Genomic DNA, 57671 nt, shown 5'->3' with positions numbered 1-57671 from the left:
CGCGAATATGCCCGCCGCTGACGGCATCGGCGACCGGCTGCGCGCGCAGGAGGACTGGGGCGGGCTGCTCGACCCCGCCCTGGGGCCCCCGCCCGTCGAGGGCGGGGGATACCCCGGACACGCGCACCGAGCTGCGCACATGCAGTACGTTCGGGTCATGCCCCAGCCCGCCAGGTCCTCACGTACACCAGCCACGCCCGACGCGCCGGAGAGTGCCGCGGGCAGCCGCGCGGCAGCCCAGCGGCTCAAGATGCGCCGAGAACTGGCGGCCGCGGCGATGGAGCTGTTCGCGACCAAGGGGTACGAGGCGACCACCGTCGACGAGATCGCGGCAGCGGCCGGAGTCGCCCGCCGCACCTTCTTCCGTCACTTCCGCTCCAAGGAAGAGGCGATCTTCCCCGACCACGACGACACCCTGATCCGGGCGGAGGCCGTGCTCAACGCGGCCCCGGCGCACGAGCATCCGCTCGACACGGTGTGCCGCGGCATCAAGGAGGTCATGAAGATGTACGCGGCGCGGCCGGAGATCTCGGTCGCCCGCTACAAGCTGACGCGCGAGGTGCCCACCCTGCGCGAGGCGGAGATCGCGTCGGTGGCCCGCTACGAGCGCCTCTTCACCCGTTATCTCCTCGGCCACTTCGACGAGCACGCCCACGACGACGACGCCAACGACGATCCGCTGCTCGCCGAGGTCGCCGCGTCTGCCGTGGTCACCGCCCACAACCACGTCCTGCGGCGCTGGCTCAGGGCCGGCGGGCAGGGCGACGTCGAGACCCAGCTCGACCATGCCTTCGCGATCGTGCGGAAGACGTTCGGAACGGGCATCGGAGCGGGCCGCAGCAGCGCCGGCGCCCCCCAGCCCAGCCCGGCGGCGGTCTCCGCGCACGGCGAGGTCCTGGTGACGGTCGCCCGCACCGACGCCTCGCTGGACGAGGTCATGCGCACTATCGAGCAGGCTCTCAAGGAGCGCTGAGCACCCCTCCGCACCCTTTCTCCGCTGTGACGACGGCCACCCCACCGGGTGGCCGTTTTGGCATGTCAGAGCCCGTTTTCGCGCACATTTCAGGGCTCGTTCGATCGATCATCGCTCATGTGTTACGTAAAGATTTCAGCTGAGACCAAGTTCTGGCACTCAGTGCCTTGCGAGGTGACACGCGGTGTCATACGTTGAAGGTGTCCGGGCGGCCGGCGTGCAGAGACCTTTCGTACGTCGGCTGTCCCCGCAAACCACTGGCTTGCGCGCCCGGACGCCTGCGTCACAGGCAACCTCCCGCGCCACAAAGCGCTGCCGGACAGCACATCCGCCGAACCGACGGCACGTATCTCCTCAACCCTCAGCAGCACCGACGAACCCTCAGCGCCCCGCCCTCAGGGCGCTCACCGCCGGAGGCAACACCGTGACCATGCAGAAGATCCTGGACGCGATCCAGTCGCCGGACTCGACACCGGGCGACTTCGCCGCTCTGCCGCTCCCCGAGTCGTACCGCGCGATCACCGTGCACAAGGACGAGACGGAGCTGTTCGCCGGGCTCGAGACCCGCGACAAGGACCCCCGCAAGTCCCTCCACCTCGACGAGGTGCCCGTGCCCGAGCTGGGCCCGGGCGAGGCCCTGGTGGCCGTCATGGCCTCCTCGGTCAACTACAACTCCGTGTGGACGTCGATCTTCGAGCCGCTGTCGACGTTCGGTTTCCTGGAGCGTTACGGCAGGCTCAGCGAGCTCACCAAGCGGCACGACCTGCCCTACCACGTCATCGGCTCCGACCTGGCGGGCGTGGTCCTGCGCACCGGCCCCGGCGTCAACGCCTGGAAGCCGGGCGACGAGGTCGTCGCGCACTGTCTGTCCGTCGAGCTGGAATCGTCGGACGGCCACAACGACACGATGCTCGACCCCGAGCAGCGCATCTGGGGCTTCGAGACGAACTTCGGCGGCCTCGCGGAGATCGCCCTGGTCAAGTCCAACCAGCTGATGCCCAAGCCGGGCCACCTGTCGTGGGAGGAGGCGGCGGCCCCCGGCCTCGTCAACTCCACCGCCTACCGGCAACTGGTCTCCCGCAACGGCGCCGGCATGAAGCAGGGCGACAACGTCCTGATCTGGGGCGCCAGCGGCGGGCTCGGCAGCTACGCCACCCAGTTCGCGCTGGCGGGCGGCGCCAACCCGATCTGTGTCGTCTCCTCCCCCGAGAAGGCCGACATCTGCCGGGCCATGGGCGCCGAGGCGGTCATCGACCGCAACGCCGACGGCTACAGGTTCTGGAAGGACGAGCAGACCCAGGACCCGAAGGAGTGGAAGCGCTTCGGCAAGCGCATCCGCGAGTTCACCGGCGGCGAGGACATCGACATCGTCTTCGAGCACCCGGGCCGCGAGACCTTCGGCGCCTCGGTCTACGTCACCCGCAAGGGCGGCACCATCACCACCTGCGCCTCGACCTCCGGCTACATGCACGAGTACGACAACCGCTACCTGTGGATGTCACTGAAGCGGATCATCGGCTCGCACTTCGCCAACTACCGCGAGGCCTGGGAGGCCAACCGGCTGATCGCGAAGGGCAAGATCCATCCGACGCTGTCGAAGGTCTACTCCCTGGAGGAGACCGGCCAGGCCGCCTACGACGTGCACCGCAACCTCCACCAGGGCAAGGTCGGCGTCCTCGCGCTGGCCCCCGAGGAGGGTCTGGGTGTGCGCGACGAGGAGAAGCGCGCCCAGCACATCGACGCCATCAACCGCTTCCGCAACATCTGAGACACCCGGGGTCATAGATGACTGAGCGTCAGAAGGACCGGCCGTGGCTCATGCGCACGTATGCCGGTCACTCCACGGCCGAGGCGTCCAACGAGCTGTACCGGCGCAACCTCGCCAAGGGCCAGACGGGTCTGTCGGTCGCGTTCGACCTGCCCACCCAGACCGGCTACGACTCCGACCACGTCCTCGCCCGCGGCGAGGTCGGCCGGGTCGGCGTACCGGTGGCCCATCTCGGTGACATGCGCAGGCTGTTCCAGGACATCCCCCTGGAGCAGATGAACACCTCGATGACGATCAACGCCACCGCCATGTGGCTGCTGGCGCTCTATCAGGTCGTCGCCGAGGAGCAGGGCGCGGACGTCACCCTGCTCCAGGGCACGACCCAGAACGACATCGTCAAGGAGTACCTGTCCCGGGGCACGCACGTGTTCCCGCCGGGGCCGAGCCTGCGACTCACGACGGACATGATCGCGTACACGGTCTCCCACATGCCGAAGTGGAACCCGATCAACATCTGCAGTTACCACCTGCAGGAGGCCGGGGCCACGCCGGTCCAGGAGATCGCGTACGCGATGTCCACGGCGATCGCCGTGCTGGACGCGGTCCGGGACTCCGGGCAGGTGCCGGCCGAGAAGTTCGGCGATGTCGTCGCCCGTATCTCCTTCTTCGTCAACGCGGGCGTCCGCTTCGTCGAGGAGATGTGCAAGATGCGCGCCTTCGGCCGCATCTGGGACCGGATCACCCGCGAGCGCTACGGCATCGAGAACGCCAAGCAGCGCCGCTTCCGCTACGGCGTCCAGGTCAACTCCCTGGGCCTGACGGAGGCGCAGCCGGAGAACAACGTCCAGCGGATCGTCCTCGAGATGCTCGCCGTGACGCTGTCGAAGGACGCACGCGCGCGTGCCGTGCAGCTGCCCGCCTGGAACGAGGCACTCGGCCTGCCCCGCCCCTGGGACCAGCAGTGGTCGCTGCGTATCCAGCAGGTGCTCGCCCACGAGAGCGACCTGCTCGAGTACGAGGACATCTTCGAGGGCTCGCACGTCATCGAGGCGAAGGTCGCCGAACTGGTCGAGGCGTCGCTCACGGAGATCGAGCGGATCCAGGAGATGGGCGGCGCGATGGCCGCCGTCGAGTCCGGCTACCTGAAGTCGCAGCTCGTCTCCTCGCACGCCGAGCGCCGGGGCCGGATCGAGTCCGGGCAGGAGAAGATCATCGGCGTCAACATCTTCGAGACGACCGAGCCCAACCCGCTCACCGCGGATCTCGACACGGCCATCCAGACCGTCGATCCGGCGGTCGAAGCCCGGGTCATCGCCTCCCTCCAGAACTGGCGCGACACGCGCTACCAGCCGCCCTTCAACCATCCGCGCCCGTGCAAGGCGCTGGAGAAGCTGAAGGAGGCCGCGAAGGGCACCGCCAACCTCATGGAAGCCACCCTGGAGTGCGCCCGCGCCGGGGTCACGACCGGCGAGTGGGCCGGGGCGCTGCGCGAGGTGTTCGGCGAGTTCCGCGCCCCGACCGGCGTGTCGTCGGCGCCGGTGGCGGTCCCGGCGGAGGAGGGCTCGGCCATGGCCGACGTCCGCCGCAGGGTCGACGTGACCGCGAAGGACATGGGCGTCGGAAAGCTGCGCTTCCTGGTCGGCAAGCCGGGCCTGGACGGGCACTCCAACGGCGCCGAGCAGATAGCCGTACGCGCGCGGGACGCCGGCTTCGAGGTGGTGTACCAGGGCATCCGGCTGACGCCCGAGCAGATCGTGGACGCCGCGCTGGAGGAGGACGTGCACGCCGTGGGCCTGTCCATCCTCTCCGGCTCGCACGCCCAACTGGTGCCCGACGTCCTCGAACGGCTGCGTGTGGCCGGTGCCACAGACATCCCGGTGATCGCCGGTGGCATCATCCCGAATGGAGACGCCGAACGGCTCAGGGCTGCCGGCGTGGCCGCGGTCTTCACCCCGAAGGACTTCGACATCACCGGAATCATCGGCCGCATCGTCGACGAGATCCGGAAAGCGAACAAGCTCGACCCCCTGGAGGTCCCCGCATGACCGTCAACCGTCTGCGTCCCCGCCGCTCGTGTCTCGCGGTCCCGGGCAGCAACCCCCGCTTCCTGGAGAAGGCGCAGGGCCTCCCGGCGGACCAGGTCTTCCTCGACCTGGAGGACGCGTGCGCCCCGCTCGCCAAGCCGGAGGCGCGGCACACCATCGTCAAGTTCCTCAACGAGGGCGACTGGACGGGCAAGACGAGAGTCGTCCGGGTCAACGACTGGACGACCGAGTGGACGTACCGCGACGTCGTGACGGTGGTCGAGGGCGCCGGCCCCAACCTCGACTGCATCATGCTGCCGAAGGTGCAGAACGCCCAGCAGATCGTCGCGCTGGACCTGCTCCTGACGCAGATCGAGAAGACGATGGGCTTCGAGGTCGGCCGCATCGGCATCGAGGCGCAGATCGAGAACGCACAGGGCCTGAACAACGTCAACGAGATCGCGCAGGCCTCCCCGCGCATCGAGACGATCATCTTCGGCCCGGCCGACTTCATGGCGTCGATCAACATGAAGTCGCTGGTCGTCGGCGAGCAGCCGCCCGGCTACCCGGCGGACGCCTACCACTACATCCTGATGAAGATCCTCATGGCCGCCCGCGCCAACGACCTCCAGGCGATCGACGGCCCGTACCTCCAGATCCGCAACGTCGACGGCTACCGCGAGGTCGCCGGACGCGCGGCCGCCCTCGGCTTCGACGGCAAGTGGGTGCTGCACCCGGGCCAGGTCGAGGCGTCCAACGAGATCTTCTCGCCGTCGCAGGAGGACTACGACCACGCCGAGCTGATCCTGGACGCGTACGACTACTACACGTCCGAGGCGGGCGGCAAGAAGGGCTCGGCGATGCTCGGCGACGAGATGATCGATGAGGCCAGCCGCAAGATGGCGCTGGTCATCTCCGGCAAGGGACGCGCCGCCGGTATGCAGCGCACCGGCAAGTTCGAGATCCCGGAGGCCTGACGATGCAGTTCGGACGCACCTACGAGGAGTTCGAGGTCGGGGCGACGTACAAGCACTGGCCGGGCAAGACGGTCACGGAGTACGACGACCACCTGTTCTGTCTCCTCACCATGAACCACCACCCGCTCCACCTGGACAGCAACTACGCCGAACGGACGACCGACTTCGGCAAGAACGTCGTCGTGGGCAACTACATCTACTCCCTGCTGCTCGGCATGTCCGTGCCGGACGTCTCCGGCAAGGCCATCGCCAACCTGGAGATCGAGTCGCTCAAGCACGTGGCGCCGACCTTCCACGGTGACACCGTCTACGGGCAGACGACCGTGCTCGACAAGTGGCCGTCGAAGTCGAAGAACGACCGCGGGATCGTCTACGTCGAGACCAAGGGCTACAAGCAGGACGGCACCCTGGTCTGCGTGTTCCGCCGCAAGGTGATGGTGCCGACCGAGACGTACATCAAGGAGCGCGGCGGCGAGCAGCCGGGCCGCCCCGAGCTCAAGGAGCAGGAGAAGTAGCCATGGCGCGACTTGCCCAGACCGCCGGTCTGACCGACATCCAGCAGGAGATCCTCTCCACCGTCCGCGACTTCGTGGACAAGGAGATCATCCCGGTCGCGACCGGGCTGGAGCACCGCGACGAGTACCCGCAGCAGATCGTCGACGGCCTCAAGGAGCTGGGCCTGTTCGGTCTGATGATCCCCGAGGAGTACGGCGGTCTGGGCGAGTCGCTCCTGACGTACGCCCTGTGCGTCGAGGAGATCGCCCGCGGCTGGATGTCGGTCTCCGGCATCATCAACACGCACTTCATCGTGGCGTACATGCTCAAGCAGCACGGCACGCAGGAGCAGAAGGACCACTATCTGCCGAGGATGGCGGCCGGCGACATCCGCGGCGCCTTCTCCATGTCGGAGCCGGCGCTCGGCTCGGACGTCTCCGCGATCACGTCGAAGGCGGTGAAGGACGGCGACGAGTACGTCCTCAACGGTCAGAAGATGTGGCTGACGAACGGCGGCACCTCCTCGCTGGTGGCCGTTCTGGTCCGAAGTGACGAAGGACACCCCGAGGGGACCGCCCCCCACAAGTCGATGACGACCTTCCTGATCGAGAAGGAGCCCGGCTTCGGTGAGGTCCGCCCCGGCCTGACCATCCCGGGCAAGATCGACAAGATGGGTTACAAGGGTGTCGACACCACCGAGATGATCATGGATGGCCTGCGCCTTCCCGCCGATCGCGTGCTCGGCGGGGTCACCGGCCGAGGTTTTTACCAAATGATGGACGGCGTCGAGGTGGGCCGCGTGAATGTCGCGGCGCGTGGCTGCGGCGTCGCCCAGCGCGCCTTCGAGCTGGGCGTCTCGTACGCCCAGCAGCGGCACACCTTCGGCAAGCAGATCGCCCAGCACCAGGCGATCCAGTTCAAGCTCGCCGAGATGGCTACCAAGGTCGAGGCCGCTCATGCCATGATGGTGAACGCCGCACGCAAAAAGGACTCCGGGGAACGAAACGACCTTGAGGCAGGGATGGCGAAGTATCTCGCCTCCGAGTACTGCAAGGAGGTCGTGGAGGACGCCTTCCGCATCCACGGAGGCTACGGCTTCTCCAAGGAGTACGAGATCGAGCGCCTCTACCGCGAGGCCCCGATGCTGCTGATCGGTGAAGGCACCGCAGAAATCCAGAAAATGATCATCGGGCGCAGGTTGCTCGAGGAGTACCGGTTCCAAGGCTGATTGTCCGGGTTGGGGGTGTTTTCTTCGAGAAGAAGATCACACCCCGTCAACTTCCCCCTGCCGTCGACTCGGCTTCCTTGCTTACCCAGTTGTGGCCCCGAACCGCTACGATCGCGGAAAGCCGCCGTCCCCCCGTCGAAGCGCGGCATCATCCGCTACGAAGGTCATCCATGCCCCACAGCCAAACCTCTGCACACCGCGACAGCCTGGTAGGCGCACGCCTCGCGCGCGGAGCATCGCCGTGGCTTCTGCCGACCGTCGCCACCGCAGCCGTCAGCCTGCTGCGCGCCCGCCGCTCGGGTGCCGCCAAGGCCGTCGCCGTGCCCGCCACCGCTCTCGCGGCGGGCATGCTGTGGTTCTTCCGCGACCCCGAGCGCGAGATCGCCCCGGGCCGGGTCATCTCCCCCGCCGACGGTGTGGTGCAGAGCATCATGCCGTGGAAGGACGGGCGCACCCGGGTCGCGATCTTCATGAGCCCGCTCAACGTCCACGTCAACCGCGCGCCGCTGGCCGGCACCGTGACGTCGGTCGAGCACATCCCGGGCGGGTTCGTACCGGCGTTCAACAAGGAGAGCGAGAACAACGAGCGCGTCGTCTGGCACTTCGACACCGAACTCGGTGACATCGAGATGATCCAGATCGCAGGGGCCGTCGCCCGCCGCATCGTCCCCTACATCCCCGAGGGCACGAAGGTCGAGCAGGGTGAGCGGATCGGCCTGATCCGCTTCGGCTCGCGCGTCGACGTCTACCTCCCCGAGGGCGTGGACGTCGCGGTCGAGGTGGGGCAGAAGACGGTGGCAGGGGTGACTCGCATTGACCGTGATTGACCCGGAGACCCAGGCGGGCTGGGTGCCCGAGGCCGACGAGGTGGACGACGAGGAGGAGATGCCCCTCTCTCTCCGGCTGTCGATAGCGGACACCCTCACCCTCGGTAACGCGACGTGCGGATTCATGGCGGTGTACTTCACCACCACGGGCATCCTGATCCCGCACCTCACCGGCAGCCAGGAATCCGGCATGGCCCGCCACAGCGCGGCCACGGCGGTCATCCTGATGCTCTGCGCGGCGGTCTTCGACCTGTTCGACGGCCTGGTCGCACGCAAGCTGCGCTCCTCCCCCATGGGCGCGGAACTGGACAACCTCTCGGACCTGATCAGCTTCGGTCTGGCCCCGGCGTACTTCGTCCTGGTCTACGGCATGGTCGCCGACGACGCCCACCAGCGGGTGGCGGCGGTCGGCGCGATCGTGGTGCTGCTGGCGGTGGTGCTGAGGCTCGCGAGATTCTCGTGCGTCACCGTCAAGGACGGCACCTTCCAGGGCATGCCGTCGCCGTTCGGGGCGCTGACGGTCGTCTCGATCGTGCTCCTCGAGCTGCCGTTCGTCGCCACGCTCATGGCGATCATCGGCACCGCCTGGCTGATGGTGAGCCGGGTCGAGTACCCGAAGCCGCGGGGCCGCCTCGCCGGCGCGATGCTCACCTGGATCGTGCTGTCGATGGGCCTGCTGGCGGCCTGGGCGTTCGACGCGCCGAGCGGTCAGCTCCTGCTGCAGACCGGTTGCGCGCTTCAGCTGGTCATGGGCGCGGTCATCCCGCTGTTCGCCACGGCTCGCCGGGTGAACAACTTCCGCGACAACCGGCGTGAGGCACGGGCGGCACAGCTGCCCTGATCTTCGCTCCACCGCTTGACGGGTGCGGCCCGGACCTCGAAGGTCCGGGCCGCACCCGTTCGGCGTTCAAGGACGTCCGCCGTGTGCCCTTGCACCGTCAACTACCGGATATCAGCGCGCGGTTGCAGAGGGTGAGGAAGAGGAGGACGGTGGAAGCAGGGGGGATTGTACGAGAATCACCCCTTTTTCACCTTTCGGGAGATGGCCATGCCCTCACTCGTCCTCAAGGAACATCTGGTAGCGCACGTCTCGAAGATCCCCGCGAACTTCAACGACCCGGTGCAGCTCCCCGTCAGGGAGTACGACGGCACCCACGGCAGCAACCCGCACAAGCCGGTCCTCATGCTGCACGGCAGAAGCGTCCCGGCACTGGCCGGCTTCGACCTGGCACCGGTGCCCGACGGACACGCCACGCGGTACAGCTGGGCCCAGGAACTCGCGCAGGACGGTTACGACGTCTTCGTCATGGATCTCCAGGGGTCGGGCCGGTCTCCACGCCCGAAGGTGATGGACGAGGCGTGCAACGCCAATCCCGCGCAGCAGCAAGCGGTCCTCGTCCCCCATCCGCTCCCGGAACCCTGCTCGGTCCTCCCCCCGTACCCGCACGAGCTGGGCAATACGGAGAGTGAAGCGGCCGAGCTCGAAGCGGTGGTCAAGTACATCAGGGCCCTACCCGGCCTGGACAAGCCGATTCGTTTCGTCGGCTGGTCCGCGGCCGCGCTCGTCATGGGCCCCTACACGCTCCGGCATCCCGAGGACGTCGAGAGCCTGTTCCTGCTCGCCCCGGTGTTCCCGCCGAAGGGGCGGTGGTCGGGAAACCCGGCCGATCCCTTCGGACGCCCCTCCGGTGTGTCGACGCTGCCCGTGTCCCTGCCGGCCAACCAGTTCGGCTTCCCGATGCACGTCGCCGGCAAGACCGGGTTCAAGACGTCGCTGGCGAGCACCCCCGCCCTGTGGGAGCCCGGCATCGACGAGCGCGCATGGGACGCCTGCGTCCAGGACGACCCCGTCGGCAGCAAGTGGGGCCCCGAAGAGGCGCCGGGCGTGTACGAAGGGGTCCTGCGCTACCGGAACACCTACTCGTGGGGCTGGAACAGCCAGACCGCGCCGTACGAGAACCCGGTGGGCACGCGGGTGCTCGGCAAGCGGATCCCCCTGCTCATCGCCTACGGGGAACTGGACCGGACGGCGAACAGCCCCGCGACGTTCCCGGACGTCCTGCGCTTCTCCGTGCCGGCCCTCTACGACGCCGTCAAGGGACCGAAGACGCTGATGTTCTGCCTGGCCGGCGCGGGCCACTCCCTGGTCTGGGAGACCACCGCGAAGACCGTCCACCACTTCTCGAAGCAGTGGTTCAAGAACAGCAAGGTGGAGGGCCTCGCCAACGGCAGCTACTTCAGGGAGACCGACGGCGAACTGATCCCCCTGCCGTAGCGCCGCCGCTCAGCTCAGGAAGTCGCGGCCGATCCGTTCCGCCACCCGCTCCAGGATCGGCCCGGCTTCGGAGATGCACCTGGCGATGTCCGGCTCGGCATCCGTCAGCGGATACGCGCGGCGGATCCCTGCGCGGCCCAGCGCCGCCGGCGGCAGCGCGAGGCGGCCGCAGACGGCGACGACCTCCTTGCCGGCCGCCCGGGCGGCCGCGGCCACGCCCGCGGGGGCCTTGCCGTGCAGGGTCTGCTCGTCCAGCGAGCCCTCACCGGTGATCACCAGCTCGGCCCGCGCGAGCGCCGACGCGAAGCCCAGCACGTCGAGCATGACCTCGATGCCGGCGCGGAACCGGGCGCCGACGAGCAGCGCCCCGTAGCCGATGCCGCCCGCGGCGCCCGCGCCCGGGGCGGCGGCGTACTCCGCCGCCTTCGACCCGAGCTCCGACTCCAGCACCTTCGCGTAGTGCGCGAGCGCCGCGTCCAGCGTCTCGACGTCGTCCGGCGAGGCGCCCTTCTGCGGGCCGTACACCGCCGGTGCGCCCTTGGGGCCGGTCAGCGGATTGTCGACGTCGCTCGCCAGGACCAGTTCCACGGAGGCCAGCCGGGGGTCCAGCTCCGACAGGTCGGCGCGGGCCAGCTCGGCCAGACCGCCGCCGCCCGGCGCCACCGGCTCGCCGTCCTCGTCGAGGAACCGCGCGCCGAGCGCGGACAGCATGCCGGCGCCCCCGTCCGTGGTGGCGCTGCCGCCGACCCCGAAGACGATCGTCCGCACACCCGCGTCCAGCGCGGCCCGCAGCAGCTCGCCCGAGCCGTACGTCGATGCGGTGAGGGGCGCGAAGACGCCGGCCGGGAGCCGCTGGAGGCCGCTCGCCTCCGCCATCTCCACGACCGCGGTGTCGCCGCGTACCGCGAACGCGGCGGTCACCTCCTGCCCGAGCGGCCCGGCGACCCGTATCTCCCGCCGTTCGAAGCCGGCCGCGACCGCCGCGGCGACGGTCCCGTCACCCCCGTCGGCGACCGGCAGGGCCTCCACCTCGACGTCCGGCACGGCCCGGCGCAGCCCGGCCGTCACCCGCTCGGCGACCTCCACGGCCGTCAGCGAGCCCTTGAACTTGTCCGCGGCCACGAGCACCCGTCGGGTGCCCCGCACTGGAACGTCCGTCACCTTGCATCCCCTTGCTCTCCGGGCCCCGCGCACGTCAGGGCCAGTCGCGCCGCTGCGACCTTAACCTCAACGCGCCCCCGCCGTCATGCGGTGCCCGGACCCTGGAACAACGCTGAGCGGCGTCTGTGCGGCTGCCGCAGCCCTCGCGCGCCTCCCCGGAATCGGGTAGACCGGACGCATGACCCCTGTGGGCGGCGAACCGGAGCTCGCCGACCGTGTCCTCGGGGGCTGGCTGGGCCGGATCGCGGGCAACATGCTCGGCAAACCGGTCGAGCAGGGCGACCTGTGGACGCGCGAACGCATCGACCGCTATCTGCGGCGGGCCGCCGCCCTGCCGCTCACCGACTACCTGCCGGAGCCGGCCACCGAGGAGGACGCACTGCGGCTGCGCCCGGAGTGGCGGGCGTGTGTGCGGGGCCGGATCCACGGCAGCTGCCGCGACGACGACGTCGACTACGCGATCCTCGGACTCGACCTCCTGGAGACCCACGGGTTCGGCTTCAGCACCGAGCAGGTCGGCGACCTGTGGCTGCTGCGGCTGCCGTACCTCCAGACGTTCACCGCCGAGCGGGCCGCCTACCGCAACCTCACGGCCGGGCTGAAGCCGCCGCTGACAGCGACGTACGACAACCCGTACCAGGAGTGGATCGGCGCCCTGATCCGCGCCGACGTCTACGGCTGGACCTGCCCGGGGCTCCCCCGCCGCGCCGCCGCTCTGGCCCGCCGGGACGCGGTGCTCTCCCACACCGGCAACGGCGTCTACGGCGCGATGTTCGCGGCGGCGCTGATCGCGGCGGCGTTCACCGCGCCGACGGTGCGCCACGCGCTGGACGAGGCACTGGCCGTCGTCCCGGCGAGCAGCCGGCTCGCCCGGACCGTGCGCCGGGTCGCCTCGCTCCACGACACCGGCATGACCTGGGAGGACACGCTCACCACGGTGACCGAGGAGACGGCGGGCCTGGGCTGGATCCACACCGTCCCGAACGCCGCCGTCCTGACCGCCGGACTGCTCTACGGCGACGGCGACTTCACCCGGACTCTCACGCTCACCGTGCGCGGCGGCCTGGACACCGACTCCAACGGCGCGACGGCCGGTTCGGTGGCCGGCGTCCTGTGCGGCGCCTCGGCGATCCCGCCCCGGTGGACGGAGCCGCTGGAGGACACCGTGCGCAGCGCGGTGTTCGGCTTCGACGGCGCCCGCATCAGCGAGCTGGCCCGGCGCACACTGCGGCTGGTCGAGGTGCGGGACCGCGCGGCACCGATCTGAACCGGTACGCGGCCGGCCCCGGCGCGCCACCGCCGGGCGCCTCGTCGAGGAAGCCGTGGCCCGCCGCCCTTACCCTTCCCGGACGAGTGTTCCGGGCGCGCCCTGCTTCGCGACGTAGACCGCTTCCCCGCCCCGTGTCCCGGCCGGCGCCGCCGCCGCCGCGATCTTCCGGGACGCCGAGGGGGCCGCGCACCGCGAGAGGCTTCAGGAGTTCGGTCTCGACCGCGGACCCGGACGGCTGCTCGCGCTGGGCCGGGTGCTCGGTCCGGACCGGCCGCCCCTGGTGGCGTACGTGTACGACGGCGGGGTCCTCGGCGCGGACGGCCTCGAGGCCATCCGGCTCCGGGAGGCGGAGTTGCCGTCCTGGCCGCTGGTCGCACGCGAGGGGCTCACGGACCGCCTGCCGGGACCGCTGGGCCACCGGGTGCCGACCACCCTGGACGCGCTCGCCGACGGCTCGGCCACGGCGGAACCGGAGGACGGCCGCCCCGCCCGCCGATCCCCGGCCCGCCGACCACCCGCCCGTTCAGCCCTCGACATCACGCGGCTTGGCGTCCACCTCGCGCAGGCCCTCGTCCCGGACGGCGGTCCTGGCCTCCGTGCGATGGCCGCGCTCGATGTAGTCGCGCACCACCAGTTCGACGGCGTCCTGCGGGTTGCCCACACCGGTGAGCACCATGACCTCGACGACGAGAGCGGCGTCGAGCGAGACAGCGACCTTGGCCATGCCGGGACGGTAACACCGGCCGGGGCGCCGCGATATACGCTCGCGACCCGGCGGCCGACCGGCCTACCCTCGCACCCATGAGCAAGCCCCTCGTCGCCATCCTCAGCGGGGCCGGTGTGTCCACGGACTCCGGCATCCCGGACTATCGCGGTCCCCAGGGTGTGTGGCGCGAGGATCCCGAGGCCGAGAAGCTCGTCACGTACGACTACTACATGGGCGATCCGGAGATCCGACGGCGGTCGTGGCGGATGCGGCAAAGGATGCAGGCGCTCACGGCCGGGCCGAACGTGGCGCACCGGGCCGTGGTCGAACTGGAGCGGTCCGGTGTACCGGTGCGGGTCATCACCCAGAACGTGGACGGGCTGCACCAACTCGCCGGGATGCCCGTGCGCAAGGTGCTCGAACTGCACGGCAGCGCGCGGAGTGTGGTGTGTACGCGGTGCCACGCCAGGGGGCCGATGGAGGACGCGCTGGCCCGGGTCGAGGCCGGGGAGGCGGATCCGTCGTGCCTGACGTGCGGCGGGATCCTGAAGCCGGCCACCGTGATGTTCGGCGAGCGGCTCGACCCGGTGGTACTGGGCGAGGCCGTCGCCGTCACCAAGGCCTGCCAGGTCTTCGTCGCCGTCGGCACGAGCCTCCAGGTCCAGCCCGCCGCCGGTCTGGCCGGTGTCGCCGCCGACCACGGTGCCCGGCTCGTCATCGTCAACGCCGAGCCGACGCCGTGCGACGAGATCGCCGACGACGTCGTCCGGGAACCGATCGGGACGGCGCTGCCGAAGCTGCTGCGGGAACTGGCGGGGACGGGGATCTGACCGGGGCCGAACGAGGCCGCCACGGTGCTCACGGCCGGTGCGTCGGCGGTGAGCGGCGAGGACGGTGCGCCCCTCCCCCTGGGACCCGGGCCCTCACGCCCCGAGCGGGAAGAGGGGCAGGGGCGTGTCGCCGGAGGCGGTGCCGCCCTCGAAGCCCAGCAGGCGCCGCTTGCGGTCCAGGCCGCCGCCGTAGCCGGTGAGGCCGCCGCCGGCCCCGATCACCCGATGGCAGGGCACGATGATGCCGACGGGGTTCCTGCCGTTGGCGAGGCCCACCGCGCGGGAGGCGGTCGGATTGCCGAGCGCTTCGGCGAGTTCGCCGTAGGTACGGGTCTCGCCGTACGGGATCTTCCGCAGTTCGGCCCACACGGAGCGCTGGAACGGGGTCCCGTGCAGGCGGAGCCCGAGGCTGAACTCCGTCAGCGCGCCTGTGAAGTAGGCCTCCAGTTGCTCCTGTACGTCGCCGAGGAGGGTGTCGTCGCGCGGGCCGAAGCTCTCCTCGGACGGGCGGTGGCGCTGTTCGGTCATGTAGAGGCCGCACAGGACACCGTCGTCGGCGACGAGTGTGAGCGGGCCGTACGGGCTGTCGACGATCGTGTGCTGTTTCACCGGGGTTTCCTTACACGGGCAGGAAGTTGATCGGGTGGCTGTCGGTCGCCCAGAGGTACTGGACGGCGTACGCCCGCCAGGGGCGCCAGCCCGCCGCGCGGGCGGTGAGCGCCGCCGGGGTGGAGGGCAGGCCCAGCTCCTTCGCGGCGCGCCGGATTCCGAGGTCGGTGGGGAGGAACGCGTCGGGGTCGCCGAGGGCGCGCATCGCGATGACGTCGACCGTCCAGGGTCCGAAGCCGGGCAGCGCGAGCAGGAGGTCGCGCGCCTTCGGCCAGTCGCTCTCCACCCCCAAGTGCAGAGTCCCGTCAGTCAGTTGACCGACGAGCGTGGTGAGCGTGGTGCGGCGGGTGCGGGGCATCGCCAGCGTGTCGGGGTCGACGGCGGCGAGCGCCCCGGGGGTCGGGAAGAGGTGGGTGAGACCGCCCTCCGGGTCCTCGACCGGTTCTCCGTGCGCGGCGACCAGACGGGCAGCGTGGGTGCGGGCGGCCGCCGTGGAGACCTGCTGACCCAGCACGGCGCGTACGGCGAACTCCGCCTCGTCGACCGTACGGGGCACCCGGCGGCCGGGAGCCTTGTCCACCAGGGGCGCGAGCAGCGGATCCGTGCGCAGCTGGTCGTCGATGGCTACCGGGTCGGCGTCCAGGTCGAGCATGCGCCGGCAGCGGCTGATCGCGACCGTGAGGTCACGCAGGTCGCTGAGCGTGAGACGGCAGCCGATGTGGTCGGAGTTCGGGGTGAGGGCCACGATGCCGTGCCCGTACGGCAGCCGGAGCGTGCGCCGGAACGCGCCGTCCCGCCACTCCTCGACGCCCGGGACCGCGGTCGCGGCGAGGTGCCCGAAGAGGTTGTCGGGGTTGAGCGGGGCACGGAAGGGCAGGCGCAGGGCGAGCGTGCCGGGCGTGGCCGGGCGGGCCGGGGGGCCCTTGTGCGGGACGCCGGCCCGCAGTTCGCTCGGGGAGAGCGCGAAGACCTCGCGCACGGTGTCGTTGAAGGTGCGGATGGAGGCGAAGCCGGACGCGAACGCGGCGTCCGCCATGGGCAGTTGGGTCGTCTCGATGAGCAGCCGAGCGGTCTGGGCGCGCTGCGCGCGCGCCAACGCGAGCGGCCCCGCGCCGAGTTCGGCGAGGAGTTGGCGCTCCACCTGGCGGGTGCTGTAGCCGAGGCGGGCCGCGAGTCCGGGCACGCCTTCGCGGTCGACCACACCGTCGGCGATCAGCCGCATGGCGCGGGCGACCAGGTCGGCGCGCTGGTTCCACTCCGGTGAGCCGGGCGTGGTGTCGGGCCGGCAGCGCTTGCAGGCCCGGAAGCCGGCCTGCTGACAGGCGGCGGCACTCGGGTGGAAGACCATGTTCTGCGGCTTGGGCGGCACGACGGGGCAGCTGGGCCGGCAGTAGATGCCGGTGGTCAGGACCGCCGTGAAGAACCAGCCGTCGAACCGCGCGTCCTTGGACTGCACGGCGCGCACACAGCGCTCGCGATCGGTGTACATCCCGTTCTGCATACGTCCAGCATCGACCGGTCGCCGGTCCGGCGCTGGCGAGAATCCGACATCGACCTCGCGTGGCCTGCACCGCCCGCGGGTTCCTGCGGAGGGTGCCTTCCCCCGGGCCCTCAGCCCGTCCTGTCCTGCCAGGACGCCAGCGACCAGATCACGAACACGTCGATCGCCATGACGACGATCGACCAGAGCGGCTCGTAGGGCAGGAACAGGAACTGGGTGACCAGGCTCAGGGCGGCGAGGAAGATGCCCGCGAAGCGTGCCCGGGCCATGCCCTTGAGGAGGGCGGCGCCGGTCGCCGCCGCGACGACGCCGAGGACGAGGTGGATCCATCCCCAGCCCGTGAGGTCGAGTTCGTAGGCGTACGAGCCGACACGGGCGTAGACGTCGTCCTCGGCGACGGCCGCGATGCCCTGGAGAACGGCGAGCACACCGCTGCACAGCAGCAGGATCCCGGCGAAGAGGACGCCCCCGGCCGGGCTGTCGTGCGCCGTGGCGGGTCCGGAAGGGCCGCCGCGCGGCGTGGACCAGGCGGTGCCGATCTCACCGTGCGGTTCTCCGGTCGGGGAGTGCGGGCTCATACGGGGCTGTCCTTCCGGCGTGGCCGGGTCGCGAGGAAGTCGACGATCCCCAGCGCGAAGAGCAGGGCGAGGGCGAGGCCGACCACGACCCAGCCGGTCGGATACGGCCACAGGAGAAAGGCCAGGACGGCTCCCGCGGCCAGGATCCAGGTGAGCCAGGTGCGGTAGCGGTCGACGAACGGGCCGACGGGACCGGTGCGCAGTCCGGCGTGATCGGCGGTCCCGCGCACGGCGCCGATGCCCGAGTGCCACAGGCGCCGCACCAGGGCGGCGTGACGGCCGGGCCCGGTCAGCCAGGCGGCGACCGCGATCACCACGCCGAGGGCCACCACCGAGCGCACGGAGGTGCGCAGGAAACGGGTGAGGGTGTCGTACACGGACCCGGCGGCCGGCTGGGAGACGCCGGCCGGGAGAGCGTCCAGGTAGACGACCCGGAAAACGGTCAGCGCGACGCCCAGCAGGAGCGTGGCGAAGGCGAAACAGAGGGCGGCGACGATCAGGACCCGGCGGCGGTGCGCCGAGACCAGGACGCCCGCCGCCACCAGCAGGACCGCGATGACGGGCAGCCAGAAACCGGCCAGCTGCAGCAGCCGGAAGTACGTCTTCACCTTGCCGATGTCCTCGGACCTGACGACCGTGAAGTCGGTGTGGATCTCGGGGATCTTCCCCGCGACCGTCATCCCGGAGTCGACGAGCCGTTGCTTGACCTGGTCGACGACCGGGGCGAGGTCGACCGTCACCGTGTCGTTCTCGATCTTCACCGCGCCGCCGCCGCTGCCCGTGAGGGCCTTCTCGACGGCACCGTGGATCCTGCGGTTGGCGTCGGTCCAGATCTTCTCGAAGGCGTCCGAGGCCACGACCGCCTGCGCCTTGTCGTGCACGAAGCTGCGGACGGCGCTCTCGAGCGAGGGACCGAGCCTGCCGAGGGCCTTCTCCAGCAGGGGACGCTGGGCCGGGGCGGCGTCCTGGAGGAGTGCGGTGAGGTCGAGTCGTTCCATCACCGCGTTCGTGACCCGGGTGGCGGCCGCGTTCTGGACGTCCTTGTCGGAGGCCAGCGGGCGGACGGTGTCGACGTAACGGCCGGTGTCGCCCACGATGCTCGAGGTCCAGGCCGCCACCACGCCCAGCGGGGCCAGCACGCAGCCGAGGACGATGAGGACCACCGCGACGATCGAGCGGACGCGGTGGTGGCTGGGGCGGCGGGTGCGCTCCTCCTCCAGTGCGGCGATGCGGGCCCTGAGTGTTTCCAGCTCCGCGTCGGCGGAATCACCGCTGTCCGGCATGGCGGGCTCCCTCGCCGTCGATCACCTCCGGCCCGGTCGGGCCGGTGGATGCCAGCACATCCCGGCCGTACGGCGGCGGCGAACGGGGCGGGGCCGTTCGGATGAACGACCCCGCCCGTACGGAGGCCCGCTACATGTTGATCATGTGTCCGGCCAGTCCGTGGACGGCCTCCTTGACGGCCTCACCCAGCGTCGGGTGGGCATGGACGTTGCGGGCGACCTCGTGGACGGTGAGATCCCACTGCTGGGCGAGGGTCAGCTCGGGGAGCAGTTCGGTGACGTCGGGGCCGATCAGATGACCGCCGATGAGCTCGCCGTGCGTGGCGTCGCTGATCAGTTTCACGAAACCGGTGGTGTCGCCGAGGCCGTGCGACTTGCCGTTCGCGGTGAACGGGAACTTCGCCACCTTGACGTCGTAACCCTTTTCCCGCGCCTGGGCCTCGGTGTAGCCGAAGCTGGCGACCTGGGGCTGGCAGTAGGTGGCGCGCGGGATCATGGCGTAGTCCAGCTCCATGGTCTCCGCGTCGGCGAGGGTCTCGGCGGCGATGACGCCCATGGCCTCGGCGGCGTGCGCGAGCATCAGCTTCGCGGTGACGTCACCGATGGCGTAGATGTGCGGGACGGAGGTGCGACAGCGGCCGTCGACGTCGATCGCTCCGCGCTCGGTGACCCGCACACCCGTGTTCTCCAGGCCGTAGCCGGTGACGTTCGGGGCGAAGCCGATCGCCTGGAGCACCTTGTCGGACTCCAGGACCTGCTGGGCGCCGTCCTTGCCGGTGACCGTGACGCGGACCCGGGGACCGGACTCGTCGATGGACTCCACGCGGGTCGAGGTGAGCACGTCGATGCCCAACTTGCGGTACTGCTTGGCCAGTTCGGCGGACACCTCGGCATCCTCGAGCGGCGCGACCCGGTCCAGGAACTCGACGATCGTGACCTTCACGCCGTAGTTGTGCAGGACGTACGCGAACTCGATGCCGATGGCGCCGGCGCCCGCGATGACGATCGACTGCGGAAGGTCGTCGGCGAGGATCTGCTCCTCGTACGTCACGACGCGGGCGGTCCGGCGGGTGCCGGGGAGCAGTTTGGGGGTGGCGCCGGTGGCGATGATGCAGTGGTCGAAACCGATGGTGCGGGTCTCCCCGTCGTAACCGGTTACCGAGAGGGTGTGGTCGTCGACGAACGTGCCGCGGCCGTCGAACTCGGTGATCTTGTTCTTCTTCATCAGGTAGTGGACGCCCTTGACCCGGCCGTCGGCGACCTTGCGGCTGCGGCGGTACGCCTCTCCGTAGTCGAAGGAGACCTGCCCGTCGACCTTGATGCCGAAGGTCTTCGCCTCCCGGGTGAAGATGTGGGCGAGTTCGGCGTTGCGCAGGAGGGCCTTGGTGGGAATGCAGCCCACGTTCAGGCAGACGCCGCCCCAGTACTTCTCCTCGACGACGGCGACGCGCTTGCCCAGTTGGGCGGCGCGGACCGCGGCGACGTAGCCGCCGGGGCCGGCGCCTAGGACCACGACGTCGAAGCGTTCGTCCTGCTCGGTCATGGATTCGATTCCTTTTCCGTGGAGTGCGATACGGGTGATGCGTGCTGCCGTTCCGATTCTCGCGCGCCGCCGGGGAGAATGTGTGAGTGATCGATCACTGCTGTGCCGAGATGACCCGCCAGGCCGACCGGCGATGCGGGACGCACCCCGACGTCTTCGCCTGCCCGGACGCACTGGTGCGGTACGAGCCGAAGTTCCGGGAGTACGGCCTGATCGTCCACGACGGAGGGTCGGCCTACCGGGAGATCGCCTTCTGCCCGTGGTGCGGCACACGTCTGCCGCAGTCGCGACGGGACGGGTGGTTCGACGCCCTCGAGGCACGGGGGATCGATCCCTGGGAGGACCGGGTGCCGCCGGAGTTCGAGGACGAGCGGTGGCTGCGGGAAGGCCCGACCGACCCGGCGGCGCCGGCCGGCCAGGACCCACCGCCTTCTCGCTGAAGCGCCCGAAGGAACGCCGGCGGTACGGGTACGCGGTCCGGCGGCCATGGCCGTACCCGTGTCCGTACCGCCGGCGGTGGTGGAGCCGGTCTGACGCGGTGGAGCGGTGGAGTGGTGGACGCGGTGGAGCGGTGGAAGCGGTGGAAGCGGTGGAAGCGGTTACTCGGAGGTTGCCGTGGGCCGTCGTGACGCGGCCGTCGCCTTGCCGACGTCGGTCAACGGCCGGAGCCGGTAGGTGTACGCGTAGTCGCGGTCGGCGAAGAGCTTGAACTCGTCGTGCGTGTGCGCGCCCCAGCTGTTGTCACCGCCGACGCCCATCTGCCGGTGGTTCAGCCGCAGTACGACCTCCTTGCGAGGCGTGAGCTGGTAGTCGTGGCGGGCTCCGACGGACAGGTCCTCCGGGGTGAAGTGCGAGGCGTTGAACTCCAGCAGCGGCTCGCCGGAGACCAGCAGCCCGGTGCCGTCGCCGTCGGTGAGGGCGACCCAGCGGACGTCGGTCTTGTTGCCGTTCTCCTGGGGCCTCAGATAGGAGGTCCACTGCCCGCTGACGGTGCCGGAGTAGCGGCCCACGTCGGTGGCGTCGTTGCGGTCCCAGTGGTTCTCCTCGGGGCCGCGACCGTAGTAGTGCAGCTTCTCCAGTCGGGCGGGCAGGAACAGCAGCGTGCCGATCTCCGGGATGTACGGCAGGGAGGCGGCTCCCGGGTGCAGGGTGTTGTCCACCTTGATCTCGCCGTTTCCGAAAACGGTGTAGGTGGTGGTGTACGTCGATTCCGTCGTGGTGGGCAAAGTGCCGGCGATCTTGATCTCGACGGCCCGGTCACGCAGAGCCCGCACGCTCACCTCGGTCACCTTGCGACGCGCGCCGGCGTCGCGCCAGGTCTGGTTGCGGGTGTGCTGCCCGTTTCCCCGGTCGTTGTCGGTCGGGGCACGCCAGAAGTTGGGGGCCGGTCCCGAGGAGATCAGACGGGCGCCGTCGGCCTCGTAGGAGGTGATGACGCCGGTCTTCTTGTCGACGGTCACCGAGAAGGTCTCGCCCTCGACGGTGACCGATCCGGCGCCGTCCCGATGGCTGAGCGCCGGGACGCCGGCCAGCGGCACGGGTGTGACCGCGGGGCTCCCGGCGTCGACGGCCAGTTGCAGCCTCGCCACCTCGAAACCGGACTTCGCCCACTTCGTCGTCTCCCGGGTGGTGAACGACAACTGGAGGAAGTACTCGGCGCCCGGCGCCGGGCGGTCCGGCAGCTCGAAGGGCACGGTGACGTCCTTGCTCGACAGCGCGGCCACGTCGAGTTGGGCACGGCTCAGCTTTCCGCGCCGGACCACTTCACCGTCCCGGACGAGCTCCCACCGTCCGTCGAATTCGCGGAGGTTGGTGAAGAGGTACTCATTGGTGAGGGTGATCGCCGCGCCGGGTGCGAGCAGGTCGCCGGAGGCCGGTGCCGCGCCGACGGCCTGGTAGATCCGCTTGGCCTCGGCGGACTTGCCGGTGGCCCCGCGGTCGGCGGTGACGATGCCGTCGCCGGAGAAGGCCCCGTCGTTGGGGTTGTCGCCCCAGTCGCCGCCGTAGGCGCGGAAGAACTTCTCGCGGGGACGCTTCTCGGTGAGGCCGACGGTGGCGGCGTCGAACCAGAACCGGACGCCGTCGTCGTCGGGACCGCGGTCGCCGGAGGCCAGTTCGGCCGCGCTCAGCGCCCGGGCGTACACGTGTGCCCGCCGGACGGTGCCGCTGAACTCCCGGGTGGGGTTGTCGACGTCGGTGGCCAGGGACAGCGGCGCGGTGTTGTTTCCGGGGCGCACCGTGGTGGTGCGGGTGGCCCGGACCGTGCCGTCGACGTACAGCGTCAGCGTGCCGGCCGTCGCGTCGAAGACGCCCGCGACCTGGTGCTCGGTGCCGGTCCAGCCGTCCGGCAGCGCCCAGCTCGCGGTGATCCACTGGCCGCTGCCGTAGATGAAGAACTCGAGGGTCCGGTTCGTCTGTTTCAGGGCGTACTGGGTGTCGCCCTTCGCGAGGATCGGCTGGTGGTAACCGGTTACGCGCGGGGTGATCCAGGCCTCCAGCGTGAGGGAGCCGGTGAGGTCCAGCGCGGTGTCGCGGGCGAAAACGGTTCCGCCGGAGACGCCCTCGTCGCGGGTGAAGCTGCCGCCGGAGGCGATGAGTTCGCCCCTGAGCGCGGTGGGCCCGGTCTCGGTGAACAGCTTGCGGACGGGGGTGGGCCAGTCGAGGGCCTGGTCGACGAAGTCCCAGATCCAGCCGCCCTGGAGCACGTCGTGACGGCGGATCAGGTCCCAGTACTTCTTGAAGTTCCCGCTGGAGTTCCCCATCGCGTGGGAGTACTCGATCATCACGTACGGCCGGGTGTCGGTGGTGTCCTTCGCCCGTTGCTCGACGCGCGCGGGAGCGTCGTACATCTCGGAGCGGATGTCGCTGATGCCCGGGCGGTCGTCGCCCTCGTACTGGATGACACGGGTGGTGTCGTAGGAGCGGATCCAGTCGTGCATGGCGTTGAACGTGGTGCCCCCGCCGGCCTCGTTGCCGAGGGACCAGATGACGACCGACGCGTGGTTCTTGTCGCGGTGGACCATGTTCTGCGCGCGGGCCACGCACGCCTTCGTCCACTCGGCGTGGTTGCCCGGGTACTCGCCCCGGATGCCGTGGGTCTCCAGGTTGGTCTCGTCGACGAGGTACAGGCCGTACTCGTCCGCGAGTTCCAGCCACTGCGGGTTGTTGGGGTAGTGCGAGGTGCGGACGGAGTTGATGTTCAGCCGCTTGATGATCCCGATGTCCTCGACGAGGTCGGCGCGGGTGAGGGCCGAACCCCGGGTCGGGTGCATCTCGTGCCGGTTGGTGCCCCGGAAGGAGACCGGCTTGCCGTTGATGCGCATCAGGCCGTCCTTGAGCGCGAACTCGCGCAGACCCACCCGGTGGGAAAGGGTTTCGATCACCTTTCCCGACGGGTCGCGCAGGCGGAGCACGGCCGTGTAGAGGTACGGATGCTCGGCCGACCACAGCCGTGGCGCGGGCACGGCCTTGGCGGCCTGGACGGCCGTCTCCTCCCCGGCGCCGAGCGCGACGGTCTGCTGGAGGGGCCGGGACCACACCGGATGTCCGCTCGCGTCGTACAGCTGCGTTTCGACGGAGTACCGGCCGGCGCCCTGTCCGCCGTAGTCCCGCACGTTCGCGGTGACCGACAGCTCGGCCGCCTCGTGGTCGTCGCTCAGCGGGGTGTCCAGCCTGAAGTCACGCAGGTGCACGGCGGGTGTGGAGAACAGGTAGACCGAGCGGAAGATGCCGCTCAGCCGGATCATGTCCTGGTCCTCCAGCCAGTCGCCGTCCGAGTAGCGATAGACCTCCACCGCGATCTGGTTGGTGCCCGGCCTGAGGTGCGGGGTGATGTCGTACTCGGCGGGGTCGTAGGAATCCTCGTGGTAACCGACCAACTCGCCGTTGATCCACACGTAGTGGGCGGACTTGACCCCCTCGAAGTGAAGGAACGTCCGCCGTCCCGCCCAGCCGCGCGGGACGGTGAAGGTGCGACGGTACTGACCCACGGGGTTGTAGCGGGTGGGGGCGGCCGGCGGCTGCGCCTCCTCCCCCAGTCCGTTGGCGCCCCACCACGGGTAGGTGATGTTGATGTAGATCGGACGGTCGTAACCGTGCAACTGCCAGGCGGCGGGGACCGGGAGGGTGTCCCAGCCGCTGTCGTCGACGTCGGTGCGGTGGAAGTCGGGGTCCCGGTCGTCGGGACGGTCGGCGTGGGCGAACTTCCAGATGCCGTCGAGGCTCAGCCGGTAGGGCGAGCGGGTGCGGTCGGCGGCGAGCGCCTGGGGGAGGTCCGCGTACGGCATCAGGGTGGTGTGCGGGGCTTCGGTACCGAGCCGGAAGACGTCGATGGCGCCGTTCCACTCCGGGGTGCCGTCGGCCGCGACGGCCCGGTGAGCGGTGGACGGCGCGGCCAGGGCGAGCGCGCCGAGGACGGCGGCCGACCCTTCGAGCAGACGACGACGGCTGACGACCGCCCGCCGGGGGTGATCCGGTTCCACCCACTGGGGGCGGTCCGGCCGGTCCATGGACGACACGTGCGGGTGCGACATGACCACGACCTTCCTCGGGGCGACCCGTGCGGCTTCGCACGGACGGAGGGTGCGTCAGATCTTGTCCACTCCTGTTGAGAAAACGAACATAGACGCGCCGCGATGGCCGAATATCAACTCTCTTCGGCGCAACGCCACTTGGTGCCTGCGCCTTCCACGGGCCATTTTGGTGACTTCCGTCAGTAGACGTCCCGCACGTACCGCTTGTCGGAGGCGAGCTGCTTCACATAGGCCGCCGCCTCCGGTTCGCTCAGGCCGCCGTGCAGGACCGCGACGTCGCGCAGGGCCAGGTCGACGTCCTTGGCCATCCGGGAGGCGTCGCCGCAGACGTAGAAGTGGGCGCCGTCCTGGAGCCAGGACCACAGGTGCGAGCCGTGCTCGCGGATCCGGTCCTGGACGTAGACCTTGGCGCGCTGGTCGCGGGAGAAGGCGGTGTCCAGACGGGCGAGGGTGCCGTCGTCGCGCAGCGCGGCCAGCTCCTCCTCGTAGTAGAAGTCCGTCGCCCGGTGCTGCTCGCCGAAGAACAGCCAGTTGGGAGCCCGGTGCCCGCGCGCCCGGCGCTCATGGAGGAAGCCGACGAAGGGCGCCACCCCGGTGCCGGGGCCGATCATCACCATCGGGGTGGCCGGGTCGGCCGGCGGCCGGAAGTGCGGGGAGCGCTGCACGTGGACGGCCACCTCGGTGCCGGGCTCGGCGTCGGCCAGGAAGGGCGAGCAGACGCCCTGCCGGGGGCGGCCGGCCAGGTTCTCGTACCGCACGACGGAAACGGTGAGCGAGACGAGGTGGGGGTCGGTCAGCGGGCTGGACGAGATGGAGTACAACCGCGGCTGCAGCCGCCCCAGCAGATCGGCCCACTCCTGCGCGTCGGCGCGGACACCGAACTCGGCCACCACGTCGACGGCCTGGCGGCCCCAGGACCACTTCGCCTGCTCGTCCTTGTTGTCGGGACGCAGCAGCTTGCGCAGTTCACGCGGATCGCGCGTGCGGTCGGCGGTGAAACGCAGCAGGGCCGGGGTGATCCGGGTGATGTCGAGGTGGCGCAGGAAGGCCTCACCGAGCGCGACCTCACCGACGCCGTTCACCTGCACGCGTGCGTGCGCGTCCAGACCGGTGACGCTCAGCCACTCCGCCACCGTGTCCGGGGAGTTGAGAGGCCGTACGCCCAGGGCGTCGCCCGCCTCGTAGACGAGCGGGGTCTCGCTGTCGCGGGTGTCGAAGGTGAAGCGGCGGACCTCCTTGCCGGAGCCCGGCAGGCTCAGCAAACGGTTGCCGGTCAGGCGCGCGGTGACGGGTGCGGCGCGCTTGGAGCGGGGCGTGACGGGGGCCTTCGTCACGGTGCCGGAAACACTTTCCGTGGCGGAAACAGCTTCCGTGACGGTCGTCGGCCCGTGGGCGGCGACAGGACCCGCCGTGACAGGCCCCGTAGCGGCGGGTCCCGCTGTGACGGGGCCCGCGTGCGCCGGTGGTCCGGGCACCGGTTCCGTGACCTCCGTCAGGGCGGTGGCCACCAGGTCGAGCCAGGCCTGCGCCTCCGTCTCGTAATCCGGCTCGCAGTCGGCGCGGGGCGCCAGCCGGACCGCGCCGAGTTCGTCCAGCCGACGGTCCAGCCGCCTGCCGTGCCCGCAGAAGTCGTCGTACGAGGAGTCCCCGAAGGCGAGAACCGCGTAGCGGTGGCCCTCCAGGCGGCCGGTGTCCAGGGCGGCGAGGCCGTCCCAGAAGCCGGCGCCGTTGTCCGGGGCGTCGCCGTCGCCGAAGGTGCTGGTGATCAGCAGCAGGTCGGCGTCGGAGGGCAGCGCGGCGGGGTCGGCCTCGTCCATGGCGACGAGGGACGCCGGGTGGCCGCCCGCGGTGAGCCGCTCGGCGGTGGTGGAGGCGAAGTCCTCGGCGTTGCCGGTCTGCGAGGCCCACAGGATCACGACCCGGCGCGTCGGGGTCCGCGGGGGTGCGGATGCGGCGGGGGCCGTGCGGGAGTACATGCCGGCGAGGGTGCCGTTGACCCACAGCGCGTGCTCGGAGCTGAAGGGCGCGTCCGCCGGCAGCACCGGCACGCCGGGAGCGCCCGCCGGGATCCCGGCGAGGAAACCGACCAGGTACTGCCGTTCCCGCTCGGTCAGGACCGGCGGCGGGGCGGGACGCAGGCCGAAGACCTCGGCCGCGGCGGGCAGGACGGCGGTCGGTACGAGGGCGGCTCCGGGCCCTTCCGGCACCGGGGAACGGAAGCCCGGCACGTTCCCGGTCGGCTTCTCCGGCGCCGGGGACTCCGTGACCGGCGGCTGCACGGCAACCGGTGTCGAGACTTTCGTCAGCGACACCGCGCACACCTTCAGCTCGGGCTGGAAGGACAGCGGGTCGACGGCGTCGCTGGTGACCGCGTTGACGCTGAGGTACTCGCCGAACAGGTCGTTCCAGTGGAACGGCGCGAAACACGAGCCGGGCAGGACTCGGTCGGTGACGACGGCCGGCAACACGGCCCGGCCACGCCGCGAGGCGACCTCGACGGAGTCGCCGTCGGCCACGCCGAGCGCGGCGGCGTCCTCGGGGTGCACCTCCACGAACGGGCCGGGATTCAGCTTGTTGAGCTTGGCCACCCTCGCGGTCTTCGTCAGGGTGTGCCACTGGTGCTGGAGGCGCCCGGTGTTCAGGAAGAACGGATAGTCGTCGTCCGGCATCTCGGCGGGCGGGACATGCGGACGCGGGTGGAAGACCGCGCGGCCCGAAGCCGTGGGAAAGGTGAGCGAACCGTCCACGTTCACATAGCGGATCGGGTTGCGGTCGGGCCCGTCGGCGGTGGCCGCCGGCCACTGCACGGAAGTGGCACGCAGCCGGTCGTAGGTCACTCCGCGCAGGTCGTAACCGGTCTGCGCGTTGTGGGCGCGCTTGATCTCCTCGAAGACCTGCTCGGCGGAGTCGTAGCTGAAACCGCTTTCGTAACCCATGGCACGGGCAACCGCCGCGATGAGCCGCCAGTCGGCCATGGCCTCGCCGGGCGGGTCGGCGGCGGGCTGGGCGAGGGTGAGGTTGCGCTCGCTGTTGATGAGGACGCCCTCGGTCTCGGTCCACAGCGCGCCCGGCAGGACAACGTCGGCGTAAGCGTTTGTCTCGGTTTCGGCGAACACGTCCTGCACGACGACGAACTCCGCGGCTTCCAGCCCCTCGATGACCGTCCTGCGGTTGGCGACGGAGGCGACCGGGTTGGTGCAGATGATCCAGCAGGCCTTGATGTCGCCTTCGGCCAACTTCCGGAACATCTCGACGGTGCCCTTGCCGACGCCGTCGGCCCTGATCGTGCCCGGTGCGAGCCCCCACAGTTCCTCGACGAAGGCACGGTCGCCCTCGACCAGGACGGAGCGCTGTCCGGGCAGCCCCGGGCCCATGTAACCCATTTCCCGGCCGCCCATGGCGTTGGGCTGGCCGGTGAGGGAGAAGGGGCCGCTGCCCGGACGGCAGATCCTGCCGGTGGCGAGGTGGAGGTTGATGAGCGCGTTGGTGTTCCAGGTGCCGTGCGTGGACTGGTTGAGGCCCATGGTCCAGCAACTGGTCCACTCCCCCGCCTCGCCGATCAGCCGGGCCGCCGCGCGGAGGTCGTCCTCCGGTATGCCGGTGATCTCCGCGACCGTCGCGGGCGCGTAGTCGGCGAGGAACTCCGGCATGCCCTCCCAGCCCTCGGTGTACGCGGCGACGAAGTCGGGGTCGGTGTGGCCGTTCTCGTGCAGCAGGTGCAGCAGGCCGTTGAGAAGGGCGAGGTCGGTACCGGGCGCGACCTGGAGGAAGAGGTCGGCCTTCGCGGCGGTGGCGGTGCGGCGAGGGTCGACGACGATCAGCTTGGCGCCCGCCTTCACCCGGTCCATCATCCGGAGGAACAGGATCGGGTGGCAGTCGGCCATGTTGGAGCCGATGACGAGGAAGACGTCCGCCTTGTCGAGGTCCTCGTACGATCCGGGCGGGCCGTCGGCGCCGAGAGAGAGCTTGTAACCGGTTCCCGCGCTGGCCATGCAGAGCCGGGAGTTCGACTCGATCTGGTTGGTGCGGAGGTAGCCCTTGGCCAACTTGTTGGCGAGGTACTGCGCTTCGAGACTCATCTGGCCGGACACGTAGAGGGCGACGGCGTCGGGGCCGTGCTCGTCGACGACCGCCCGCAGCCGCCGTGCCGTCTCGGCGATCGCCGCGTCCACGGGGGCGGGCTCCGGTTCCGCGCCGCGGTCCGAACGGACGAGCGCGCCGGTCAGCCGGCCGGGCGCGGCGAGCATGTCGGCGGTGGTCGCGCCCTTGGTGCAGAGCCGGCCGAAGTTCGCCGGGTGCTGCTTGTCGCCGGACGCCTTCAGGACCGTACGCCGCCCGTCCGGTCCGCGACCGACGTCGAGGAGCATGCCGCAGCCCACACCGCAGTACGAGCAGACCGTGCGCACCTGGGTGGTGGTCGCGCTGTCGGTCCGCGGGTCCAACGCGGCCACGGGCGCCCCTTTCCTTCTGACGATCAGCCTGGTGAGAGCCTCTGCAAGCCTCTGCGACGGTACGAACCGTGCATTACACAGGTGTCTCCCGGACCGGCCGCCGGGAGTTAAGCCCGACGCACACCGGAGGGCGGCCGGATGTGAGCGGACCGCAACCGCACCGCAGGGGGCAGCCGGCCGGCTTCGTTCGGATCAGCCGGAGGTCGATCCGAGTGTGCCGTTGACTGACGCGCAGTGGGCGCGGATCGAGCTGCTGCTCCCGGACCGGACACCCAAGCGTGGCGGCCGCCGGCGGAATCACCGTCAGGTGATCGACGCGATCACGGGCATTTTCCTCTGGTCAGCCCGGTGATCCGAACACGAAGTGCCTAGTCACCGTGGTCGTCCCGCAGCGCAGTGCGACGTTCCTGTTCGCGCTTGGAGTAGGCGGCTGCCCGGATCGCCTCGTCGCTCTCCAAGCCCGATCCCAGTGCGCCGCCCACCGTGGCGATCGAAGCGACGAACCAGGACAGCGTCCAGTACTCCGTGGCGTGAAGCGGAGTTCTTGTCATGGAGGCGAACACTCGGTCGTTGAGGATGAACAGCGCCCACACCACGTTGATGACCATCAGACCCGCGTAGCAGACGAGCACCCCGATTCCCACGGTGGCGACGGTCGAGGCGTTGTAGAGAGCCGCCCTCTTCCTCGCCTCCGGCGAGACCTCTTCCGTTCGGTGCCACAGATTCGCGTCCACGATCAGCCAGCCGATCATGAGCGCGACAGACCCGACCATGGCGATCACGAGCCGTGGGGCGCTCAGGGCCGCGGCCAGGTTCCAGACGGTGGAGTTCACGGTGGCGATGGCTCCCGTGGCCAGTGCGGCCGCCAGGGCCTTGGACAGACCCGGCACCAGCCGCCACGGCCGGTTGGCGCGGACCATACCGACGAGCACCCGTAGGTAACCGCGCGGCCCGCTGGCGACGTAGCGCAGGTCGGTGATCTCCTCCTCATCGACCGGCCCGGGACGGACAGGCGAGAGACGACCGGCGAAGGGCCCCAGCGGTGGCTGACTTCGCGGAGCTTCCTCAGCGCCGGTGGCCCGCGGGCCCGCCAAGCTGAGCACGGCTTCTTCCACGACCCGCCGGGCCTTCGTCTGCAGCCGCCAGCCTCCCAGCGAAGGAAGGGACAGCAGCGCCACGCCGTGTTCGCGACTCAGATCCACCACGAGCTTGAGCCTGTGCGAGCGCAGCGGGAGGTCGGTGAGGGCCACGACGATGTCCCAATCCTCCGCACCGGCCCGGTCCATGATCCGGCGCATCAAGGTGGGCGGGTCTTCGATCCCCGCGGTGAAGGGCTCACTGACCACCTCGACGTCGAACCGTCGCCCCTGGCCTGACTTGTCGGCGAGCCGATCAGGAAGTGTCCGGGCCATGCGCTGCGCGATCTCCGTCGGCGCGTCCGGGTCCGCGAGGAGAGCCACGACCGTAACGCCCCGCGACGACACCGGCATGGCTGGGCCCTTCTCATCGGCTGCCCCCGCGGTCGCAAGTGCCCACAGATACCACCGACGCAACGTCGGCGCCGCGTGACACGCCGGATCCCGCCGGCCGGTGCAGGCGGTGTTCACCGGCACTTCGACGGTCGCCGGGACATCGCGCGCAGGGCCCGGGACATCATCACCGAGCCAGGCATCGGTCACCGGCACCGCGCTGCGGGTTTCCGTCGGTCACGAGGCGGTGACCGCGTCACCGCCCGCGCCCGCGTTTCCACGGAGCAGGAAACGGTCGCAACCGTTCCTGCTCCGTGTCCGACAGCTCACCGCGGGGCCCGCGGGACTTCCCTCCCCGCGGACCGGGCCGACGAGCTGATCGAGCGAAGGCCGCATGATCGGCCGGGCACCTCTCAGGCGTAGGTCTCGAACTCCGCCACCCTCGGGGTGGCACTCGAGCCCGTGATCTCGAAAGTGACCTTCTTCAGCGAGGTGGACGCGAAGGAGATGGCGCCCGCTCCGCTGCCCGAGGTCAGCAGCGCCCCGGTGTCGCCGTTGAGCACCCGCCAGGAACCGATGTTGCCGGTGGCACCGGAGGCCTCCCGGATGTTGATCTTGGAAATGGCGGTCGCCGAGCCCCACTTGATCGAGATGGAGCCGGTCGAGCCGCTCGGCGACCAGTAGGTGCTCGTGTCGCCGTCGCGGACGTTGCCGTAGCTCGTGCCGGAGGCCTTGCTGGAACCGTCGGAGTCGGCGCCGATGCTCAGGTTGGTCCCGGAAGGCGTCGAGGTCGCGCTGGCCGTCGGCGTCGCGGTGGCGGTGGCGGTCTGTGTCGGAGTCGACGTGGCGGTCGCGGTGGGTGTGGTCGCCGCGCAGTTGCCGTCCGACACCTTCAGGCCGTTGTTGGCGCCCGCCGTCGCGGTCACGATCGACGGCACGCAGGACGCGGCGTCGAGACTGTAGGAGTAGGGAATGCCGACGGTCGTGTTCGACGTCGGGTTCGGCCCGGCGGGGTTGTTGTCCTCGCCCGGCGCCGACCAGGTCACGTTGTCGAAGATGTTCCCGCTGACCTGCCAGTATCCCGGCAGGTCGGTGTAGAAGGTGCCGAGGACGTCCTTGGAGTCCTTGAAGTAGTTGTTGTCGACCTTGGCCTTGCCGCCGGCCCGCGGGTTGATGCCCGATTCGTTCAGGCTGACGTAGTAGTTGTTGTAGATGTGGGCGGTGGCGCCGCGCAGCAGGGGCGTCCGGGAGTCGATGTTCTCGTACCGGTTGTGGTGGAAGGTGACCGGCCCGTTGGCGAGGTCGCTGTCGCTGGAGCCGACGAGACCGCCGCGGCCGGAGTTGCGCAGGATGCTGTACGACAGGGTCACGTACTGGGTGCTGTCCTTCATGTCGAACAGGCCGTCGAAGCCCTCCGACTCGCCGCCCGAGGCGATCAGTGTGGCGTGGTCGACCCAGACGTTGTGCACGTCGGACTCCATGCCGATGGCGTCACCGCCGTTGGAGGTGGGCGAGCCCGACTTCTTCACGTTCTGGACGGTCACGTTCTGGACGATGATGTTGCTCGACTGACGGATGTGGATGCCGATCTGGTCGAACACGGCTCCGCCGCCGACGCCGACGAGGGTGACGTTGCTGATGCCCTTCAGTTCGATCACGCCGGCGGCGGTGTTGCAGCCGGTGCCCGACACCTTCGCGGTGTTGCCGACGGTGATCGTTCCCTCGACCTGGATGGTGATCGGGGTGCTGGTGGCGGCCCGGCTGCACAGGGCCTGGTGGATCTGGGTACCGGTCGTGGCCTTGACCGTGGTCCCGCCGGCGCCGCCGGTGGTGCCGCCGTTCTGAGTGGCGAACCCGGTCGCGCCGGCGGCGGCCGCCGACGCGGTGGGCATGGACAGGACCACGCCTGTCGCCGCCGCCAGGGCCAGCGTGCCGAGTGCCGCGGAGAGTCGCAGAGCGACTGGCTTTCTCATCCTTGCCTCGTCTTTCCTCATCGCGTACCGGGGGTGTCGCGACCCTCCGTGCTCCGATCCAGGGCCGTGGGCCGTGGGCCGTACAGGTCGCGCACCCCATGCCATGTTCATGCCATGCATAGGCCGAAGCGGATCCCGGTCGGCCGGTGCGGATGCCGTTCTCGCCGCGGGCCGGACGGGACCGTGATGCTGACGCGGTGCCGCCGTACCGCTGTGTGGTGTCAGCGGCGCTGCGGTACCGCTGCGGGTGTCAGCGTTGCTGCCGTACCGCTGCGGATGTAGCGGTGCTGCCGTACCGCTGCGGGTGCCAGCGGTGCCGCCGTACCGCTGCGGGTGCCAGCGGTGCCGCCGTACCGCTGCGGGTGCCAGCGGTGCTGCCGTACCGCTGCGGGTGCCAGCGGTGCCGCCGTACCGCTGCGGGTGCCAGCGGTGCCGCCGCCGCACAGGCGGCGCGGTCGGGTGCCGCATCGGGGCGCACGCATGCCGAGGCGACGCGGGTGGGGCACCACCGAAGCGGGACGACCGGGCGGACGGGGGAACGGACCGGACCGCGGAGGTCCCCCCGACCCTTCGTGCGGGGACTCGTCGCCGCGGCCACGGCGACGAGCGTGATGCGTTCGCGCCCCCGGAACGCATCCCCGGGATCCTGGCGCGTCGGCACCTCGGTGCGGTCGGCCCCGGTCAGCCTTGCGCCGGATCGGTTGCGGCGCGCGGACTGACCCACGGCCGATACCGCGGGCCGCTTTCCCCGGCACGGTCAGCAAGTGTCGGGAAAGCGCTTTCTCCACGTGAGGATAGGGCGGTCACCACAGGGTGACAAGTATGTGAACGCCGATCGTCCTGTCGGGCTCACTCCGCGCCCTGACGTAAGCGCTCAGGGCGTCGACGCCCAGGGGACAGAGCTGCGAAGACCTCCCATCACGCCCCACACCTCACCCCCTTGACCATTCACATACATGAACAACCGGACCTCTCCCCCCGAACGCGACGACCGGAAAGCCCGCCCAGGCGACGGAAGCGACCGAAGTGACGCGGTGACCAAGCGACCGAAGCGACCGAAGCGACCAAGTGACAGAAGCGCTCGGCCCCGGTACCGCACATGGCCCGCTCACGTACACATCACGACTCTCGCCGACCGCGCCTACGTGGCTTCGTTGCCGCCTCGGAGGGCTCGCGCCGCGCGGTCGCGGTCGGCCAGCCCCGGGGCTGTGAGCGGGGGCGTCGCGTCCGGTTGAGCGGCGGACCCTTTGCCAATCCCTGATGGCATGGCCGCGTCAAATCTGTCAGGCTTCCGGCAGCCGTCGCGCACCGCCCTCCGGCACACCCACGCCGTCAGGGACAGCCACCCAGCAGGCCGCAAAACCCGGCCGCCGCAAAGGAGCCACGTGTGAGACCCACCCCCCGCAAGGCACTCGCAGCCAGCGCACTCACCCTCGCCGCCCTGGCCGCCGTCTCGCTTCCCGCCACACCCGCGACCGCCACGCCATCGGTCGCCGCGCCATCGGTCACCGCGCCGGAGCGGGCCGCCTCGGTCGCTGCCGGGACCGTCGCCCCGGCAGCAGCCGTCGCACCGAACGGAGCCGCCTCCACGAGCGTCGTCGCCTCTCGGAGCGCAGCTGTCGCACCCTCGAAGGCGGCTGCGACTGCCGCGGCCGACGCCTGCACCCCGGCCCAGGTGATCAGCAACGGTGGCTTCGAGAGCGGCGTCTCGCCGTGGACGCAGTCCTCGACCAGTGTGATCACCAGCCGCACCGGCCAGAGTGCCCACGGCGGCACCGCGTTCGCCTGGCTGGACGGCGTGGGCAGCACCCACACCGACACGCTCTCGCAGAGCGTCACGATCCCGTCCGGATGCGCCGCCGCCACCCTCACGTTCTGGCTGCACATCGACACGGCCGAGACGACCTCGTCCACCGCGTACGACAAGCTGACGGCCAAGATCGGATCGACGACGCTGGCCACGTACTCGAACCTCGACAAGAACACCGGCTACGTCCAGAAGTCGTTCAACGTGTCGGCGTTCACGGGCCAGACCGTGAGCCTGGCCTTCACCGGCACCGAGGACTCCAGCCTCCGGTCGAGCTTCGTCCTCGACGACCTCGCGCTCACCACCTCCGGCGACACCCCCCGCCCCCCGCCGACTCCGCCCGCACCCCGGCGGCGCCGTCGTACACCGTCAGCCTGACCAGCAACACGGCCGGCACGGTCTGGACCGGGCACGAGAGCGCGACCTTCACCAACGCCTCGGCGACCGCGCTCGGCGAGGTGTATCTGCGGCTCTGGGACAACTACCACGGCACCTGCGCCTCGATGCCGATCGCGGTCAGCAACGTCACCGGTGGCACCGCGGGCGCCCTGTCGGTGGGCTGCACGGCCCTCCAGATCACGCTCGCCAGTCCCCTGGCCCAAGGACAGAGCGCCACGATCGGCTTCGACCTGGGCATCACCGTGCCCAGCGGCGCCGACCGGTTCGGCTACGACGGGGCGTTCAGCTTCATCGGCAACGCGCTCCCCGTCCTGGCCGTGAAGGACGGGACGGGCTGGCACCTGGACCCGTACACGAACAACGGCGAGGCCTTCTACTCGCTGGCCGCGGACTTCAAGGTGACCCTCGACCACCCGACCGCCCTCCTGGTGCCGGCCACCGGGACCTCGGTCGACGCCGCCGGCTCCAGCGGCCGCACCGTCACCACGGCCACCGCCACCAAGGTCCGTGACTTCGCCTGGGCGGCAGGTCCGTTCAGCAAGATCTCCGGCACCTCGACCGCCGGGACCCCGATCAACGTCTACTCCGTCACCGGCATCAGCTCGGCCAACGCCCAGTCGATGCTCACCACCGCCAAGACCGCCGTGGACGCGCACTCCTCCCGCTTCGGCGCCTACCCGTACGGCGAGTTGGACGCCGTCATCGACAACAACTTCTGGTTCGGCGGCATGGAGTATCCCGGCTTCGTCCTCGACCTGGTCAGCACGACGGCCCTGACCCATGAGATCGGCCACCAGTGGTGGTACGGGATCGTCGGGGACGACGAGTACAACAGCCCCTGGCTGGACGAGTCGTTCACCGACTACGCCACCGACCTGGCGCTGAACAAGACGGGCACCAGTTGCTGGAGCAGCGTCTCGTGGGCCTCGTCGGCGGAGAAGATCACCAACTCGATGGCCTACTGGGACACCCACTCCTCCCGGTACTCCACCGTCGTCTACGGCTACGGCAAGTGCGCCCTGCACGACCTGCGGCGGCTCATCGGCGACGCCGCGATGACCAAGCTGCTGAAGGACTACGCCACTTCGCACTGGTACGGCGTCTCGACCACGGCCGAGTTCAAGGCCGCCGCCCAGGCCGCCACGACCACGGACCTGACCTCGTTCTGGACCACCCACCGCATCGAGGGCTGACCCGGCCGGGGCATCGTTCACCGTCCCCGGGCTGCGCGGGTGACGCCGCCGGGCGTCACCCGCGCAGCCGACTCGGTGGAACGGGCCGACGGGCGGGGGCCGTCACCCGACCTGCCGGGCGAAGGCCTCGTGGGCGCGCTCGTCGAAGAGGACGAACCTGACCTCCTGGGCGGACGTCGGCACGGCCCGGACCGTCTCCACGGCGATCCGGGCGGCGTCGTCCATCGGCCAGCCGTAGATGCCCGCCGAGACGGCCGGGAAGGCGACGGTCCGGGCGCCGAGCTCGTCCGCGACCCGTAGCGACTCCCGGTAACACGAGGCCAGCAGCTCCGACCGGTCCTCGGTCGCGCTGTACACCGGGCCCACGGTGTGGATCACCCAGCGCGCGTCCAGATCACCCGCGGTCGTGGCGACCGCCCGGCCGGTGGCCAGGCCCCTGCCGTAGTGCGAGGCGCGCAGTCGACGGCAGTCGGCGAGGATCTCGGGGCCACCCCGGCGGTGGATGGCGCCGTCGACGCCACCGCCGCCGAGCAGTGAGGAGTTGGCCGCGTTGACGATGGCGTCCACGGACTGCCGGGTGATGTCGCCCTGGACGAGAGTGATCGTGGTCATGCCTCGTGTATACCAAGTGGCACCTGACGGCCGGTCAGCTCTGCTGCCGCAGCCTCCGCCACACGGCCTTCGCCGCGTTGTGGCCGGACATCCCGTGCACGCCCGGGCCGGGCGGAGTGGCCGACGAGCAGATGAAGACGGCCGGGTGCGGAGTGGCGTACGGGAACGGCGTCAGCTTGGGCCGCAGCAGGGTCTGGAGCCCGGAGACCGCGCCGGTTGCGATGTCCCCGCCCACGTAGTTGGCGTTCCGGGCGGCGAGTTCGGCGGGGCCGGCGCTCGCACGCGCGAGGACCCGGTCGCGGAACCCCGGGGCGAAGCGCTCCAGTTGGCGTTCCATGGCGTCGGTGAGGTCGCCGGTCCAGCCGTTGGGCACATGGCCGTACGCCCAGAAGACGTGCCGGCCGGCCGGGGCACGGGTGGGGTCGACGACACCGGGCTGCACCGTGATCATGAAGGGCCGGTCGGGTGCCCGGCCCTCACGGGAGACCGCTCTGAGGGCGGCGCCGATCTCCGCGCTGTCCGCGCCGATCTGCACGGTGCCCGCGGCGCGGGCCTCCTGCGCGGTCCACGGGACGGGACCGTCGAGCGCGTAGTCGATCTTGAAGACGCCGGGTCCGTACCGGTATCCCTCGTAGTAGTTGCCGAAGCCGGCGATACGGCCGAGCGCGGCGGGCGACGTGTCGAAGACGTAGGCGCGGGCCGGGGGCAGGTCGTCGAGGCGCTTGACCTCGTAGTCGGTGTGGATGCCGCCGCCGAGGTCCTCGAGGTAGGCGGCGAGGGCGTCCGAGATGGACTGGGAACCGCCGCGGGCCACCGGCCAGCCGCGGGCGTGCGCGGCGAGGGCGAAGACCAGGCCGATGGCGCCGGTGGCGAAGCCGCTCAGCGGGGCCATGACATGCCCGACGAGCCCGGCGAAGAGGGTCCTGGCCCGCTCGTCGTGGAAGCGGCGGGTGAGCCAGCTGGACGGGGGCAGGCCGACCAGGCCGAATCGGGCCAGGGTGACCGGGTCGCGCGGGAGCGCGGTCAGCGGCAGCGACATGAAGTCGCGGGCCAGGGTGTCCCACTTGGGCAGGAAGGGCTCGACCAGCCGGCGGTAGGTGCCCGCGTCGCGCGGTCCGAAGGAGGCGGCCGTCTCGGCGACCGACCGCGACAGCACCGCGGCACTGCCGTCGGGGAAGGGGTGGGCCATGGGCAGCTCGGCGTGCAGCCACTCCAGGCCGTAGCGCTCCAGGGGCAGTGCGCGGAACGCGGGTGAGTTGACGCCGAGGGGGTGCGCGGCGGCGCACGGGTCATGATGAAAGCCCGGCAGGGTGAGTTCCTCGGTGCGGGCTCCCCCGCCCACGGTGTCCCGCGCCTCGAAGATCGCCACGGAGAAGCCACGCCTGGCCAGCTCCACCGCCGCGGTCAGCCCGTTGGGCCCCGCTCCCACCACGACCGCATCGAGCATCGACGGCACTTCGACCCCTTCGTCAGCCGGTGACCTCCGTAGACCGGTGGCCCCACGAACAGGATATGCCGGGGGTAAGACAACACCTGCGGCGCGGGGCCCTGGAAACATCCCCGAATGCCTCGGCGAACCGCCTCCCGGGACGTCCACCGGACAGTCCCCCGAGGGATTGCAGCCGGACCCGGCCCGGAGACACCCGGAGACACCCGGAGACGGCTCAGGGTCTCCTGACGCGGCAGTGCCCGGCTCGCGTCCGGCCGGAGTGGCATCGGTCCCGTCGGATTCCCGGAACCGGGACCGCCGCGGGCCGCCTCACCTCGTGTCCGGTCCGGCGCCCGACAGCAGTGCGAGCACGCGCCGGGCCGTCGCCGCGTCCCGGGCCGCGGTGAAGGGCAGGGTGTTGCCGCCCGTGACACGGAACGGCCCGCCGTCGAGGGTGAGATGGGCGCCGCCCGCCTCCTCGACCAGCAGCAGCCCGGCCGCGTGGTCCCAGGCCGCCTCCCAGGAGAACGCCGTGGCGTCCGACTCGCCCCGCGCCACGGCGAGATACTCGAGCCCTGCCGATCCGCACGCGCGCGGTGCGACCCCGTCCGTCCACAGCCCCAGCAGGGCACGCTTCTGCTCGTCGGTCGTGTAGTCGGGGTGGGAGGTGGCCACCCTGAGGTCCCGGCCCGGCTCGGGCGGGCCGGCGAAGAGCCGCTCGCCGTCCAGGAAGGCTCCGCCGCCACGGACGGCCGTGGCCAGCTGGTCGCGGGCCGGAGCGTAGGTCCAGGAGGCGAGCAGGACGCCGTGCCGGACGAGCGCGACCAGGGTGCAGAAGCCGTCGTCGCCGTGCACGAACTGCCGCGTGCCGTCGACGGGGTCGACGATCCAGACCGGCGCGTCGCCCTGTATCGCCTCGTAGGTGGCCGGGTTGGCGTGCACGGCCTCCTCGCCGACGACGACGGAGCCTGGCAGGAGGGCGCCGAGGGCGCGTGTGAGATACAGCTCCGCATTGCGGTCGGCGTCCGTCACCAGGTCGTGCGGTCCGCTCTTCTGGTCGACCTCGTGCGCGCCGAGCTGCCGGAAGCGGGGCATGATCTCGGCCGCGGCGGCCTCGCGGACCGCCTCCTCCACGTCGGCCGAGTGGCGGGCGAGAAACTCGTCGATGGTTTCCGTGTCTACGATCATGTCTCCATGAGAGCACGCCCCACTGACAATCCCCGCCCGCCCGGTGCATCCCGGGTGGAATCGGGATGAAGAACAGGAACGCGGCCCTCCGCTCATTCGCGTCGGCAGCCCTCCGCCGTCCGGCGTGAGCGGCCCGCCCAGCACCATCAGCCCGTATCCGCCCCGCATCGGCGTCGGCGACCCTTGCCGTATCGGCGCCTGCGACCTCTCACCCGCACCCGCACCCGCACCCACGTCAGCGTCGGCGTCAGCGGCCGACCGCGTACCCCTGCATCCCGCGCGGGTTCGCGGCGGCGAGCAGGATTCCGGTCTCCGGGTCGCGGGCGACCGCGCACAGCCGGCCCTCGGACCACGGGTCGCCGAGGGTCACGTCGTGACCGCGTCGCCGCAGTTCCTCCACCACCCCGGCATCCATCCGGGACTCCACGGTGACGCTGCCCAGCCGCATTCCGCGCGGGTAGAAGGAACCGGGGAAGGCGTCGTTGTGCCAGTTCGGGGCGTCGATCGCACCCTGGAGGTCGAAGCCGCCGCGCACCCGCGCGCGCTCCACGACGGCCAGCAGGAAGTGCAGCTGCCACTGGTCCTGCTGGTCTCCGCCGGGGGTGCCGAACGCCAGCACCGGCACCCCGTCGCGCAGCGCGATCGAGGGGGTGAGGGTGGTGCGGGGGCGGCGGCCGGGCGTCAGCGAGTTGGGCAGACCCTCCTCCAGCCAGGTCATCTGGAGCCGGGTGCCGAGCGGGAAGCCCAGTTCGGGCACGACCGGGTTGGACTGCAGCCAGCCGCCGCTGGGCGTGGCGGCGACCATGTTGCCCCAGCGGTCGACGACGTCGAGGTGGCAGGTGTCCCCCCGGGTGACCCCCCGGCCATCGACCTCCGGTTCGCCCGGCACGGGGGACGTGGCGTTCTTGGCGACCGTCGGCTCGCCGGCCCCCAGGGGGTTGAAGGCGGGGTCGTCGGTGGCGACCACGTACGCGTGCGTGCTCAGCCGCGGAGTACGTCCGCCGGGGCTGCCGGGCCGCAGCTCGTACGACGCCTTGTCGCCGATCAGCCGCCGCCGGTCCGCGTTGTAGCCGACGGCGAGCAGCTCGCCCAGCGGGACCTCGGCCGCGTCGCCGTACCAGGCCTCACGGTCGGCCATGGCGAGCTTGCAGCCCTCGATCAGGAGATGGACGTAGTCGGCGGAGCCGTACGCGGGCAGCTCGGGCGGCAGCAGGGCGAGCTGCTGCAGCAGGACCGGGCCCTGGCTCCAGGGCCCGGCCTTGCACACCGTCCAGCCGTTCCGGTCGTAGACCGCCGGGGCCTCGTAGGAGGCGGACCAGGCGGCGAGATCGGAGGCCGTGAGCGTGCCGGTGCGGCGCTCCCCGCTGGTGTCCAGGGTGGGCCGGGCGGCCTGCCTGACCAGGGCCTCGGCGACGAACCCGGTCCGCCACACCTCTCGCGCGGCCTCGATCCGCGCCTCGCGGCCGCCCGCCCCGGCGGTCTCGGCGAGCAGCCGCTTCCAGGTGGCGGCGAGGGCGGGATTGCGCATCAGCTCGCCGGGGCGCGGCGGCTTCCCGCCCGGCAGGTACACCTCCGCCGAGGAGGTCCACTCGGTCTCGAACAGCTCCCGTACCGTCTCGACGGTCGCCCCGACGTTCTCCACGGGCGCGTGCCCGTGTTCGGCGTACCCGATGGCGTACTGCAGCACCTCGTCGAGGGACTTGGTGCCGTGGTCGCGCAGGAGCAGCATCCAGGCGTCGAACGCGCCGGGCACGGCCGCGGCCAGCGGTCCGGTGCCGGGTACGAGGTCGAGGCCGAGTGCCCGGTAGTGGGCGACCGTCGCGCCCGCCGGCGCCACTCCCTGCCCGCACAGCACGCGCACCTCGCCGCCGGCCGGGGCGAGCAGGATGGGCACCTCGCCTGCGGGGCCGTTGAGATGCGGTTCGACGACGTGCAGCACGAAGGCGCCCGCCACGGCCGCGTCGTAGGCGTTGCCGCCGCCCTCCAGGACGGCCATCGCCGACTGCGACGCGAGCCAGTGGGTGGAGGACACCATGCCGAAGGTGCCCTGGAGGGTGGGGCGGGTGGTGAACACGGGGGCTCCTCACTGCGCTGCGACCGCTTCCGGGATCGTACGCACCCGTCCGCCGCACAACCACACCGTCCGCCGGCCCGTGAAGAAGCCCCGCCGCAAGGCCTCGTGACAACGCCGGCGAAGGTGCCGGCCGAGGAGTCGCACGCGGAAGTCGCACGAGGGCGTCCCATGGCGACCCATGACGCCCCGTGAAGATGTCGCGGGAAGTGCGTGATGTCCCGGTTGGGCGGGGCCCCTTGGTCACCGCGCAGCCACGGAGCGAGTTCACGCTTCCGCCCCACAGGGAGTCGTGTGACACTGGCGTCCCCTGTCCGCACTGCGGACTCCGTCCGCACCGTCCCCCACGAAAGTGCGCCGTGCGCTCACTCCCACTGCCGCTCGCCCTCACCGCGCGCCTGACCCCCGTGGTCGTGCTCGCCTGCGCGGGTTGGGCGATGTCGTCCGGTCCGCTCACGGAAAAGCAGGACACCGCGGCCAAGGACACGCAGAAGACCCAGTCCGAGAAGACGTCCGGACCCTCCTCCACGGCCGTGTCCAAGACGTACGCCGCCGCGCCCGCCCCGTGCACCAGCATCGCCGCGAAGACGGTCACCGCACTCGTGCCGGGCGCCAAGACGGCCGGCAAGGAGATCCCGTCCACGGACACCGATCTGCGCCGCACCTGCTCCTGGAACGCGCTCAAGGGGTACGACTACCGGTGGCTGGACGTCTCCTTCGAGATCACCGAGTCGGACGACGCGGCACAGACGTCGTACAAGGAGCGCACCGGCGAGAAGAGCGGCGGCGGGGCGGTCCCGGGCCTCGGTGACGAGGCCTATTCGGTGGTGAACCTCACGACCGAGGACAAGCAGCAGACCCGTGAGGGCGTCGTCTTCGCCCGGGTGTCGAACGCGCTGGTGATCGTCAACTACAACGGCAGCGACTTCGAGACGAAGAAGGCGCCCGGCACCGACGAGATCAACAAGGGCGCGATCAAGGCCGCGAAGGAAGTGGTGGCCGCCCTGTCGAACGGCCGGAAGAGCTGAGCGCTCTCGCCGCGACGTGCGCACGGACCGACGGACGGGAACGGCCGGAAGAGCTCGGTAGCCCTTCCGGCCGTTCCCGCGTCATCCGTCAGACGGCGTCCTGTTCCTGCCGTGCGGGCGGCAGCAGCAGCATCAAGGCCAGGTACAGCGCCATCGAGGTGCCCAGGCCGACCGCCCAGCCGTAGTCGGCGAGGGATTCCAGCGCCGGGATCGGCCGGCCGTCGATCAGCGGCTTGAAGCTGGCGCCGCCGACGGCCAGCACTCCGCCGGTCACGAAGGCCACCACGGCCCGCCAGTTCCAGCCGCCGTCGTACCAGTAACGGCCGCCCGTGCGGTACAGATCGGTCAGGTCGAGCTTGCCGCGGCGCAGGACCCAGTAGTCGGCGATGAGGATGCCGGCGACCGTGCCCAGCAGACCGCCGACCAGACCGAGCCAGGTGAAGATGTAGCCCTGCGGGTCGGAGTACAGCTTCCACGGGAAGATCAGCACCCCGAGGACACAGGTGGCGAGGGCGCCGGTACGGAAACTGATTTTCCTGGGCGCGATGTTGGAGAAGTCGAAGGCCGGCGAGACCAGGTTGGCCGCGACGTTCACGGACAGGGTCGCCACCAGCACGGTCACCAGCGCGAACAGCAGACCGAAGACGTTGTCCGTCTTGGCGGCGAGCTGTACCGGATCCCAGATCGTCTCGCCGTACACCGCCTGTGAACCGGAGGTGACCATCACCGACAGCAGCGCGAACAGCGTCATGGTGGTGGGCAGGCCGAGCGCCTGACCCCAGGTCTGCGCTTTCTGCGACTTTCCGTACCGCGTGAAGTCCGGGATGTTCAGCGACAGCGTCGACCAGAAACCGATCATGCCCATCAGAGACGGCCAGAACAGCTTCCAGAAGTCGCCGCCCCAGCCCAGCTTGGACGGCTGGTCGAGCAACGGGCCGAAACCGCCTGCCTTGTTGCTCATCCACATGAGCATCACCAGCGCGCCGACGAGGACGAAGGGCGCCGCCCAGTTCTCGAAGCGCCGGATCGTCTCCATGCCCCGGTAGATGATCGCGACCTGGATCGCCCAGAAGATCGCGAACGACAGCCACATCGTCCAGGCGTAGCCGCCGATCTCACCGGCGTCGCTCCAGCCGTTTCCGATCAGTTTCCCGGCGAGGAAGTAGATCGCCTCGCCGCCGATCCAGGTCTGGATGCCGAACCAGCCGCACGCCACCAACGCCCGTACGACCGCCGGCAGGTTGGCGCCGCGGACACCGAAGGAGGCGCGGGCGAACACCGGGAAGGGGATACCGTACTTCGGGCCCGCGTGCCCGGTGAGCAGCATGGGGACCAGCACGATGACGTTGGCCAGGGCGATGGTGAGCACCGCCTGCTTCCAGTCCATGCCGACGGCGATCAGACCGGAGGCGAGCGTCCACGACGCCGTGTTGTGGGCCATGCCGACCCACAGCGCGGAGAAGTTGTACGTGGTCCAGGTGCGCTTCTCCACGGGGACCGGAAGCAGGTCCTCGTTGGCGTAGGGGCCGCTGGGCTGCGGCGAACCAGGAGCGATCTCCACCCGGCCGTCGGCGAGGGTGACTTGAGAGGTCGGCGGTATGGCCGTGGGAGCGGTGTCGGTCATGGGCAGGCCAATCAAACGAGGGGCGGATCCGGAAAGGCCGTGCGGGCTCCGGCCCCCTCCCCAGGGACGTCGGAGGAGGGGAGAACTGGAGTGGGGGGTGGGGTGGTCGAGCGGTTTCTACGGTTTTCGCCCGCCGTTCGCGGCGGTCGTGGCGCCGTACGGCGGTCGTGGTGCCGTACGGCGGTCGTGGTGCCCTACGGCGGTCCGTGCGCGCGGGTCAGCCGTTGACGGCGGGGATCACCCGCGCCCCGTAGGCGTCGATGGTGGCCTCCTGGGCGTCGTGCATGTCGTAGACGGCGAACTGGTCCACACCCAGCTCACGCAGCGCCTGGAGCTTCTCGATGTGCTTCTCCACCGGTCCGACGAGGCAGAACCGGTCGACGATCTCGTCCGGCACGAACGCGGTGTCGGGGTTGTCGGCGCGCCCGTGGTGCGAGTAGTCGTACCCCTCGCGGGACTTGATGTAGTCGGTCAGTTCGTCGGGTACGGCGGCGGAGTGCGCGCCGTACTTGGACACCAGGTCGGCGACGTGGTTGCCGACCATCCCGCCGAACCAGCGGCACTGCTCACGCGCGTGGGCGAGCGCCTCGGGCGAGTCGTCCTCGGTGACGTACGCCGGGGCGGCGACGCAGATCTTCACCTCCGCCGGGTCGCGGCCGGCGGCGACGGCGGCGTCCTTGACGGCCTTCACCATGTACTCGGTGAGATAGAGGTCGGCGAGCTGGAGGATGAAGCCGTCGGCCTCCTCGCCGGTCATCTTGAGCGCCTTGGGGCCGTACGCGGCCATCCAGACGGGGAGCCGGGCGTCCTCCTTGATCCACGGGAACCTGACGACCGCGCCGCCGAGGTCCGCCTCCTGGCCGGAGCCGAGCGCCCTGATGACCTTCATGGCCGCGCTGATCCGGGCGAGCGTGTTGGGGGTACGGCCCGCGACGCGCATCGCGGAGTCGCCGCGGCCGATGCCGCACACCGTGCGGTTGCCGAACATGTCGTTGAGGGTGGCGAAGGTGGAGGCGGTGACCTCCCAGGTGCGGGTGCCCGGGTTGGTCACCATCGGGCCCACCGTCAGCCTGCTGGTGTTCGCCAGGATCTGGCTGTAGATCACAAACGGTTCCTGCCAGAGCACGGCGGAGTCGAAGGTCCAGCCGTACGTGAAGCCGTTGCCCTCGGCGCGCTTCATCAGCTCGACGACCTTCGAGGCCGGCGGGTCGGTCTGCAGGACGAGTCCGAAGTCCATCTGCACTGCTCCTAGTTGAGGTACTGACAGGTGGAGCGCGGGGTGTAGGCGCCGTGACCGGCGTGTCCGGTGTACTCCCGCTCGGTGATGACGAGTTCGCCCCGCGAAAGGACCGTCTCGACGCGGCCGGTGAGCCGCTTGCCCTCGTACGCCGAATAGTCGACGTTCATGTGGTGCGTCTCGGCGGAGACGATCTGCTCCGCGTGCGGGTCGTAGATCACGACGTCCGCGTCGGCGCCCGGGGCGATGGTGCCCTTCTTCGGGTACATGCCGAACATGCGGGCCGGGGTGGCGCAGGCGATCTCGATCCAGCGACGGCGGCTGATGTGCCCGTCGACGACGGCCTGGTGCAGCAGGTCCATCCGGTTCTCGACCCCCGGCAGACCGTTGGGGATCTTCGAGAAGTCGCCCCGGCCGAGCTCCTTCTGGCCCACGAAGCAGAAGGGGCAGTGGTCGGTGGACACGACCTGGAGGTCGTTGGTCCGCAGGCCCCGCCACAGCTTGGCCTGGTGCTCCCTGGGCCGCAGCGGCGTCGAGCACACGTACTTCGAGCCCTCGAAGTCGGGCTCCGCGAGGTTGTCCGTCGACAGGAACAGATATTGCGGGCAGGTCTCGCCGAAGACGTTCAGCCCCTCGTCGCGCGCCCGGGCCAGTTCCGCAACCGCTTCCATCGCCGATACGTGCACCACGTACAGCGGAGCGCCCGCGACCTGGGCGAGCTTGATGGCGCGGTGGGTGGCCTCGGCCTCGAGCAGGGCCTTGCGCACCTCGCCGTGGTACCGCGGATCCGTCTCGCCGCGCGCCAGCGCCTGCTCGACCAGGACGTCGATGGCGATACCGTTCTCCGCGTGCATCATGATCAGTCCGCCGTTCTCGGCGGAGCGCTGCATGGCGCGCAGGATCTGTCCGTCGTCGCTGTAGAAGACGCCGGGATAGGCCATGAACTGCTTGAAGGAGGTGACGCCCTCCTCCACCAGCAGGTCCATCTCCTTCAGCGTGTCCTGGTTCACGTCGGAGACGATCATGTGGAAGCCGTAGTCGATCGCGCAGTTGCCCTCGGCCTTCGCGTGCCAGGCGTCCAGCCCGTCGCGCAGGCTCCGTCCGACGCTCTGCACGGCGAAGTCGACGATCGTCGTCGTTCCGCCCCAGGCGGCCGCCCGGGTGCCGGTCTCGAAGGTGTCGGAGGCGGAGGTGCCGCCGAAGGGCAGCTCCATATGGGTGTGGACGTCGACCCCGCCCGGGATCACGTACTTCCCGGTGGCGTCGATGACCCGCTCGGCGGTCCAGGCCTCGGCGGCCGGGGTGCCGGACGAGGCGAGGGCGGCGATACGGCCGTCCTCGATCAGGACGTCGGCGTGGATCTCGTCGGACGCGGTGACGACGAGGCCGCCGCGGATGACGGTACGGGTGCTCATGCGTGGACGCTCCGCTGGGTTGTGGTCGTGACGTGCGGGTCGTTCGAGGCCGGTCGCGTCCCGCGGCTCAGCCGCGCACGGACAATGCCCCGCGCCCCCGACGGGAGCGCGGGGGCCTCGGGTCTTACGGTGCGGTCAGCGGGCCGTAGGCCTCCGGGCGGCGGTCCCGGTAGAACTGCCAGCGGTCGCGGACCTCGCGCAGCTTGGCCATGTCGAGGTCGCGGACGACGAGTTCGGTCTCCTTGTCGCTCGCCACCTCGCCGACGAACTGGGCCTCCGGGTCCACGAAGTACGAGGTCCCGTAGAAGTCGTTGTCGCCGAGTTCCTCGACGCCGACCCGGTTGATCGCGCCGACGAAGTACTCGTTGGCGACGGCCGCCGCCGGCTGCTCCAGCTGCCACAGGTACGCCGACAGACCACGCGAGGTCGCCGACGGGTTGAACACGATCTCGGCGCCCTCCAGCCCCAGCGCGCGCCAGCCCTCCGGGAAGTGGCGGTCGTAGCAGATGTAGACGCCCACCTTGCCGACGGCCGTCTCGAAGACCGGCCAGCCCACGTTGCCGGGACGGAAGTAGAACTTCTCCCAGAAACCCTTTACCTGCGGGATGTGATGCTTGCGGTACTTGCCGAGGTAGGAGCCGTCCGCGTCGATCACGGCGGCGGTGTTGTAGAGGACGCCCGGCTGCTCCTCCTCGTACATCGGCAGCACCAGGACGATGCCGTGCTCCTTGGCGAGCGCCTGGAAACGCTTGACGATCGGGCCGTCCGGGATCTGTTCGGCGTACTCGTAGAACTGCGGGTCCTGGACCTGGCAGAAGTACGGTCCGTAGAACAGCTCCTGGAAACACAGGACCTGAGCACCCTGCGCGGCCGCGTCGCGGACCGCCTGCTCGTGTACCTGGATCATCGATTCCTTGTCGCCGGTCCAGGCCGTCTGGAAGACGGCGGCACGGATCACTCTGCTCATCGGGACCTCCGGTCGCTCGGTGTACGAGGAGCCTAGGAAGCCGGCGAGCCTGCTCTGAGTTGCACGGTGTCACGCCTGCGGGCGTCCGGCGTGCCACCGTGTCACGTCTTGCCGGACCCATGTTTCACCACCGTTTTCCCTGGTCGTTCCATGTTTCCGGGCTGTTGCCGGCCGTCTGAGGTCAGCTCTGTTGCGCGTCGTGCGCGAGAAGCGCGATGTGCACCGAAGCGGCTTGTTCGAAGTCGTCCAGGTCCACTCCCAGCCGTCCTTCTATCGCCTCCAGCCTGCGGTACAGCGCGGGCCGGGAGACGTGGTGGAGCTGGGCGGTGCGGGACTTGTTGCGGCCGGTGGCCAGGTAGGTCCGCAGTACGGCGAGCAGGTCGTCCCCGGCCGCGCACAGCAGCCCGTCCAGCTCCCGCTCGGCGAAGGACTGCACATGCGGGTCGTCCCGCAGCAGCCGGACCAGGCCGCGCAGATGGACGTCCTTGAGGCGGACGACGGCCGGGAGGTCGAGCGCTGCCGAGGAGTCGGCCACGGCGTCCGCGACGTGCTGGGCCTCGCGCAGCCCGGCGGACACGTCGTCCCAGACGATGCGCGGGGCGGCCGCCGCGACGACCGTACGGCTGTCCCCCGACTCGGTCCGCAGCCGGGCGGCGAAGTGCGCGGCGAGCGCCTCGGCGTCCTGGTCGCGGGCGAGGCTGAGCAGCACGGCGGTGGCCCCGTCTGCGAGCTCGGCGACCAGCCCGGGCATGCCCAACAGCCGCAGCATCCGCTCGAGTTGGGCGGGCTCGCCGCCGCGGACGACCAGCGGGACGAAGGTGCGCCGGTTGACGGGGAGCCCGGCAGCCCGGGCCCGGGGCAGCAGTTGCCTGGCCGGCACGACACCGGAGACCAGGTCGGTGAGCAGGCTCTGCGCGGACTGCTCCTCCCAGGTGTGGGCGGAGGTGCCGCCGAGCATGCGGTGCAGGACGAGGGCCTCGGCGGCCCGGTCGGCGAGGAGCCGTCCGCCCGCGGTGTCGCCGCGGTGGCCGCAGAGCATGATCTGCCCCCACCGCTCGCCGCGTCCGCCCAGCTCGGCGCGGATCCAGCCGTCGCCCTCGCTGCCGCCGGCCTGGCGGGCGATGCGCTCCCAGTCCCGCAGGACGTCGTCGACCGCCGACCGCTCGCCCGCCGTCGCCAGTACCCGGTGGGCGAGGTTGGTGACGACGACGGGACAGGCTGCGTGCTGGGCGACCTCGTCGAGCAGCAGCTGGAGCGGTGCGCCCGCGGTGATCAGAGCGGTGAGGGCGGTCCGTACGGCCTCCGACAGACTGACGGCGGCGAACTTCCGCCGTACCAGCCGGGACTGCACCTCTTCGGTCAGCTCGGCGAAGGGGAACGGGCGGTGAAGGACGACCATCGGCAGCCCGCACCGCTCGGCGGCGCGCCGCATCACGTCCGGCGGGGAGGGGAACGCCCGTCCCAGTCCCAGCACCACGGCCGCGGCCTCCGCACGGTGCAGGGACCGGATGTACTCGGTCTGCGCGTTCTCGTCACCGGCGAGCAGCACGCCGGTGGTGAGGACCATCTCACCACCGCTGAGCATCACACCGACGTCCGCCGCCTCGGCGACGTGCACCCAGCGCACCGGCCGGTCGAGGTGGCCCGCACCGGCCACCACCTCGGGCTCCCCGGCCAGCACCCTCTCCAGGGCCAGGACCTGACGGACCGACAGGGCGGGTTCCAGGGGCTCTACGGGCCCCCAGGGCTCCAGGGTGATGGTCATCGTGTGGTGTTCCCTTGCTCAGGCCTTCGCTACTGCGTGCTCCTCAGCGCGCCTTCGAGGATCGCGGCGCCCTCCTCGGCCTCCGCCACGGTGAGGGACAGCGGCGGGGCGACGCGCAGGGCGCTGGTGTCGTGGCCGCCGCCCTTGCCGATCAGCAGCCCGTCGGCGCGGGCCGCCTCCAGCACGGCGGCCGCCCGGTCCGGGTCCGCCAGGTCGGTGCCGGGTTTCGTCAGTTCGACGCCGATCATGAGCCCGCGACCGCGCACCTCCCGTACGCCGGGATCCTGGGCGGCGACGGCCCGCAGTCGCTCGATGAGCAGGCCGCCGACCCGCCGGGCGTTGCCCTGGAGGTCGTGTTCCAGCAGGTAGGAGAGGTTGGCGAGGCCGGCCGCCATGGTGACCTGGGTGCCGCCGAACGTGGAGATGCTGTTGGCGTCCAGGCAGTTCATGATCTCGGAGCGGGCGATGACTCCGCCGATGGACATGCCGTTGCCGATGCCCTTGGCGAAGGTGACGATGTCCGGCGGTCCGCTGCGGCCGTGCGCCTGCCAGCCCCAGAAGTGCTCGCCGGTGCGCCCCCAGCCGGTCTGCACCTCGTCGGCGATCCACAGGATCCCGTGTGCGTCGAGCACCTCGCGGAAGGCCGCGTACAGCCCGTCGGGCGGCGAGGTGAAGCCGCCGACCCCCTGGATGGGCTCGGCGATGAGGGCCGCGGGCGCGCGGGTGTGACCGAGCAGGTCCTTCAGGTCCGCGACGCAGGCCTCGACGAACTCGGCGTCGCCGAGGTCGGCGAACGGGCCGCGGCCGCGGACCCCGCCGTGCACGTAGAGCGTCTGGAGCGGGGAGAGCGAGGTCGGCGACCAGCCGCGGTTGCCGGTGATGCCGACCGCGCTGAAGGAACGGCCGTGGTAACTGTTGCGCATCGCGAGGACGGTGTTGCTGCGCCGGTGGGTGGTGGCGAGGAGCAGCGCCGTGTCGTTGGCCTCGGTGCCCGAGGTGGTGAAGAAGACCCGGGCGTCGGGGATGCCGCTGACGTGCGCGATGCGCTCGGCGAGGTCGACCATCGGCCGGTTGAGATAGAGCGTCGAGGAGTGATTGATCCGCCCGGCCTGCTCGCTCACCGCCTTGGTGACCTCCGGCAGCGCGTGCGCGGTCATGGTGGTGAGGATGCCGCCGAAGAAGTCGAGGTACTTGTTGCCCTCGGCGTCCCAGACGTGCCGGCCCTCGCCGTGGGTGATCTCCAGCGGGTCGTCGTAGTAGAGGGCGAGCCAGTCCGGCAGGACGCGGCGGTGGCGGGCATGGAGTTCGTTCACGGCTGCACCAGCCCGTCGTAGGCGTCGGGACGGCGGTCGCGATAGAAGGCCCACTGCTGCCGGACCTCCTCGACCAGGTCGAAGTCGAGGTCGCGGACGACGAGTTCCTCGTCCTTGTCGCTGGCGACCTCCCCGACGAACTTCCCGCGCGGGTCGACGAAGTACGACGTCCCGTAGAAGTCGTTGTCCCCGTACTCCTCGACGCCAACCCGGTTGATCGCTGCGACGAAGTACTCGTTGGCGACGGCGGCCGCGGGTTGCTCCAGCTGCCAGAGGTGGGCGGAGAGGCCGCGGTGGGTGGCGGACGGGTTGTAGACCAGCTGGGCGCCGTTGAGTCCGAGCTGCCGCCAGCCCTCGGGGAAGTGCCGGTCGTAACAGATGTAGACGCCCACCTTGCCGACGGCCGTGTCGAAGACGGGCCAGCCGATGTTGCCGGGCTTGAAGTAGTACTTCTCCCAGAAACCCTTTACCTGCGGGATGTGGTGTTTCCGGTATTTGCCGAGGAACGAGCCGTCGGCGTCGATCACGGCGGCGGTGTTGTAGTAGAAACCGCTCTGCTCGACCTCGAAGACCGGCACGACGACGACCATGCCCGTCTCGCGGGCGAGCTCCTGCATACGACGCACGGTCGGGCCGTCGGGAACCGGTTCGGCCCAGCGGTAGTGCTCCGGCTCCTGCACCTGACAGAAGTAGGGAGCGTTGAAGACCTCCTGGAACCCGATGATCTTCGCGCCCCGGCGGGCCGCCTCGCGGGCGTGCTCCTCGTGTTTCGCCACCATGGACTCGGTGTCGCCGGTCCAGGTGGCCTGGACCAGTGCGGCACGTACGACGTTGGCCATGAGCTGCTCCTTCGACGGGACGTCAGAGCCTCTACGCCCGTAGACGAAGGTCGTAGAGGGACGAACGTAAGCCTCCGGGACGGGCTTGCCAAGACCATCGTCGTTAACCCGCCGAGTCGATCGCGTTTCACACTCCGGTGGGTGAGTCGCGACCGTTCGGCGTAACGGGGTGACCCGGGTCAGGCGGTGAAGCCGGCGACCCGCAGGGCGTGCACCAGGTCCCAGTGGCGTTCCTCCGAGACGGTCCGGGCGGCCTCCAGCACCAACGGGACGAGGGTCCCCGGGGCCGGGGCGACGCTGCGGGCGGCCTCCTCGGGGGTGCGGACCCGGACGTAGGCGTCGAGCAGCGCGCGGACCTCGCGCAGCCGCCCCTCCCCGACCAGGCCGAGGACGGCCTGCCCTATCTCGGCGGCCGGACGGGCGACGCCCTGGCGCAGGATCTGTTCGCCGTCGGCCGTGCGCCCCACCGCGACCAGCGCGTCGGCCGCGGCGACGAGCCGGTCGGCGGGGAGGGAGGCGGCCTCCCAGAGCAGGGTGGTCCAGTCGGCGGTGAGCCCGGCGCGCTGGAGTTCCGCCGCGAGCAGCGGGATCCGGGCGGCCGGCCAGTAGGCGAGCTCGACGAGCAGGGCGTGCGCCTCGCCGCTGCGGCCTTCGCCGCGCAGGCGCACCAGCCGCTCGACCGTCTCGACGGTCTCCCGCCGCGCCGCCGTGTCCAGCGGCTCGCGCCGGGGCTCGGGCCGCTGCTCCGCGTTCTCGGCGGCTGCCCCGGCGAAGCGGGCGCCGCGCAGGGTACGGCGCCCGGCCGTGGCGGGCGCGGGTCCCACCGGCTCGGCGCCGGGCGGTACGGCGGTGGAGGCGGTGTCCTCGTCCTCGGCCATCCCGGCGAAACGGGCGCTCCCGCGGCGGCGCTTGCGCTGCTTGGGTACGGAGGCCGGGGCGGCAGCGGGAGCGCCCTCGGCGGGAGCCGGCCGGGCAGCGGGGGCGTCGGCCACGGGCACCCCGCTCCGGTACGCATCCGCCCCTTGCACGTCGGTGCCGTACGCATCCGCCTCTTGCACGTCGGTGCCGTACGCCTCCGCCTCTTGCACGTCGGTGCCGTACGCCTCCGCCTCGTATGCCTCCGTCCAGGATGCCTCCGTCCCGTAGGCGTCGGTGCCGTAGGTGTCGGCCGAGGGGCCGGTCGTGGGCTCGGCGGCGCCGTACCCGGCAGGGGTGCCGTGGGCGCCGGGAGCGTCGTACGCGGGGGTGGCAGCGCGGTGCGGGGCGGGCCCCGGGCTCGCGCCGGACGCCGTCAGGCGGTCCGACTCCGCCATGCGGCGGCGGAGTTCGGCGCACCGTGCGGTGGCCCGTTCATGGTCGTCGTGGGCCCAGGCGAGGTCGAGACGGATGGCTTCGGCCTGCTCGTGGGTGGCCGCGGAGGGGAGCCTTCGCCCCAGGTCGGCCAACCGTTCGGCGGCGTAGCGCTGTTCGCGGAGCATCACGTCGAGCCGGTCCCCGAGGGCGTCGCGGCCACCGGGGCGGGCGTCGTGGGCGGCGAGGGCGGCGGCGTGCAGCGGCCGGACCCGTTCCGCCTGCCGCTCGGCGACCTCGCTCCCGTACTCGGCGGCGAGGTCCTGGAGCACCGCCTCGACCACGTCCCAGGGCGGCACCTCACGCCCGTCGAGGCAGGCCTGCATGCCGTCGGGATCGCGTTGCCAGAACACCGCGCACCAGCCGGCGCCCTGATCGAGGCGCGACAGCAGCCCGTTCAGGTAGCTCGCGAACTCCCGCACCTGGCCCGGGAGTTGATCCACAGCCATCGCTCGACTCCCGCCCGACCGGAACACTCCGGTTCGTAGAGAACACCAACCGTGTTACAGCGCGGCTACGGCCGGTTTTCGAAACCGACGCGGGCGACCCGCGCCGGCGCTCGCGACCGGGCGCGGGCAGCGACCCCAGGGTGTCACGCGGGGGCGGGCACGCACAGCCCCGCCAGCTCGTCCATCGACAGGCCGAGCACGCGGGCGAGCGCGGCGACCGTGAAGAACGCCGGCGTGGGGGCGCGGCCGGTCTCGATCTTGCGCAGGGTCTCCGCGGAGATGCCGGCGTTCGTCGCGATGTCGGCCATGCTCCGACCGCCGCGGGCCTCGCGCAGCAGCAGCCCGAGCCGTTCGCCGCGCTCGCGCTCTTCAGGGGTGAGGGGGGTACGCACCATGACCCCATTCTAATACCGGTATAGTAATTGGCATGGTGGAGCTCAAGACAGACACATCGATCGAGGCCATGTACGCGGCGGGACAGGTCGTCGCACGGGCGCTGACGGCCGTACGCGAGGCCGCCGACGTGGGCGTGTCCCTGCTGGAGCTGGACGAGGTGGCACATGACGTGCTGCGGGAGGCCGGGGCGACGTCCCCCTTCCTCGGCTACCGCCCCTCCTTCGCCACGACGCCGTTCCCGGCGGTGCTCTGCGCGTCCGTGAACGACGCGATCGTGCACGGCATCCCGACCGGCTACCGGCTGCGCGACGGCGACCTCCTGTCGGCCGACTTCGGCGCGGTGCTGAACGGCTGGGCCGGCGACTCCGCGATCAGCTTCACCGTGGGCACACCGCGCCCGGCGGACGTCCGGCTGATCGAGACCGCCGAGCGGGCCCTCGCGGCCGGGATCGAGGCGGCGGTCGTCGGCAACCGCGTCGGCGACATCGCGCACGCGATCGGGACGGTGTGCCGGGAGGCGGGCTACGGCATCCCGGACGGCTTCGGCGGCCACGGCATCGGCCGCCAGATGCACGAGGACCCCGGGGTCCCCAACGAGGGCCGCCCGGGCCGCGGCTACCCCCTGCGCCACGGCATGGCCATCGCGATCGAACCGATGCTGATCGCCGGCGGCAAGGACGGTTACCACGAGGCTCCGGACGGCTGGACCCTGTGCACGAACGACGGTTCCCGGGCGGCGCACGCGGAACACACGGTGGCGATCACGGACGCCGGACCGAGGATTCTCACCGAGCGACGGTAGAAGCCTTCCGCCGACGGGCGCGGGGCCGTGCCGATCCGCGGCTCCGCCCCGTGGCGCGACCGGCCCGGCGCGGTCCGCGGGCGCCCTACGGCAGCACCTCCAGGACATGCCGCACCCCGCGGATCGTGCCATCGTGGTGTAGCCCGGCACGGACAGGGCACCCGTCGGCACCGGCAGCGAAAGTCGATCGAACGGAACGCCATGACCAGCGGCTTCTCCAGCCCGGAGGGGTACGGCGACCCCTTCGGCGAGTTCCTGGCCCGCTTCTTCGGCGGGCCCCGCCCCGGCCCCCGGCAGATCAACATCGGCCAGCTCCTCAGCCGTCCCGCGAGGGATCTCGTGCGCGGCGCGGCCCAGTACGCGGCGGAGCACGGCAGCCGCGACCTGGACACCGAGCACCTCCTGCGCGCGGCCCTCGGCGCGGAGCCGACCCGCACGCTGCTCAGCCGGGCGGGCGCCGACCCCGAGTCCCTCGCGTCGGAGATCGACGAGCGGTCCGGCCCCGTCCAGCACCCGCCGGGCGAGGTGCCACCGCCCACGTCGCTGTCGCTGACCCCGGCCGCGAAGCGCGCCCTGCTGGACGCGCACGACCTGGCCCGCTCGCGCGGCTCCGGCTACATCGGTCCGGAGCACGTGCTCAGCGCCCTCGCCTCGAACCCGGACTCCGCGGCCGGACACATCCTCAACGCGGCCCGCTTCGCCGCCACGAACCTGCCCCCGGACCCGCCGGACACCGCGCAGACGGCCCGCCCGGGCGACCGGCAGCGGCCCACCGGCACGCCCACCCTGGACAAGTACGGCACGGATCTCACCGAGCTGGCCCGCAAGGGCCGGATCGACCCGGTGATCGGCCGCGAGGACGAGATCGAGCAGACCATCGAGGTGCTCTCCCGGCGCGGCAAGAACAACCCGGTGCTCATCGGTGACGCGGGCGTCGGCAAGACCGCCGTCGTGGAGGGGCTGGCCCAGCGGATCACGGACGGCGACGTCCCGGACGTCCTGGCCGCGCGGCGCGTGGTCGCCCTGGACCTGACGGGCGTGGTCGCGGGCACCCGCTTCCGCGGCGACTTCGAGGAGCGGCTGACCAACATCGTCGACGAGATCCGCGCCCACTCCGATCAGCTGATCGTCTTCATCGACGAGCTGCACACCGTCGTCGGCGCGGGCGGCGGTGGCGAGGGCGGGGGGTCGATGGACGCCGCCAACATCCTCAAGCCGGCCCTGGCCCGCGGCGAGCTGCACATCGTGGGCGCGACGACGCTGGAGGAGTACCGGCGGATCGAGAAGGACGCGGCGCTCGCCCGCCGCTTCCAGCCGATCCTCGTCCCGGAGCCGTCCGTCGCGGACGCGCTGGAGATCCTGCGCGGGCTGCGGGACCGCTACGAGGCCCACCACCAGGTCCGCTACACCGACGAGGCGCTCGTCGCGGCCGTGGAGCTGTCCGACCGCTACCTCACCGACCGCCGCCTGCCCGACAAGGCGATCGACCTGATCGACCAGGCCGGCGCCCGGGTGCGGCTCGGCGCGCGCACCAAGGGCACCGACGTACGGGCCATGGAGCGCGAGGCCGAGGAACTGTCCCGCGACAAGGACCAGGCGGTCGCGGACGAACAGTACGAGCAGGCCACCCGGCTGCGGGACCGCATCGTCGAGCTGAAGCAGCGCATCGCGGAGGCGACCGGTGAGGTCACCTCCGACGAGGGCCGGCACCTCGAGGTGACCGCGGAGGCGATCGCCGAGGTGGTGTCCCGGCAGACCGGTATCCCGGTCGCCAGCCTGACCCAGGAGGAGAAGGACCGCCTGCTCGCCCTGGAGGAGCACCTGCACGATCGGGTCGTCGGCCAGGAGGAGGCCGTACGGGTCGTCGCGGACGCCGTACTGCGCTCGCGCGCGGGGCTCGCCAGCCCGGACCGGCCGATCGGCAGCTTCCTGTTCCTCGGCCCGACCGGCGTCGGCAAGACCGAACTGGCCCGGGCGCTCGCCGAGGCGCTGTTCGGCAGCGAGGAGCGCATGGTCCGGCTCGACATGAGCGAGTACCAGGAGCGGCACACCGTGAGCCGTCTGGTCGGCGCCCCGCCCGGATACGTCGGCCACGAGGAGGCCGGGCAGCTGACGGAGGCCGTCCGCCGCCACCCGTACTCCCTGCTTCTGCTCGACGAGGTGGAGAAGGCGCACCCGGACGTCTTCAACATCCTGCTGCAGGTCCTCGACGACGGCCGGCTCACCGACTCCCAGGGGCGCACGGTCGACTTCACCAACACGGTGATCGTGATGACCAGCAACCTGGGGTCGGAGGCGATCACCCGGCGCGGCGCGGGCATCGGGTTCGGGTCGGGCGGCGCGGAGGCCGACGAGGAGGCGCGGCGCGAGCAGATTTTGCGGCCGCTGCGCGAGCACTTCCGGCCGGAGTTCCTCAACCGGATCGACGAGATCGTCGTGTTCCGGCAGCTCACGGGTGAGCAACTGCGGCGGATCACCGACCTGTTGCTGGAGCGGACCCGGCGGCTGGTACAGGCCCAGGGCATCACGGCCGAGTTCACCGACGCGGCCGTGGACTGGCTCGCCGAGCGCGGCTACCAGCCCGAGTACGGCGCCCGCCCGCTGCGCCGTACGATCCAGCGCGAGGTCGACAACCAGTTGTCACGGCTGCTGCTCGACGGGCGCGTCACGGAGGGCGAGCGGGTGACGGTGGACGTCGAGGACGGACGGCTCGCCTTCCGCACGAACACCGGCGGACCGCCCGCTCCCGAACTCCGGACGCCCGCCGCGCGACCGGACGAACCCTAGGTCCCGCAGAGTCCCGTCCGGCTCGGGACGCCCGGCACGCACGCTCGCCGCGTTGCCGGGACCGCCCGCGGGCACCCGCTACGGGGCCGGCCCTCCGCCCTGCGATCGCGCGCACCGGACGCCGCGAGCCCGGCCCTCCAGGCAGACGGCGCTACTTCGCGGACACGGCCTGGCGCGCCGGGCGCACCACCTGCGCCGATCCGCCGCCGCGCCGGACGGTTTCGGCGGCGGCCAGCCATGCGCCGTTCGGCAGCCGCTGTACGGCGGTCGCCGCGCCGATCTCGGGGTTGAGCTTGAAGGAGTGCGCGAGGGCCTCCAGCTCGGCCCGCAGCCCGTCGGGGCTGGTGTCGTTGTAGAGCGCCGGCTCCAACTCCGTCTGGGCGGCGTTGCGTTGGCTGGCACGCGGGGCGGCGATCGCGTCGACGAGCGGCAGTCCGCGGTCGAGGAAGCCGGTCAGCGTCTGCAACACGGTGGTGATGATGGTCGCGCCGCCGGGCGAGCCCAGGGCCACCACCGGCCTGCCGTGC

The 57671-nt window shown here is 71.0% G+C and carries 41 protein-coding genes and 1 pseudogene (2 of these 42 only partly in view); 17 read left to right on the top strand and 25 right to left on the bottom strand.

Features of this window, described 5'->3' with window-relative positions; genetic code table 11:
* From QF030_RS32755 to QF030_RS32710, 10 genes are all read left to right on the top strand, one after another.
* A protein-coding gene (locus QF030_RS32755; RefSeq protein WP_307166177.1) for a 3-hydroxyacyl-CoA dehydrogenase family protein crosses the window boundary here: on the top strand, positions 1–21 show its end. Its footprint begins 1785 nt before the window's first position; 21 of the gene's 1806 nt are visible here — the last part of the coding sequence; its start codon lies beyond the left edge, outside the window; the stop codon is at positions 19–21.
* Positions 22–157: 136 nt separating this feature from the next.
* Positions 158–973: a TetR family transcriptional regulator gene (locus QF030_RS32750; RefSeq protein ID WP_307167769.1), complete on the top strand. Its 816-nt coding sequence runs from the start codon at positions 158–160 to the stop codon at positions 971–973.
* Positions 974–1403: 430 nt separating this feature from the next.
* Positions 1404–2741, top strand: a complete 1338-nt coding sequence (gene ccrA, locus QF030_RS32745; protein ID WP_307167768.1) for a crotonyl-CoA carboxylase/reductase — start codon at positions 1404–1406, stop codon at positions 2739–2741.
* 17 nt (positions 2742–2758) lie between these two features.
* A complete protein-coding gene (locus QF030_RS32740) occupies positions 2759–4786 on the top strand; it encodes a protein meaA (RefSeq protein WP_307166176.1) in 2028 nt (675 codons plus the stop codon).
* Complete coding sequence (locus QF030_RS32735) at positions 4783–5742, top strand: HpcH/HpaI aldolase/citrate lyase family protein (protein WP_057606081.1); 960 nt, start codon at positions 4783–4785, stop codon at positions 5740–5742. Before QF030_RS32740 ends, QF030_RS32735 begins: the two co-directional genes overlap by 4 nt.
* Before the next feature lie 2 nt (positions 5743–5744).
* Positions 5745–6257 (top strand): MaoC family dehydratase, encoded by a 513-nt coding sequence (locus QF030_RS32730; protein ID WP_307166175.1) that lies wholly within the window; start codon positions 5745–5747, stop codon positions 6255–6257.
* A gap of 2 nt (positions 6258–6259) precedes the next feature.
* Entirely contained in the window at positions 6260–7465 is a 1206-nt protein-coding gene (locus QF030_RS32725; protein ID WP_307166174.1) for an acyl-CoA dehydrogenase family protein, read from the top strand.
* Positions 7466–7635: 170 nt separating this feature from the next.
* Positions 7636–8292, top strand: a complete 657-nt coding sequence (locus QF030_RS32720; protein WP_307166173.1) for a phosphatidylserine decarboxylase — start codon at positions 7636–7638, stop codon at positions 8290–8292.
* Positions 8293–8314: 22 nt separating this feature from the next.
* Entirely contained in the window at positions 8315–9133 is an 819-nt protein-coding gene (pssA, locus tag QF030_RS32715; RefSeq protein WP_307167767.1) for a CDP-diacylglycerol--serine O-phosphatidyltransferase, read from the top strand.
* Between the two features lie 201 nt (positions 9134–9334).
* Entirely contained in the window at positions 9335–10567 is a 1233-nt protein-coding gene (locus tag QF030_RS32710) for an alpha/beta hydrolase (RefSeq protein ID WP_373428840.1), read from the top strand.
* A 9-nt stretch (positions 10568–10576) separates the two neighbouring features.
* Here QF030_RS32710 and QF030_RS32705 read toward each other — a convergent pair whose 3' ends face one another.
* Entirely contained in the window at positions 10577–11695 is a 1119-nt protein-coding gene (locus QF030_RS32705; protein ID WP_307167765.1) for a glycerate kinase, read from the bottom strand.
* Positions 11696–11906: 211 nt separating this feature from the next.
* Between QF030_RS32705 and QF030_RS32700 the strand changes: the two genes are divergently transcribed.
* Positions 11907–12995 carry an ADP-ribosylglycohydrolase family protein gene (locus QF030_RS32700; RefSeq protein WP_307166172.1) on the top strand — a complete coding sequence of 363 codons (1089 nt, stop codon included), beginning with the start codon at positions 11907–11909 and terminating at the stop codon, positions 12993–12995.
* Between the two features lie 526 nt (positions 12996–13521).
* On the opposite strand, the gene QF030_RS32690 is transcribed toward QF030_RS32700, so the two are convergent.
* Positions 13522–13722: a DUF2191 domain-containing protein gene (locus QF030_RS32690; RefSeq protein WP_307166171.1), complete on the bottom strand. Its 201-nt coding sequence runs from the start codon at positions 13720–13722 to the stop codon at positions 13522–13524.
* 77 nt (positions 13723–13799) lie between these two features.
* On the opposite strand from QF030_RS32690, the gene QF030_RS32685 reads away from it, so the two are divergent.
* A complete protein-coding gene (locus QF030_RS32685) occupies positions 13800–14534 on the top strand; it encodes an SIR2 family NAD-dependent protein deacylase (RefSeq protein ID WP_307166170.1) in 735 nt (244 codons plus the stop codon).
* A gap of 93 nt (positions 14535–14627) precedes the next feature.
* Here QF030_RS32685 and QF030_RS32680 read toward each other — a convergent pair whose 3' ends face one another.
* The 5 genes from QF030_RS32680 to lpdA form a co-directional block, all read right to left on the bottom strand.
* Complete coding sequence (locus tag QF030_RS32680) at positions 14628–15143, bottom strand: methylated-DNA--[protein]-cysteine S-methyltransferase (protein WP_307166169.1); 516 nt, start codon at positions 15141–15143, stop codon at positions 14628–14630.
* Positions 15144–15153: 10 nt separating this feature from the next.
* Positions 15154–16644, bottom strand: coding sequence for an AlkA N-terminal domain-containing protein (locus QF030_RS32675; protein WP_307166168.1), 1491 nt, complete (start codon positions 16642–16644; stop codon positions 15154–15156).
* 110 nt (positions 16645–16754) lie between these two features.
* The gene (locus tag QF030_RS32670; RefSeq protein WP_307166167.1) at positions 16755–17222 is read right to left on the bottom strand and encodes a DUF7144 family membrane protein; all 468 of its coding nucleotides are present in this window, start codon (positions 17220–17222) and stop codon (positions 16755–16757) included.
* A complete protein-coding gene (locus QF030_RS32665; RefSeq protein ID WP_307166166.1) occupies positions 17219–18505 on the bottom strand; it encodes a hypothetical protein in 1287 nt (428 codons plus the stop codon). The genes QF030_RS32670 and QF030_RS32665 overlap by 4 nt, the downstream gene beginning before the upstream one ends.
* A gap of 130 nt (positions 18506–18635) precedes the next feature.
* Positions 18636–20048 (bottom strand): dihydrolipoyl dehydrogenase, encoded by a 1413-nt coding sequence (gene lpdA / locus QF030_RS32660; RefSeq protein WP_307166165.1) that lies wholly within the window; start codon positions 20046–20048, stop codon positions 18636–18638.
* Positions 20049–20134: 86 nt separating this feature from the next.
* Here lpdA and QF030_RS32655 point away from each other — a divergent pair, with 86 nt between their 5' ends.
* Positions 20135–20488: a DUF6980 family protein gene (locus QF030_RS32655; RefSeq protein ID WP_373428839.1), complete on the top strand. Its 354-nt coding sequence runs from the start codon at positions 20135–20137 to the stop codon at positions 20486–20488.
* Between the two features lie 159 nt (positions 20489–20647).
* Here the strand turns inward: QF030_RS32655 and QF030_RS32650 are convergent, their stop codons facing one another.
* From QF030_RS32650 to QF030_RS32635, 4 genes are all read right to left on the bottom strand, one after another.
* On the bottom strand, positions 20648–24556 hold the full coding sequence (locus tag QF030_RS32650) for a glycoside hydrolase family 2 TIM barrel-domain containing protein (protein ID WP_307167764.1): 3909 nt from the start codon (positions 24554–24556) through the stop codon (positions 20648–20650).
* A gap of 203 nt (positions 24557–24759) precedes the next feature.
* On the bottom strand, positions 24760–28947 hold the full coding sequence (locus tag QF030_RS32645; RefSeq protein ID WP_373428932.1) for a molybdopterin-dependent oxidoreductase: 4188 nt from the start codon (positions 28945–28947) through the stop codon (positions 24760–24762).
* A gap of 452 nt (positions 28948–29399) precedes the next feature.
* Positions 29400–30521 carry a hypothetical protein gene (locus tag QF030_RS32640; protein ID WP_307166162.1) on the bottom strand — a complete coding sequence of 374 codons (1122 nt, stop codon included), beginning with the start codon at positions 30519–30521 and terminating at the stop codon, positions 29400–29402.
* Between the two features lie 392 nt (positions 30522–30913).
* On the bottom strand, positions 30914–32473 hold the full coding sequence (locus tag QF030_RS32635; RefSeq protein WP_307166161.1) for a pectate lyase family protein: 1560 nt from the start codon (positions 32471–32473) through the stop codon (positions 30914–30916).
* A gap of 1387 nt (positions 32474–33860) precedes the next feature.
* Between QF030_RS32635 and QF030_RS32630 the strand changes: the two are divergent.
* Positions 33861–35872: pseudogene (locus QF030_RS32630) on the top strand (M1 family aminopeptidase).
* 102 nt (positions 35873–35974) lie between these two features.
* On the opposite strand, the gene QF030_RS32625 reads toward QF030_RS32630, so the two are convergent.
* The 4 genes from QF030_RS32625 to QF030_RS32610 all read right to left on the bottom strand — a co-directional run bounded on the left by QF030_RS32625 (position 35975) and on the right by QF030_RS32610 (position 41175).
* Positions 35975–36484 (bottom strand): O-acetyl-ADP-ribose deacetylase, encoded by a 510-nt coding sequence (locus tag QF030_RS32625; protein WP_307166160.1) that lies wholly within the window; start codon positions 36482–36484, stop codon positions 35975–35977.
* A 34-nt stretch (positions 36485–36518) separates the two neighbouring features.
* Positions 36519–37931 (bottom strand): phytoene desaturase family protein, encoded by a 1413-nt coding sequence (locus tag QF030_RS32620; RefSeq protein ID WP_307166159.1) that lies wholly within the window; start codon positions 37929–37931, stop codon positions 36519–36521.
* A 312-nt stretch (positions 37932–38243) separates the two neighbouring features.
* Positions 38244–39101 carry an inositol monophosphatase family protein gene (locus QF030_RS32615; RefSeq protein ID WP_307166158.1) on the bottom strand — a complete coding sequence of 286 codons (858 nt, stop codon included), beginning with the start codon at positions 39099–39101 and terminating at the stop codon, positions 38244–38246.
* A gap of 247 nt (positions 39102–39348) precedes the next feature.
* Positions 39349–41175 (bottom strand): gamma-glutamyltransferase family protein, encoded by a 1827-nt coding sequence (locus tag QF030_RS32610; RefSeq protein WP_307166157.1) that lies wholly within the window; start codon positions 41173–41175, stop codon positions 39349–39351.
* A gap of 356 nt (positions 41176–41531) precedes the next feature.
* On the opposite strand from QF030_RS32610, the gene QF030_RS32605 reads away from it, so the two are divergent.
* Positions 41532–42200 carry a hypothetical protein gene (locus tag QF030_RS32605; RefSeq protein ID WP_307166156.1) on the top strand — a complete coding sequence of 223 codons (669 nt, stop codon included), beginning with the start codon at positions 41532–41534 and terminating at the stop codon, positions 42198–42200.
* Between the two features lie 88 nt (positions 42201–42288).
* On the opposite strand, the gene QF030_RS32600 is transcribed toward QF030_RS32605, so the two are convergent.
* From QF030_RS32600 to QF030_RS32560, 9 genes are all read right to left on the bottom strand, one after another.
* The gene (locus QF030_RS32600; RefSeq protein ID WP_307166155.1) at positions 42289–43824 is read right to left on the bottom strand and encodes an NCS1 family nucleobase:cation symporter-1; all 1536 of its coding nucleotides are present in this window, start codon (positions 43822–43824) and stop codon (positions 42289–42291) included.
* Between the two features lie 217 nt (positions 43825–44041).
* Entirely contained in the window at positions 44042–45061 is a 1020-nt protein-coding gene (locus QF030_RS32595; protein ID WP_307166154.1) for a TIGR03842 family LLM class F420-dependent oxidoreductase, read from the bottom strand.
* 11 nt (positions 45062–45072) lie between these two features.
* On the bottom strand, positions 45073–46476 hold the full coding sequence (gene hydA, locus QF030_RS32590) for a dihydropyrimidinase (RefSeq protein WP_307166153.1): 1404 nt from the start codon (positions 46474–46476) through the stop codon (positions 45073–45075).
* Positions 46477–46600: 124 nt separating this feature from the next.
* Positions 46601–47443: a nitrilase-related carbon-nitrogen hydrolase gene (locus QF030_RS32585; protein ID WP_171400333.1), complete on the bottom strand. Its 843-nt coding sequence runs from the start codon at positions 47441–47443 to the stop codon at positions 46601–46603.
* Between the two features lie 181 nt (positions 47444–47624).
* Positions 47625–49208, bottom strand: a complete 1584-nt coding sequence (locus tag QF030_RS32580; protein WP_307166152.1) for a PucR family transcriptional regulator — start codon at positions 49206–49208, stop codon at positions 47625–47627.
* 29 nt (positions 49209–49237) lie between these two features.
* Complete coding sequence (locus tag QF030_RS32575; RefSeq protein ID WP_307166151.1) at positions 49238–50521, bottom strand: aspartate aminotransferase family protein; 1284 nt, start codon at positions 50519–50521, stop codon at positions 49238–49240.
* Positions 50518–51360, bottom strand: coding sequence for a nitrilase-related carbon-nitrogen hydrolase (locus QF030_RS32570; protein WP_307166150.1), 843 nt, complete (start codon positions 51358–51360; stop codon positions 50518–50520). The genes QF030_RS32575 and QF030_RS32570 overlap by 4 nt, the downstream gene beginning before the upstream one ends.
* Before the next feature lie 179 nt (positions 51361–51539).
* Positions 51540–53159 (bottom strand): hypothetical protein, encoded by a 1620-nt coding sequence (locus tag QF030_RS32565; RefSeq protein WP_307166149.1) that lies wholly within the window; start codon positions 53157–53159, stop codon positions 51540–51542.
* A 143-nt stretch (positions 53160–53302) separates the two neighbouring features.
* Positions 53303–53554 (bottom strand): helix-turn-helix domain-containing protein, encoded by a 252-nt coding sequence (locus QF030_RS32560; protein ID WP_307166148.1) that lies wholly within the window; start codon positions 53552–53554, stop codon positions 53303–53305.
* Positions 53555–53586: 32 nt separating this feature from the next.
* Between QF030_RS32560 and map the strand changes: the two genes are divergently transcribed.
* Together map and QF030_RS32550 are read left to right on the top strand one after the other, a co-directional pair.
* Positions 53587–54357: a type I methionyl aminopeptidase gene (map, locus tag QF030_RS32555; protein ID WP_307166147.1), complete on the top strand. Its 771-nt coding sequence runs from the start codon at positions 53587–53589 to the stop codon at positions 54355–54357.
* 201 nt (positions 54358–54558) lie between these two features.
* Positions 54559–57144, top strand: a complete 2586-nt coding sequence (locus tag QF030_RS32550) for an ATP-dependent Clp protease ATP-binding subunit (RefSeq protein ID WP_307166146.1) — start codon at positions 54559–54561, stop codon at positions 57142–57144.
* Positions 57145–57295: 151 nt separating this feature from the next.
* On the opposite strand, the gene ggt is transcribed toward QF030_RS32550, so the two are convergent.
* On the bottom strand, positions 57296–57671 hold the 3' portion of the coding sequence (gene ggt / locus QF030_RS32545; RefSeq protein WP_307166145.1) for a gamma-glutamyltransferase. It continues 1454 nt past the right edge of the window; 376 of the gene's 1830 nt are visible here — the last part of the coding sequence; the start codon falls outside the window, past its right edge — the gene reads right to left on this strand; the stop codon is at positions 57296–57298.

The organism is Streptomyces rishiriensis (assembly GCF_030815485.1).
GTDB classification, from domain to species: Bacteria; Actinomycetota; Actinomycetes; order Streptomycetales; family Streptomycetaceae; genus Streptomyces; species Streptomyces rishiriensis_A.
This window is presented reverse-complemented; position numbering and strand designations above follow the sequence as displayed.

What these genes read in the sequence shown, in the direction of transcription:
- QF030_RS32750 (WP_307167769.1), top strand. Translation starts at nt 158, where the DNA reads ATGCCCCAGCCCGCCAGGTCCTCACGTACACCAGCCACGCCCGACGCG.
- ccrA (WP_307167768.1), top strand. Translation starts at nt 1,404, where the DNA reads ATGCAGAAGATCCTGGACGCGATCCAGTCGCCGGACTCGACACCGGGC.
- QF030_RS32740 (WP_307166176.1), top strand. Translation starts at nt 2,759, where the DNA reads ATGACTGAGCGTCAGAAGGACCGGCCGTGGCTCATGCGCACGTATGCC.
- QF030_RS32735 (WP_057606081.1), top strand. Translation starts at nt 4,783, where the DNA reads ATGACCGTCAACCGTCTGCGTCCCCGCCGCTCGTGTCTCGCGGTCCCG.
- QF030_RS32730 (WP_307166175.1), top strand. Translation starts at nt 5,745, where the DNA reads ATGCAGTTCGGACGCACCTACGAGGAGTTCGAGGTCGGGGCGACGTAC.
- QF030_RS32725 (WP_307166174.1), top strand. Translation starts at nt 6,260, where the DNA reads ATGGCGCGACTTGCCCAGACCGCCGGTCTGACCGACATCCAGCAGGAG.
- QF030_RS32720 (WP_307166173.1), top strand. Translation starts at nt 7,636, where the DNA reads ATGCCCCACAGCCAAACCTCTGCACACCGCGACAGCCTGGTAGGCGCA.
- QF030_RS32710 (WP_373428840.1), top strand. Translation starts at nt 9,335, where the DNA reads ATGGCCATGCCCTCACTCGTCCTCAAGGAACATCTGGTAGCGCACGTC.
- QF030_RS32700 (WP_307166172.1), top strand. Translation starts at nt 11,907, where the DNA reads ATGACCCCTGTGGGCGGCGAACCGGAGCTCGCCGACCGTGTCCTCGGG.
- QF030_RS32690 (WP_307166171.1), bottom strand. Translation starts at nt 13,722, where the DNA reads ATGGCCAAGGTCGCTGTCTCGCTCGACGCCGCTCTCGTCGTCGAGGTC.
- QF030_RS32685 (WP_307166170.1), top strand. Translation starts at nt 13,800, where the DNA reads ATGAGCAAGCCCCTCGTCGCCATCCTCAGCGGGGCCGGTGTGTCCACG.
- QF030_RS32675 (WP_307166168.1), bottom strand. Translation starts at nt 16,644, where the DNA reads ATGCAGAACGGGATGTACACCGATCGCGAGCGCTGTGTGCGCGCCGTG.
- QF030_RS32670 (WP_307166167.1), bottom strand. Translation starts at nt 17,222, where the DNA reads ATGAGCCCGCACTCCCCGACCGGAGAACCGCACGGTGAGATCGGCACC.
- QF030_RS32665 (WP_307166166.1), bottom strand. Translation starts at nt 18,505, where the DNA reads ATGCCGGACAGCGGTGATTCCGCCGACGCGGAGCTGGAAACACTCAGG.
- lpdA (WP_307166165.1), bottom strand. Translation starts at nt 20,048, where the DNA reads ATGACCGAGCAGGACGAACGCTTCGACGTCGTGGTCCTAGGCGCCGGC.
- QF030_RS32650 (WP_307167764.1), bottom strand. Translation starts at nt 24,556, where the DNA reads ATGGACCGGCCGGACCGCCCCCAGTGGGTGGAACCGGATCACCCCCGG.
- QF030_RS32645 (WP_373428932.1), bottom strand. Translation starts at nt 28,947, where the DNA reads ATGCTCCTCGACGTCGGTCGCGGACCGGACGGGCGGCGTACGGTCCTG.
- QF030_RS32640 (WP_307166162.1), bottom strand. Translation starts at nt 30,521, where the DNA reads ATGCCGGTGTCGTCGCGGGGCGTTACGGTCGTGGCTCTCCTCGCGGAC.
- QF030_RS32635 (WP_307166161.1), bottom strand. Translation starts at nt 32,473, where the DNA reads ATGAGAAAGCCAGTCGCTCTGCGACTCTCCGCGGCACTCGGCACGCTG.
- QF030_RS32625 (WP_307166160.1), bottom strand. Translation starts at nt 36,484, where the DNA reads ATGACCACGATCACTCTCGTCCAGGGCGACATCACCCGGCAGTCCGTG.
- QF030_RS32620 (WP_307166159.1), bottom strand. Translation starts at nt 37,931, where the DNA reads ATGCTCGATGCGGTCGTGGTGGGAGCGGGGCCCAACGGGCTGACCGCG.
- QF030_RS32615 (WP_307166158.1), bottom strand. Translation starts at nt 39,101, where the DNA reads ATGATCGTAGACACGGAAACCATCGACGAGTTTCTCGCCCGCCACTCG.
- QF030_RS32600 (WP_307166155.1), bottom strand. Translation starts at nt 43,824, where the DNA reads ATGACCGACACCGCTCCCACGGCCATACCGCCGACCTCTCAAGTCACC.
- QF030_RS32595 (WP_307166154.1), bottom strand. Translation starts at nt 45,061, where the DNA reads ATGGACTTCGGACTCGTCCTGCAGACCGACCCGCCGGCCTCGAAGGTC.
- hydA (WP_307166153.1), bottom strand. Translation starts at nt 46,476, where the DNA reads ATGAGCACCCGTACCGTCATCCGCGGCGGCCTCGTCGTCACCGCGTCC.
- QF030_RS32585 (WP_171400333.1), bottom strand. Translation starts at nt 47,443, where the DNA reads ATGAGCAGAGTGATCCGTGCCGCCGTCTTCCAGACGGCCTGGACCGGC.
- QF030_RS32580 (WP_307166152.1), bottom strand. Translation starts at nt 49,208, where the DNA reads ATGACCATCACCCTGGAGCCCTGGGGGCCCGTAGAGCCCCTGGAACCC.
- QF030_RS32570 (WP_307166150.1), bottom strand. Translation starts at nt 51,360, where the DNA reads ATGGCCAACGTCGTACGTGCCGCACTGGTCCAGGCCACCTGGACCGGC.
- QF030_RS32565 (WP_307166149.1), bottom strand. Translation starts at nt 53,159, where the DNA reads ATGGCTGTGGATCAACTCCCGGGCCAGGTGCGGGAGTTCGCGAGCTAC.
- QF030_RS32560 (WP_307166148.1), bottom strand. Translation starts at nt 53,554, where the DNA reads ATGGTGCGTACCCCCCTCACCCCTGAAGAGCGCGAGCGCGGCGAACGG.
- map (WP_307166147.1), top strand. Translation starts at nt 53,587, where the DNA reads ATGGTGGAGCTCAAGACAGACACATCGATCGAGGCCATGTACGCGGCG.
- QF030_RS32550 (WP_307166146.1), top strand. Translation starts at nt 54,559, where the DNA reads ATGACCAGCGGCTTCTCCAGCCCGGAGGGGTACGGCGACCCCTTCGGC.